Origin of the sequence: Pseudomonas sp. NPDC089530 (assembly GCF_050280705.1) — a bacterium.
Classification (GTDB): Bacteria; Pseudomonadota; Gammaproteobacteria; order Pseudomonadales; family Pseudomonadaceae; genus Aquipseudomonas.
Window position 1 is genome coordinate 55,387 of sequence record NZ_JBNNVU010000010.1, and the last position, 51,141, is coordinate 106,527.

A 51,141-nucleotide genomic window follows, 5' to 3' on the forward strand; every position below is an offset into this window, starting at 1 on the left:
CAGCTTCAGGCCGAAGGCCACGCCGCCGGGGCCGCCGCCGACTCCGCAGGGCAGGTAGACGAACAGCGGGTGCTGCGCATCGACCTGGATCCCGGCCTCTTCCAGTTGCCGGCTCAGGCGTTCGGCGGCCACTGCGTAGCCGAGAAACAGGTCGGTGGAGTTCTCGTCGTCGACGAAATGGCAGGCCGGATCGCCGCTGGCCTGCTGGCGTCCCTGGGCCACGGCGATGCTGTAGTCGCTCTCATACTCCATGACGCTGACCCCATGGGCGCGCAGCTTGTCCTTCTTCCACTGGCGGGCATCGGCGGACATGTGCACCGTGACCTGGAAGCCCAGGCGGGCGCCCATCAGGCCGATGGACAGGCCCAGGTTGCCGGTGGAGCCCACGGCAATCTTGAACCGGCCGAAGAAGGCCCGGGCCTCGGGCGAGTCGAGCACGCTGTAGTCCTGGTCCAGGCGCAGCAGGCCGGCCTCCAGGGCCAGCGCTTCGGCATGCTTGAGCACCTCGTAGATACCGCCGCGAGCCTTGACCGAGCCGGAGATCGGCAGGTGGCTGTCCTGCTTGAGCCACAGCGCGCCGGGCAAGGCCTGCCCGTAGCGCTCGGCCAGCACCGCCTGCAGGGCCGGCAGCGGCTGGATCGGCGATTCGAGAATGCCGTGCTGGGCCCGGGTCTCGGGGAAGGCCTGGCGGAAATAGGCGGCGAAACGCTCCAGGCGCGCACTGGCGTCGGCCACGTCGGCGGCGCTCAGTGCCAGGTCGCCCAGGCCCGCGGCCAGGGGCGCGCGGCTGGGGGTGAACCAGGTGGTTTCGCGCAACGCCATCAGTTCCTTGAGCAGCGGATAGCGTTGGGTCCAGGTCTCGAGTGGGTGGCCTGCGATCATGGGGATGCCTCCTGTGGCAAAGGGTCAGACGAAATGGGCGAGGGTCAGGGTCAGCAGCAGGGCGATCACCGAGGCCAGGACCGTGGCGCTGGTGAAGGTCTTGAGCGCGTCGGCCAGGGACACCCCGAGGTACTCCTTGACCACCCAGAAGGCCGAGTCGGTGACGTGGGTCCAGCCGATGGCCCCGGCACCGATGGCGACCACGACGATCTCCCGACTGTAGCCGGAGCCGGCGCCCAGGGTCGGCAGCACGATGGCGGCGGCGCTCATCATGGCCACGGTCGCCGAGCCCACCGCGAAGTGCATCAGCCCCGCCACCAGCCAGGCCAGCACCAGCGGGTTGATGTCCAGCCGGGTCAGGGCCTCGGCCAGCACCTTGCCCACGCCGCTGTCGATGAGGATGCCGTTGAAGGCGCCGCCGGCACCGATGATCAGCAGGATGCTGGCCAGCGGCGGCAGGCTTTTCTGGGTGTGGCCCAGCAGGTCCTGCATGGACAGGCCGCGGCTCAGGCCCAGGGAGCCGTAGGCGAAAACCACGGCGAGCAGCAGCGCCACCAGCGGGTTGCCGAAAAACGTCAGCAGCACGGACAGCGTCGAGCCCGCGGGCAGGGCGCTGGCGAAGGTCTTGCCGATCATCAGCAGCAGCGGCAGGAGGATGGTCAGCAGGGTCAGCCAGAAGCCCGGCAAGGCCCGTTCGCCACGGGCCTCGCAGCGCTCGTCGAGGAACACCGCCTGACCGGGGCCGGCCTGGCGGCGGGCCACCAGGCGGATCCACAGCGGCCCGGCGACGATGGCGGTCGGCAGCCCGACGATCAGGCCGTAGAGAATCACTTTGCCGACATCGGCCCCCAGCAGGTGGGTAATGGCCATGGCCGCGGGGTGGGGCGGCAGCATGCAGTGCACGCACATCAGCGACACCGCCAGGGGCACGCCGAGGTACAGCAGATTGAGCCGGGTGGCCTTGGCCACCACGTACACCAGGGGGATCAGCAGGATGTAGCCGACCTCGAAGAACACCGGGATCCCGGCGATGAACCCCACCAGCATCATCACCCAGGACGCGCGCTGCTCGCCCAGGGTCGCGAGCAGGGTCCGGGCGATGCGTTCGGCGCCCCCGGACTCTTCGAGCATCTTGCCCAGGATGCTGCCCAGCCCGATGATCGCGGCGAGAAACCCCAGGGTATCGCCCAGGCCCTTCTGGAAGGACCCGAGCAGAGTGTCCAAGGGCATGCCCGAGCCCACCCCGACCACGCCGCAGGCGGCGATCAGCGCCAGAAAGGCATGCACCCTGAACCTGACAATCAGCACCACGATCATCACGATCGCGGCGAACAACACCCACAGCAATGCGCCATTGCCTTGCATCGGCCAACCCTCTTATTGATTTTGTTACGGGGCCCGTCACGGGGCTTCGCGGGGCGAGAGTTAACTATCGGGCGCGCGGCGCTGACAAAAGATCATTGGTCAGCAGACGGGTGATGCGGGGTCAGCCGTGGCGGGGGAGGCAGGCGAGCAGAAATTTTTCATTGATGGCCTTTTGATATTGCTCGCCGCTCTCTAGAATCGCCCGCGGCCACTCCAGCCATGGAGGCGCTCCGTTACCCAACCCAAGGAAGTCGCAATGAAGATTGGAAAGATTCTGGGCCTGTCCCTGCTGCTCGCGCTGACCGGTTGCGCCAGCTTCACCCAGGACGAAGTGGCCGCGGTGGATCTGCCGTCCATGGCCAGCTACGCCAACAAGCCGAACGTCTATGTGAGCTTCGCCTTCTATCAGGGCGAGCCGAACAGCGCCGCGGCCGTCGAAGTGCCGCAGGCGCGGGACATGCTTAAGCCCCAGCTGCAGAAGGTCCTGAGCGATTCCGGGCTGTTCGGCCGGGTGACACTGGACGAGCTCCAGAAGCAGCCGGGGGACTACAACCTGCGCCTGAAGGTCTACAACCATCCGCCAGGTGGCGGGCAGTTGGTCATGGCGTTCATCAGCGGCCTGACGTTCACCCTCATCCCGTCCATGGCGACCGATCAGTACACCATGAGCCTCGAGACCCTGGACCCCCAGGGCCAGGCTGTCGGCAGTTCCAGCAACCACGACGGGATCAATACCTGGATGGGCATCTGGTTCGTGCCGTTGATGGGCAACACCCCGAAGGACGCGGTGAGCGACACCTTCGGCCGTCAGGTCAACGCGCTGCTCAAGCAGATGGTCGAGCGCAACAGCCTGAAATATTCGCTGCTGGAGTCTCGGGTGCCACGGGCCTGAATCGAAAAAAGCGCTGCCGATCCATTAAGCGAAGGTGATCCAGTGTAGGAGCGAAGCTTGCTCGCGATGGACTCAAGGGCACCGCGTTTACTCAGGTAAAGACGCGGTATCGTTAACGTCCATCGCGAGCAAGCTCTCTCGCCACCGGTGGTGAGTTCCTACGGGAATTTCAGATCTCTAAATTTCAGAGCGCATTTCTCCCTCGGAACTTTCCGCAAAAACGATGTCAATTTGATGGCGTGTCGCGACGCTCATTGAGAACGGAATAAACAGCGCCAGGCTGTTTCCTGGGCAAGTTCAAGGAAGTGTGAGATGAAACTGATTTTTGCGATGTTGTTGATATTCAGCGGTTACGCTTCCGCCAGTTGTTTCAATATCGGCGATCATGACAAACGCAGTTATTGCCTGGCCATTCAGCATGGCTATTCCTGTACTTCTATTGGCGATGGTGATCTGCGCGCGGCCTGCGAAGCGGAGAAAGGCAGTTCGTGCTCAAGCATCGGCGATCATGACCAACGCATATTTTGTGAAGCGAAGAAAGGAGGCAGTTGTTCGTCCATCGGCGATGGTGATCTGCGCGCGGTCTGCGAAGCGGGGAAAGGCAGTTCGTGCTCAAGCATCGGTGATCATGACCAACGCTCCTTTTGTGAAGCGAAGAAGGGAGGCAGTTGTTCGTCCATCGGCGATCACGATCTGCGCAGTCAGTGTGAAGCCATGAAGCGTTGACTGATCGGCTTACTGCCATTCGCCAAAAGGGACACCCACCGGTGTCCCTTTTTTGTGGGTGACTGAAACGGGGTTCCCGGAGTACCCCGTCAACTCTTTCACTTGTCCCCCACAGCTCATCGCCGAAGGTTCCCCCAGACCGCACCACGGCATAGACTGCAAAACACGTTGAAACGCCTCTCCCACGGACGGAACCGCGCATGATCCAGATCGGCAGCCGCAACAACGCCCCTACGCCGCAGCACCCCACCCAAGACATCTACCTCTTCAGCATCGACCTGTCGCGGCCGGCGACACCGTTCTGCTTCGAGCAGTCGATTGGCGGCGGGCATGCGGCGCAGGGTGGTGCGCGGTGGCTGGCGTTGGACGAGTTGGACGGTTGGCCTGGCGAGTGGCGCGAGCATGTGAAGAAGGCCAATTGCGCCTGGGTTGCCGAAGTGGTGGACGCGCACTCCGGGGAGGATCAGGCCGCTGTGGTTTCGCTGATCCTCCAGCGATATGCCGAGCCGAAGGAGCCGACCGGGCATTTGCAGGCGATTGGCCGCTGGCTCAAGCGCAATATTCATGTCGGCGGCCGGTACGGCGTCTAACCCGAGGCAACGCCATGACCCAGACCCTGGAACGCGCCATCGCCATTGCCGCCACGGCCCACGCGGGGCAGGTGGACAAGGGCGGTGCGCCGTACATCCTGCACCCGCTGAAGGTCATGTTGCGCATGAACAGCCTGGAGGAGCGCATCGTCGCGGTGCTGCACGATGTGGTCGAGGATTGCGGCATCAGCCTCGACGATCTGCGCAAGGAGGGCTTCAGCGAAGACGTTTTGTCAGCCATCGAATCGGTGACGAAAGTGCCGGGCGAGTCCTACGAGGATTTCGTCGAGCGGGCGGCGCAGAACCCGATCGGGCGGGCGGTGAAGCTGGCGGATCTGGAAGAGAACAGCGACCTGTCGCGGATTGCCTCGCCGAGCTGGGAGGATCTGGAGCGGATCGAGAAGTATCGGCGGGCGATTGGACGGTTGCGCGCCTGACCCGGTTGAATAATCAAGGCAGCAGTGCCTGGCCCCTGGGCTGCGTTTTGTCGCCAGCCTCCTGATTTTTTCCGTCAGCCCCCCAAAAAACTCGGGAGCAGCTTTACTTGTCCAGGCAAGTCGCACCTGCTCACGGCCATTCGGCCGCCGCATTCTGCCCGGGACCGGCATCGCGAGAAGGACACGGAACGTCGTTCAACCCCTGTGTGAACCCTTGTCGCCTCCTGGCATGAACGCTGGCTGGAGCTGTCGTTTGCAGGTTTTCACCTCAGCGCAGTCTGGGCGCGCCTGGGCAATCAAGACCCGGGGGGCCCTCTTTAAAGGAGTAAAGACATGACTCAATACGACAGCCGCAACACCCACGCCAAACGCCCCTCGCGGGAGGCGCGCCTGGAACGCACCGGCACCGAGCTGCTCACCCTGGACAATGCCGGGCCGATCCAGATGGGCTTCTGGGTGCCCAACCGGGTATGGGCCACGGCCAAGTTCCTGGTGCCGCTGCGCAACCTGATCGCGCAGAAGAAAAAGGCCGGCACCCTGACCCCGATGCGCAAGGAAATCATCGTGTTCAAGACCTGGGTGACCCACAACAGCGTGTACCGCATGTGGGTTAACTCGATGATCGAACAGTCCAACGCCTACGTGGCGACGCTGGACGAAGCGACCAAGGAGCAGATCAAGGACGCGGACGGCGACGCGCTGTGGATCGACGGCTACGACAGCTTCTTCGAGATCCTCAACGAGATCATCAGCACCTCGCCGTCGTTCAACACCACGGCTCAGGTCGGTACGCCGATGAACGCCTTCCTGGCGGTGTCGATGGGCACCGAAGCGGGGGTTGCGCTGTTCCATGACACCACCTTCAACCAGCACTTCAAGAAGGTGCTCAATGCCTGGAACAGCTTCCTCAAGAGCGGCGCTTCCCTGGACAAGCTGGACATCGACGACCCGGAAAAAGAGGGCTCGTGGATCTCCAGGGCGGCCCACGCGGCCGGGGTCTGGAAACAGATGGAGCACGATCCGACGCTGCCCGGCTACGGCTTCGACTCCTGGAACGCGTTCTTCATCCGCCAGTTCGTGCCCGGCGCGCGGCCGTTCCAGGGCAACCCGCTGACTCAGGTCGATATCGGGTGCGAGACCACGCCCTGGCAGTACGAGAACGACCTGGCGTTCGAGACCGAGTTCTGGATCAAGGACGTCAATTACTCGCTGCTGGACCTGTTCGGCGGCCAGGACCAGTGGGCCAGTCCGTTCCAGGGCGGGCAAGCGTACCAGGGCTTCCTCTCGGCCACCCACTACCACCGCTGGAACGCGCCGCTCGACGGCAAGCTGGTGCGCTCCTGGGTGCAACCGGGCACCTATTTCGCCCAGCGTCCGGGGCAGGGCGAAGGCCAGGGCACCTGGGAGGGCACCGAGTCGCAGCCGTACCTGGGGCATGTCGCCGCCCGGGCGATCTTTGTCTTCGAGCACCCGAGCTGCGGGTATGTGGCGTTGATCTGCATCGGCATGGTCGAGGTCTCGACCTGCGTGATCGAGCCGCCATTCATCGTCGACGAAGGCGCAGCGCCGGTGGATATCACCCGGGGCACCGAGATCGGCCATTTCGAGTTCGGCGGTTCGACCCACATGATGATCTTCCAGAAAGACCGGGTGCAGTTGGAGGACTGGGCGCTGAACGCGGTGGCGCACCAGAACGATCCGCAACCGACGCCGCTGGGCAGCGTCATCGCCACGGCGTTGCCGAACAAGGGGTGACCTGATGGGCGCAGGCGACGGCACTGGGTGCCGTCGCCTTTGCGCCGGGTTTCAGCCCGGCGTCTGGCGCAAGTACTTGTCGAACCACGCCAGCGTCCGGTCCCAGGCCAGGGTGGCCGCGGCCTCGTCGTAGCGCGGGGTCGAGTCGTTGTGGAAACCGTGGTTCACCCCGGGGTAGATGTAGGCTTCGTAGGTCTTGCCCGCGGCCTTCAGCGCCTGTTCGAAGGCCGGCCAGCCTTCGTTGATGCGGGTGTCCAGTTCGGCGTAGTGCAACAACAGGGGCGCCTGGATCCGCTCGACGTCCGCGCTGTCCGGCTGGAGACCGTAGAAGGGCACGGCGGCGGCCAGTTCCGGGTAGGCCACGGCCGCGGCATTGGCCACGCCACCGCCATAACAGAAGCCGGTGATGCCGACCTTGCCGGTGCTGGCCTCGTGTTCGAGCAACCACTGGATGGCGGCGAAAAAGTCGTTCATCAACTTTTCCGGGTTGACCTTCAATTGCAGCTCGCGGCCCTTGTCGTCGTTGCCGGGGTAGCCGCCGACCGAGCTCAGGCCGTCGGGGGCCAGAGCGATGAAGCCGGCCTTGGCCAGGCGTCGCGCCACGTCCTCGATATAAGGGTTGAGCCCGCGGTTTTCATGGACCACCACCACGGCCGGCAGCTTGCCTTCGGCCTTGGCCGGGCGCACCAGGTAACCGCGGACCTGTTCGTGGCCCTTGGGTGAGGGATAGGTGATGTATTCGGCGAGGATCTGCGGGTCGGTGAAGGACACCTGTTCGGCCAGGGCGTAGTTCGGGGTCAGGGCGGCGAGGGTGGCGCTGGCGGTCAGCCCGACCAGGGCGAAGGCCGCCGCCCGGTCGAGAAACTCCCGGCGGCTGATCTGGCCGTGGGCGTAGCCGTCGTAGAGTTCGAGCAGTTCGGGGGCGAAGTCTTTGGCACTGAGACGTTGCATCGCGCGCTACCTCTTCAGTCAGGGGCGTCGGCCTGGGGTTGCCTCAGTAAAGCAAGGCGGCGCCCGGGCAGCCACTGTCAGGGCGAGCGCCTTCGGTTGTGTTTGCGCAGGGGCTTGGCTAATCTCGCATAAACACGCAAAAACAGGCATAACCATGCAAAATGAGCATTCAGTCGCCGAGCTGCCCCATGTGCGCCGGCAGAAGATCCTGTTACTGCTCGAACGCGACGGCAAGGTCATGGCTTCCGAGCTCAGCCAGCATTTCGCGGTCTCGGAAGACACCATTCGCCGGGACCTGGCGGAACTGGCCGACGCCGGGCTGTTGCAGCGGGTCCACGGCGGCGCGCTGCCACGGCCCAAGGACACCGGCAAGGATGTGTTCACCCGCCTGGGGGAAAGCAGCGAGGTCAAGCGCCAGCTGGCCAGGCTCGGCGCGCAGCGGGTGCGGGACGGGCAGATCGTGCTGTTCGACTCGGGCTCCACCACGCTGCTGATCGCCCAGTCCCTGCCTGCCGATATCGGCATCACCGCGGTCACCGCCTCGCCGCTGATCGCCGTCGCCCTGGCCGAATACCCGCGCAGCCAGGTGATCCTCGCCGGCGGCCGGCTCAACCCGGCGACCCTGTCCTCCGGCGGGCATGAGGCGCTGCGGCTGATCCAGGGTATCCGCGCCGACCTGCTGTTCACCGGGGTCTGCGCCATCCACCCGGAAGTCGGCATCACCTCGCTGCATTTCGACGAAGTGCCGGTGAAACAAGCCCTGCTCGACAGTGCCTCTCAGGTGATCGCAGTGACCACCGCCGACAAGCTCGGCGCGGTGGAGCCCTTTACCGTGGCGCCGTGCACGCGCCTGCATACCTTGATCACCGAGCCGCACCTGGCCTCGGGCAGCGTCGAGGACTATCGGCGCCTGGGCATCGAGGTGGTGCAGGCGCCGGAGTAATGTCGGGGAGAGGCTTCAGGCCTGGCGCTGCTCAGGCCGGGTCCGTGGCTGTCGGCTGAAGAACGGCGCGATAACGCTCTTCGAAATCCTCAGCCAGTTGTGCCAGGGTGATCTTGCCCAGGCGTTCGACCAGCAAGGCCTGGGCGGCTTCGAAGACTTCGCTGAGGGCGGTATTGACGGCTTGTTCCACCAAGCACTCCGGATGGTCGGTGGACAGGCCGATGGCGAAGATCGAGTTGCTGCCCAGGGCCTGGTGGATGTCCAGCAGGGTCATGTCCGACAACGCCCGGGCCAGGCTCCAGCCGCCGCGATGGCCCTTCTCCGAACGCACATAGCCTTGCTCCTTGAGCAGGGCCATGGTGCGCCGTACCACCACCGGGTTGGTGCCCAGCATCTGGGCGATGGTCTCCGAGGTGGCGGGGCTGTCGTGCCGGTCCATGTGGATCAGCACGTGCAGCATGCGCGATAGCCGGGTGTCGTTTCTCATCGCAAGCTCAGTATTTGTGGGGGGCGGGCGAGGGCGGAGTATCGCTTGTAATGATAAAAGTTACGAGACCGTTGACGCTGTTCTTTCAAGCAACTTACGATGTGACGTGATTTTTTTCACCCTCCGTACCTTGCCTGGGAGAACCCTCCATGGACTATCACGTGATCATTGTCGGCGGCAGCTACGCCGGTATTTCCGCGGGCCTGCAACTGGCCCGGGCGCGCCGCCGGGTGCTGGTGATCGACGCTGCCGAACGGCGTAATCGTTTTGCTGGCACCTCTCACGGTTTTCTCGGGCAGGACGGCCGTTCCCCCGGGCGTATCGCCGAGGAGGCCCGGGAGCAGCTGCTGGCGTACCCCACGGTGGAGTGGCTGGCGGACACTGCGACCGAAGTCGGCAAGGATGCCGAGGGTTTCTGGCTGAGCACCCGCGGCGGTCAGCGCCACAGGGCCCAGCGCTTGATCCTGGCCAGCGGGGTGATCGACGAACTGCCGCGGATCGACGGCCTGGCGGAGCGCTGGGGGCAAAGCGTGTTCCATTGCCCGTACTGTCATGCCTACGAACTGGCAGGTGGGCCTGTGGGCGTGCTGGCGACCTCGGAGTTGTCCCTGCACCAGGCGCTGATGCTGCCGGATTGGGGCCCGACCACCTTGTTCCTCAATGACGTCTTCGTGCCGGACGCCGAGCAACTGGCCAGCCTCGAGCGGCGTGGGGTGCGGCTGGAGCGCGAGCCCGTGCGGTGCGTCGTTGGCGACAAGGCCGAAGTGGTGCTGCTCGATGGCCGAACGATCGCGCTCGCAGGGTTGTTCGTCCAGCCCCGGACCCGCATGGCCAGCCCGCTGGCCGAGGCCTTGGGTTGCGAGTTCGAGCAAGGCCCGCTCGGGGCCTTTATCAAGACCGATCCGACCCGCGAAACCAGCGTGCCGGGGGTGTTCGCCTGCGGCGATGCGGCGACGGCGTTCAGCTCGGTGGCCATCGCCGTGGGCGACGGGGCGAGGACCGGCGCGGGGGCACACCGCTCGCTGATCTTCGGCCCGGCCGCGGCGTGAGGGAGGGGAAGGGCGCCGACTTCACTCGACCCGGCGGAACACCAGCGCCTTCAGACCGCTCTCGCTATCGGTATCGGGAAACTCCGGCGGATTGTCCAGGCGCTGTTCGAAGCGCAGGCCCGGGGCTTCCTGGGTGACGCCGTCGATCAGGAAGTCCGAGGCGAAGGCCGGGTCGTTCATGCAGGCCAGCACGCAGCCGTCCGCCGTGAGCAGCTCCGGCAGGCGCCGCAGCACCCGGGCGTAGTCCTTGGTCAGCAGGAAGCTGCCTTTCTGGAAGGACGGCGGGTCGATGATCACCAGGTCGTAGGGGCCGGCGTTTTTCACCTTGGCCCAGGACTTGAACAGGTCGTGGCCGAGAAAGCTCACCTGGCTCAGGTCGTGGCCGTTGAGCCGGTGATTGTCGCGGCCACGGCTCAGGGCCGGGCGCGACATGTCGAGGTTGACCACATGGCTGGCGCCGCCGGCGATGGCCGCCACCGAGAAGCCGCAGGTGTAGGCGAACAGGTTCAGCACTCGCTTGCCCCGGGCATTGGCGCGTACCCAGTTGCGGCCGTAGCGCATGTCGAGAAACAGGCCGTTGTTCTGCTTCTTGCCCAGGTCCACCCGATAGCGCAGGCCTTCCTCGACCAGGGTCCATTCGTCGATGGCCTCGCCCACCAGCCAGTCCACCGGGCTCTGCAGTTGATAACGGTGCTGCAGGAGCAGGGTGTGGGCGCCACTGGCCTGCCACTCGGGGCCGGTGGCGAGGGTCAGCAGCATTTGCTTGAGCGCCTCCAGCTCCGCCGGATCCGGCTCCTTGAACAGCGCCACCAGCACCACGCCCTGCAACCAGTCGACGGTCAGTTGCTCCAGCCCCGGCCAGCAACGGCCGCGGCCATGGAACAGGCGCCGGGTTTCCGCGGGCGCGGACGCCAGGGCCGTCAGCAGGTGGTGGTGCAGGGTGGAGAGGGCGTCGGGGTTCATCGAAAGAGGGGCCGGCAATCAGGAAAGGGCCGGCATTTTAAACACAAATGCCGCGTTGGGAGCGCGGCACGTCGGTGGCTGGCACCCGTGGCTGGGGCAGGTGCCGGTCGAGCGGGGCCTGCCGGTCAGGTATGGATCAGCGCAATGGTGAAAGAAATCACGATCATGCAGGCGACCGCAAAATTGATATTCATGACGTACTTGTCCGAGGGTTTGAAGGTGGCGCCATTTTGCCGGTATCGGGCGCAAATAAAAAATCCGCTTTCATGATTTGTATGATCGACGGCAATGATGATCGCGTGCCGGGGCGCGCCAAGGCGGCGAGTGGATATCTGCGCGAAGCTGATTATGCTTCAGGGAACCTTGCCGCGCGGCAAGGCCGCCAGCTTTGTTTTCATGCTTTGCGCAGTCCGATGACATCAGCCCCAGGGCCTGGGTGCGGCAATGCTAGAGAGGTACTCCGGCCTAGAACAAGAACAATCCGGAGAAAACCCATGGCGACAATCGACGACACCTCCACGGGCAGCATGCCCAACCGCGGGATCACCAGGGAGGAGCGCAAAGTCATTTTCGCCTCGTCCCTGGGTACCGTTTTCGAGTGGTACGACTTCTACCTGTATGGCTCCCTCGCCGCGATCATCGCCAAGCACTTTTTCGCCGGCGTCAACGAAACCACCTCCTTCATCTTCGCCCTGCTGGCATTCGCCGCGGGCTTTGCCGTGCGGCCGTTCGGCGCCATCGTGTTCGGCCGCCTGGGCGACATGATCGGGCGCAAGCACACCTTCCTCATCACCATCGTCATCATGGGTATCTCCACCGCCGTGGTGGGCATGCTGCCCAGCTACACGTCCATCGGCGTGGCGGCCCCGATCATCCTGATCAGCCTGCGCCTGCTGCAAGGCCTGGCCCTGGGCGGGGAGTACGGCGGCGCGGCGACCTACGTGGCCGAACACGCGCCACAAGGCAAGCGCGGCTACTTCACCTCGTGGATCCAGACCACCGCGACCCTTGGCCTGTTCCTGTCGCTGCTGGTGATCCTGGCCTGCCGCACTGTCCTCGGCACCGAAGCCTTCGAGGCCTGGGGCTGGCGGATTCCCTTCCTGCTGTCGATCCTGCTGCTGATCATTTCGGTGTACATCCGCCTGCAACTCAGCGAGTCGCCGGTGTTCCAGAAGATGAAGGCCGAAGGCAAGGCGTCCAAGGCTCCGCTGACCGAATCCTTCGCCCGCTGGGCCAACCTGCGGATCGTGATCATGGCGCTGCTCGGCGGCACCGCCGGCCAGGCTGTGGTCTGGTACACCGGGCAGTTCTACGCGCTGTTCTTCCTGTTGCAGATGCTCAAGATCGACCCGCAGACCGCCAACCTGTTGATCGCCGGCTCGCTGCTGATCGGCACACCGTTCTTCATCCTGTTCGGCAGCCTGTCCGACCGCATCGGCCGCAAGGGCATCATCATGGCCGGCTGCATCCTCGCGGCGCTGACCTATTTTCCGATCTTCCACGCGCTGACCCAGTACGGTAACCCCGATGTCTTCAGCGCCCAGGAGCGGAACCCTGTCACGGTGATCGCCGATCCCGCTCAATGCTCGTTCCAGTTCGACCCGGTGGGCAAGGCCCGCTTCACCAGTTCCTGCGACCTGGCCAAGAGCGTGCTGGCGAAGAAGGCCATTCCCTACCAGAACGAGACGGCCGAACCCGGTGCCATCGCGCAGGTGCGGATCGGCGAAAAAGTGATGTCGAGCTTCGAAGGCACCGGCATGCCGGCCGCCGACTTCAAGGTTCGGAACGATGCCTTCGTCGCGGCCCTGGGCACCGCCCTCAAGGACGCCGGCTACCCCGAGAAGGCCGACCCGGCCAAGACCCACTACCCGGCGGTGCTGGCGCTGCTGACCCTGCTGGTGATCTACGTGACCATGGTCTACGGTCCGATCGCCGCCTGGCTGGTGGAGCTGTTCCCGGCGCGCATCCGCTACACCTCGATGTCGCTGCCGTATCACATCGGCAACGGCTGGTTCGGCGGCTTCCTGCCGACCGTGGCGTTCGCCATGGTGGCGGCCACTGGGGACATCTACTACGGGCTCTGGTACCCCATCGTCATCGCGGTGATGACGGCGATCCTCGGCACCTTCTTCCTGCCGGAAACCAAGGACCGGGAAATCCACCACGCCTGAAGGCGCTGCCCGTCCTCTCCCGCGGGGGAGAGGGCGGTTCTGCGGCCAAAGGCGGTCAGTCGAAGGCGTCTGGGAAAAAAGGAGTTCGGGAAAACCGGGGAGATTCGCCGCCTGTTTGCAACGCCATGCACAAAAGAGTGCGCCACAGGCATCGGGTCCAATATATCAAGCTGATATCATTCAAGGGCTTGAAAGCCGAGTAGAGAAAGATGAACCGTCGTAAAAAGATAAAGCAGCTATTAACCGCCCACGCCAAAAAGGCGAGTGCCAAACTGGCACCGAAAAACAAGCCTAAATACATCAGCAAGGCTGACCGCTTGAAGCTGGCTGCCTCCGGTCCTGACTCAAGCATGTCTTCCGAGAGCGGATCTGCGTAGATTAAGCACTACTGGACGGTACAAAAGTCATTCGGGAGTATCGTTGTACCCGTGCCAGCCAGCATTGAGACGGTCCGCTTCTGGCCGATTTCAACCTCTCGCAACCGGCTGAAAACGGCCACAAGCGAACTCTCAATTTGCGCCGCTTTCGTTCGATACGGATATTCCAGTCAGGACTCGTACAACCGTGCCTTGTTTATCCAGCAGCGAGTGAATGACAGCTTGCCTGTCAACTGTGCACCTTGCGCGGCAACAGCTTTACAGCTGGGGATGGCAGCTCCTTGGGCTGTGTGGGGGCTTTACTATGAAAGCCTCAGAATTGCCCACTAAGACCCAGCAGTGGCCCCTTCTGGACGATGTCGTAGACAAAGCCATCATGACGATAATTAACCCCCATGGCCCGGTAACCGGCCACCGCCGAAAACCCGGGGGAAAACTCCCAGCCTGCCAGCGCTGCCAGGTCCCAGTCTTCCCGGGACTGCCCGGCGCCCGCCATCCCCCAGGATGACAACCAGAATCGATCGTTCACGGCATAGTGCCCACGCAGGCCTGCTATGGCGTCTGCCCATGTCGCATTGTCGGAGCCCGATAAACCACCAAGAGATCCACCATGGAAGGTGAGGGTGGTGCCGCTGTACCAGACGCGCATGCCACCGACGACATCCAGTCGACGGTTTTCATCACCCAGCACTGTGTAGCCGCCACCCAGGAACCCGGAGGCTGTCTTGCTTTCTACCTCAAGTTTGGTACCCCCAGGCAGGCGGTTGCGGGTGTCGGTGTCGATGTACATCAGGTCGGCGAGCACGCTGTAGGGGCCTCGACGCGCCTCACCCATCAGCATCACCGACAGATCGACCGTCTTGGCGATGTCGGAGAAATCGGATTTTATGAACTGGGTTCCAGTACTGCTATGACCCACGTGTCCACGAATGTCCGCGCCCCATACGTAAGGTCCGCCGTTGAACGTCCAGTCATCGTTGTCTGCCGCCATGGCGGGCCCGGTGGCGATAAAGGCGCCAGCCAGTAGTGCCAGACGTGTTTGCTTGCGCCGCAAAACCGAGCGGGGGGTGTCACCGTGCATGATGGTGTTTCCCCGATCAGTGCTGAGTCAGCGAGAGCGCCACGCCCTCGGCCGCGCAGTCCTCTGTAGGCTTCAAGCCGGCTTTTTGCGCGGCCTTGACCTCTTCCTTCGCGGCCGCCAGATCCGCCAGGAACGTCGGATTGCTATGTAAGCTCGCTACCGTCGCAGCACCCATGATGCGGCCTGCATCGACATCGCTCTGCCAGTGTGCGTCGCAGATGACCCGGCTCTGGCCGAATGACAACCCGCGGGTCATCAACTCGGTTGCACGTGCAGGCTGAATCTCGGCCAGCAACAGCCCCCAGGCCCAACCGGCTGCGGAGTGTCCGGAAGGCCAGGAGCCATCCGTGCGCAGCAGCGGCTCCATGTCTTTGCGACAGGTCCCTTCGTTGTGTGCCACGAAGGGGCGGGTGCGGTTGTAGGCATTCTTTCCGGCATAAGTGGAGCCGCCCGCATCCGACAGGGTGCGCTGCATCAAGGTATAAAGATGCGGTGTATTTTTCTCGGTGATCGGCGTGCCCATCGCGCAGGAGAATGCGTTGGCCGGGCCCGGGAATGACAGCTCCGCATCCGCCGCGGCGAGTTTCTCCCGGGCTGTACCGCGTAGCGACAGCGCTGTTCGCCGTGCTTCCTCATCCCGGGCAAGCGCCGCAGAGTCGGGCTTTGGTGGGGCGCCCAGCAACGCCAGGCGCAATGGCAAGTCTGCCGAGTTCAGATAGCCTGGGGCCAGCTTGAAGTGAGGGTCCGTGACCTGGGTGGCAGCATCGTCGGCAAGCACCAGCCCCGACCAGAGCAGGCCCGCCAGCCCCAACTGCTTATGTACTGTTTTCATCGAGTGTTCCCTTATCAAAACCGGTAAAGAGCATTCAGATAGGCGCCTGCGCCCACGTTTTCACCCGTTAGCGGGCTGTTGCGGGCGTCGGAGACCAGGGCGTAGGTCTTGATGCCGCCTTCCAGCGCCAACTGTGGTTGCCATTGCCACGTTAGGCCCAGCTTCAAGGTCACGTCCCGCATGCCGCCACTCGGGTGGTATTCGTCGAAGCCGGTGCGCGCAGCTTGTTGGGCGGTGACGCCGAAGCGCGCCATCATGTCTTTCTCATTGCTCCAGGTGCCGTATAGGGTCGAGTCCAGGGTCAATGTTGAAGACAGCGCATAGGTTGTGGCGAAGCCGGCTTCCAGGAACGCGGTACGCCCCAGGCTCTCGCCACCGTAATCGCGGCTCTGGCTAGCTTGCAGGCCACGAACGAACAGACGACCGGCCGGCAGGGTCCAATACGCTTCCGCCCCAACAAGAGCGGTGCTGTCCAGGTTGCCCATTCCCTTCAGGTAGTCATCACGACCGCCCAGAGTGTGGATTCTTTCCTTGCGTCCCGGGTCGTAACCCAGCAACAGGGCGATTCCGAAAGGGGACAACCCCGGTAAGTCCCAGCGCAGCCCGTCCGGGAAGGCTGCGGTAAACTTGCCCCAATTTTCGGTAGGTAAGACCGCTTTGAGTTTCAGTGACGGGAACGCGGCGTAGTGTGAGGAGCCTTCGTACAGCGGGCCAACGGCGAGTCCGCCACCTACGGTCACGGAGGGCTCACTTGAATCGTCTGCGTGTACAGGCAACACCATCGCAAATGCGAGGGCCGCGTTTTTCATGAGCGTCGCTTGATATTTGAAAAAGTTTGAACCACCGATGGTTGTCATTGCTTCTTTCCTTTGGTGAAAAATCAAACTTATTGGCGTTTGTGCCTGGTTATAAAAGTCGGGAGTTATTAATTAGAGTGCGACAGGTTGTGGCTTCGGGAAACTCCATTTGCCATTCAGTATTTGTTCGCTCGGCTGATAAAGCCTGACCGTGTAGTTCCAGCCGGGTGTGGTAGGCAGGCAATTAGCGATCTTCCCGTCGCAACCGCCGAATTGGATGACAATCGAGCCATCCTCACTTTTCTGTGCGGTGAAGTTGTTCAACGAATAGGCGTCATAGGGGTTCTTCTGGAAGTAACCGTCGGCGTTATAGACGCTGACAGACCAAAAACTATTGACCGGGACACCTCCAACTTTAAGCCGGTAAACGGTTCTCCCATCGTTCTCAGGCACCACGTTGCCGAGGTAGATAGCGTCCTTGGCTGGGTTCCCACCCCACCCCGTCGCAGTGCCGATCAAGTGATGGATTGGATTGACCGTGCCCTTGGGGCCAAAGGACTGGTTGTAGTCAGGAATCGTCGAACCCAGGACCTCTAGAGCCTCACGCACCCTTGTCTGGCTCGCCTGGTCCCACTTAGGTACTACGAACTCCCCAACCTTGGCTTGGCTGACCGTGATTGCGTCCTGCAGTGCATGTACCTTTTCAAGGTCTTTGCGATCTGCGGGATCGAAGAACGTACGCACAGCAACAAATACATAGCGTGTGCCGATTGCCTCTTTCGCCAGTGTCCGGCGGCCGGCGCCGTAAGTGACGACGGGGACGTAGTGATCTTCATTGATCACCGCCATCGACATGAACCGCCCACCGGCCTCAGGCAAGGTGATCGTGACGGGGCCTGCATCGAGATCGAACACTGCCGACGAATAGAGTGTGTCCCGATTCATCCGGACCACATTCTGGGCGTCGATGGGCACCGCTTCGCGGCTATGAACAAACCGGCCCAAACTGCCACTTGCCACCATTTTTCCCAAGTAGAGGTCGGATTCGGCACGAACAAAGTTATCTACACCCACCGCTATCGCCGCCTCCGGGGATGACTGAGCGTTCGCACTTCCAAAAGCTGCCAGCGCCATGACAAGGATGCAGGCCGTGGATGAATGGGACATTTAAACCTCTTGGTTTTATAAGGTGGCGTTAATTTTTTGACTGTATAAGAACGCCTTTGCGCAAACTTGCCATTTGGTGCCAAAAGCAATGCGAGCGCGTACGCGAAGGCCGCCCCGGAAAGGGGGCAAATGTTTTGGGGGAGGGGTTAGACGAGGATGTTAACGGTCTTGTTTCAAGAGGGCGCGATAGTGCGACGGCGGGCTCCCCGTCCAACGCTTGAAGGCGCGGGTAAAGTGCGCTGGATCGCTGTAGCCGACCATATAGGCAATTTCGGTCGCGCTGTATCTGCCGCTGGCAATCAACTGAAGGGCTTCACTGCGACGTGTCTCGTCACGTAAAGCGTCGAAGTCGATGCCGCAATGTTCGAGACGCCGCTGCAGTGTTCGAGCGGACAGTCCAATTTTTCTTGAAATCGTGACAAGTTTGGAACGTTCCTGATCCGCCATCTGCTGGACGAGCACGTCAGTTGCGTCAGCGGTCGACTTCAAGGCTTGGGTGGTTTTCCAGGCAACATCTCGAACAGGCTGCAGGGGAATCTCAAGCAACTCACGATCAAATTCGATCATGTTGTACCCAGCGTTCATTACGAGGTTCGGGCCCAGGTACTCTTCAAGCGCCTCGTCGCCTCGCTCTCTCGGGTTTTTTAGATGTACCCGTATAGCACCCGGCGCGCCGGACATGAGCGGCACTTTTCTAAGCACCGCAAGGGTGCCGAAAATGACCTGCTTCGGATCAGCCCCGTGGTGCCCGGTAAAGTGTTGGATCAGTTTTGTCGTGCGGCCTTCGGTGACGATTTTTACTTCGCTTCCCTGATGCAGCAAATCCGTATGGACCGCCGCCGCTGCACACGCCTGAGCGAGGTTGGTTGAGCCCAATATCAATTCGCCCCATACACCGGTTGAGCGCATATCGGTCAGGTGCCCCACCGTCGCCCCGCCAAAGGGATCCTGTGCAATGGCTGCCATTTCATTGGCTATATGAAAGCAGGCCGCTCGCGGTACCCAGGCTTCAGGATTTTGAAAAACATGAGGGGAAATATCAAAACGTCGAAAGAACTCCAGCGGCAACACCCCTCGCATGCTCAGATAGGGGGCTATTGGCCTAAGTGTGCTGAGTTTGATGGCTGGCGTAGCATTCGTCATGGATGTCCGCACCTGCTTTTAAAGGCAATGCACTTGAAAACCGTCTTGGCACGCTGGTAAACACTAGCAAAATTTTTGCCAAAGTCGCGCTACTGACAGCACAGTAACGCGTGCAGATAGATTTCAAGGAGGAAGCACCTCCAAAAAGGAAAGGCTACTGTGCGAACCAAGGAGATGCCAGGGTAAGAAAGTGGCGTCTTCTGCCTGTTTTCTCACCTTCGTCTAGCGGTTGAGCTTCCAGGACTTTCTGAATCGGCCCAGATTTTATAGACACCTTTCAGTGTCCGCTGGACTACCCCCGGTACGATAGGCATCCCCGGCCTAAGCTTTGAGCATAGGAGGAAGTCTATGAGCACCCAGCGATTTACCCCGGAATTCAAGGCCGAAGCCGTCAGGCAGGTCATCGAACGCGGATACTCAGTGGCAGTAATCGACCCCGGGCCGTCGCTCGCTGCTACCGCAAGCCAACCCTATCGGATGATTGCGCACGATCATCTCTGCGCGGAGCGAGCCTACAAAGCTTGCGACAGTGAGGGGGCGTGGGGGCAAACGGACGGCGCGCTATTTGATCTGCACAATGGCCGGTCCTTCCGTCACGATCGGCGGGTCGGCGTGGATATTCGAGGCATTTTTCTGAATCCAGTCGCGCGCGATTTTCAAGCTCGCATCGGTGCCGGTCTTGTCCGTGCAAACCGTCACGGATGTACCGCCATCACCCGTATTCAGCAGGGTGTAGCTGATGAGGCCGGGCACCGTCCGCAGGGCCGCTTCGACTTCGGCGTTGCGCTCTTCCAGAAGCTTGAACAGCTGCTTGGCTCCAGTACCCAGGTAGGTTCGTATCACCGCATACATGGTCGTCTCCTTGGGGAGTACGTCTTGATGTCAATCCAGATCCGCTGATGGCCGTTATCACTCAGGTTCAAGTCCGCCCTGATTTATTAAGCTTAGCCAAGCGCCGGTGCCAGGCGGAAGGTAACGACCACTGGCCGCTTGCCGCTCATTGGAAAAGCCCCATCCTCGACCCGCCCCAGTCGTTCGCAGGGACCGTCAACCGCCCGATGACGCGCGTGCCATGGCGCGTACCGGGTGTCTGCTGGTCGAGGAGGCGGACCTTTTTACCCAGTGGGCTCAGGTGGTTTTCCCGCCGATTCGCCCACGTCCTGCGCCGGGCCTGTAGACTGGCGCGCGCAGGCTGGTGCCGCCACGGCTCCAGCGACCCTTTCCTTATCACCCCCGAACAAGAGTGCCCCCATGGCCAACCACGATATCGACTTCATTCCCGATCCGGACGCGGACTCCATTTCTTCCGACGTTGCCGGTTTCGGCGGCCTGCTGGTCTCCACCCAGATCCCCACCCGCGCCGACGGCAGCCTGGAGCTGGGTGACATCACTGCGCAGAGCGAGTGCACCCTGCAGGCGCTCAAGGTGGCGCTGGAAAAGGCCGGCAGTTCCATGGACCGGGTCCTGCACCTGACCATCTACCTCACCGACATGGCCGACCGCGCAGCGTTCAACGAGGTCTATAAACGCTTCTTCGCCAAGCCCTGGCCGGTGCGCGCCGCCGTGGGCGTGGCGTCCCTGGCGGTCGAGGGCATGAAGGTGGAAGTCACCGCGATGGCGGCCAAGGCCTGAGTTTCCCGCGGTATCCGGCGGCGCTGCTTGCTAAGTGGGCGCCACCGGGCAGGCTACGGGTGCCGGTCGGGCGTTTCGCCGCTACAATGCGCGCCTCGACCGTGACAAGCCTGACTAAAAAAATATGTCCTTGCCCAAGCATCACCTGGAATTGCTCAGCCCTGCCCGCGATGTGGCCATCGCCCGCGAGGCCATCCTGCATGGCGCCGACGCCGTGTACATCGGCGGCCCGAGCTTCGGCGCGCGCCACAACGCCTGCAACGAGGTGAGCGAAATCGCCGAGCTGGTGGAGTTCGCCCGGCGCTACCACGCGCGGATCTTCACCACCCTCAACACCATCCTCCACGACAACGAACTGGAGCCGGCGCGCAAGCTGATCCACCAGTTGTACGACGCCGGCGTCGACGCGCTGATCGTCCAGGACCTGGGCGTGATGGAGCTGGACATTCCGCCGATCGAGCTGCACGCCAGCACCCAGACCGATATCCGCACCCTGGCCCGGGCCAAGTTCCTCGACCAGGCCGGTTTCTCGCAGCTGGTTTTGGCCCGCGAGCTGAACCTCCAGGAAATCCGCGCCATCGCCGACGAGACCGACGCGGCGATCGAGTTCTTCATCCATGGCGCGCTGTGCGTGGCCTTCTCCGGCCAGTGCAACATCTCCCATGCGCAGACCGGCCGCAGCGCCAACCGCGGCGACTGCTCCCAGGCCTGCCGCCTGCCGTACACCCTGAAAGACGAAAAGGGCGGGGTGATCGCCTACGAGAAACACCTGCTGTCGATGAAGGACAACAACCAGAGCGCCAACATCCGCGCCCTGGTGGAGGCCGGCGTGCGCTCGTTCAAGATCGAAGGGCGCTACAAGGACATGGGCTATGTGAAGAACATCACCGCCTACTACCGCCAGCGCCTGGACGCCGTGCTCGAAGACCGCCCGGATCTGGCCCGCGCCTCCAGCGGCCGTACTGCGCATTTCTTCGTGCCCGATCCGGAGAAAACCTTCCACCGCGGCAGCACCGATTATTTCGTCACCGATCGCAAGATCGACATCGGCGCCTTCGACTCGCCGACCTTCACCGGCCTGCCGGTGGGCGTGGTGGAGAAGGTCGGCAAGCGCGACATGCAAGTGGTGACCCATGAGCCGCTGTCCAACGGCGACGGCCTCAACGTGCTGGTCAAGCGCGAAGTGGTGGGCTTCCGCGCCAACATCGCCGAGCCGAAAGGCGAGTTCGAAGAAGAAGGCGAAAAGCGCTACCGCTACCGCGTCGAGCCCAACGAAATGCCGGAAGGCATGTACAAGCTGCGGCCGAACCATCCGCTGAGCCGCAACCTGGACCACAACTGGCAGCAGGCTTTGCAGAAGACCTCCGCCGAGCGCCGCGTCGGCCTGGGCTGGGTCGCGCGCCTGCGCGAAGAGCGCCTGGAACTGACCGCCACCAGCGAGGAGGGCATCAGCGCCAGCGTCGCCTTGGACGGTCCGTTCGGTGTGGCCAACAAGCCGGAACAGGCCCTGGAGCAATTGCAGGACCTGCTGGGCCAGCTGGGCACCACCCAGTACCACGCCACCGGCGTCAAGCTGGATGCGCCGCAGGCGTATTTCATCCCCAACTCGCAGCTCAAGGCCCTGCGCCGCGACGCCATCGAGGCGCTGACCCAGGCCCGGGTCGCCGCGCACCCACGGGGCGGGCGCAAGGCCGAAACCACGCCGCCGCCGGTGTACCCGGAATCGCACCTGTCGTTCCTGGCCAACGTCTACAACCAGAAGGCCCGCGACTTCTACCACCGCCATGGGGTCAAGCTGATCGACGCCGCCTACGAGGCCCATGAAGAAGCGGGCGAAGTGCCGGTGATGATCACCAAGCACTGCCTGCGTTTCTCCTTCAACCTCTGCCCGAAACAGGCCAAGGGCGTCACCGGCGTGCGCACCAAGGTCGCGCCGATGCAGCTGATTCACGGCGACGAGGTGCTGACCCTGAAGTTCGACTGCAAGCCGTGCGAGATGCACATCATCGGCAAGATGAAAGGCCACATCCTCAACATGCCGCAACCGGGCAGCGTGGTCGGCCACATCAGCCCCGAAGACCTGCTCAAGACCATCCCGCGCGCTCCGCACTGAGTGACGGGCGAGCGCGGTGCCAAGGCGCCGCGCTCGTCGGTCCGTTTCAATCCTGCTATCGGCCCTTGGCCAATCCTTCCCCAGCCAGCAGAATCCCGGGTTCCCATTCCCGGGCTTGCGCCCCTCTGCCACAGGCGTCGACATGCCGGTACTGCACAACCAAAGCCAGCCCCAGGACCCGGACGAAGTGCCCCGGCCGCTCTATGCGCTGCGAATTTCCCCCCAGGCCACGCGCTGGGAGCGGCCGTGGCACAGCCATCGCAAGGCGCAGCTGCTGTTCCCCCTGGCCGGGGTGATCACCTGCGAGACCGACGAGGGCCTGTGGATGGCGCCGCCGCAGTGCGCGGTGTGGATTCCCGGGGATGTGCGGCACAGCGTGCAGGGCCTGGAACACACCGAGGGCTATTGCCTGTTCGTCGAGCCCGAGCAGGTTCGCGGCCTGCCCGAGGCCTGTTGCACCCTGGCGGTTTCGCCGCTGTTGCAGGAGCTGCTCAAGCGCTGCGTGGCGATGCCTGAACTCTATGACCTCGACGGTCCGCAGGGGCGGCTGATGGCGGTGGTCTTGGACGAGCTGGCCGCCGCGCCCCTGGAGCAGATCCACCTGCCCATGCCCCGGCACCCGCAGTTGCGCAGCATGGCCGCCTCGATCATCGAGCAGCCTGCCGCGCGGCGCAGCCTGGGCGGCTGGGGCGAGCAGATCGGCATGAGCGAACGCAACCTGAGCCGGCTGATCCTGGCCGAGACCGGCTTGAGCTTCGGCCAGTGGCAACGCCAGTTGCACATCTTGCTGGGGCTCGAGCGCCTGGTCCGGGGCGAATCGGTGGAGCAGGTGGCGTTGGGCCTGGGGTATGAAAGCGCCAGCGCCTTTATTCGCATGTTCAAGAAAGCCCTGGGCCAGCCGCCGGCGCGTTTTCTCGCCGAGCGCAGGATGTTGTTGGGCGGCCATTCGCCAACTGAGGACGCTGATCCTGCATTTGGCTGAATCGGTCAATGGGTTGTCCAGGTTGACTGATGCGGACAGCTTTTCCTTTGCGGATGATAGACATTCTTGTTTGTCTCTTGTTGAGGAAGCCTTATGAACATCGACCCTAGTCAGTTCCCCCTGGTCTGGATGCACTACCGCGACGCGGCCGGCCAGGCCGATCCCTTCAGCCAGCTGGACCAGCTGTTGCAACGCCGACAGCCCTTCGTGCTGGTCACCACCGATGCGCCCGGCGAACCTACGGCAGCGGGCGAGGAGGCCCAGGCCAGCCTCAAGCAGGCGTCGTTGTGGATGAAGCGCAACAAGGAGGCGATCCGCCGTTGGATCAAGGCCAGTATCGTGATCGCTCCGGACGGCGCGACCCAGACCCGGGTCGAAGCCTTCGCCGACACCTATCGCAAGTTCTGGGGCTACCCCTTGCTGCACTGCGCCTCCAGGGAAGGCGCCGTGGCCATGGTCGAGCGTTTGTTGAGCCATCAGCGGGTCAACAGCCAGAACTGGTGACGCACGGCGTCATCGCGGTGAATCAGCCATTGCGCGGCGCGGCCATCGCGGGCAAGTCGGATCGCCGCCCGCTCGCGCCTACAGGGCTTTGCGCATGAAGATCCGGCTGCTGCCGGCGGGGTCGCAGGGAATTTCGCCGAAGCGTTGCCAGCCGTGTTTCTCGTAGAACTGCGGCGCCTGGAAACTCAGGGTGTAGAGCACCGCCGAGCGGCAGCCGCGGCGCCGGCCTTCGTTCTCGCAGGCAGCCAGCAGGCGGGCGCCCAGGCCCGAACCGCGCAGGTGTTCCGGCAGGTAGAACAGGTCGATGAACAGCACGCCCAGGGAGGTGCGCCCGCTGATGCCGCCCAGCACCTGGCCGGTTGCCGGGTCCTTGAGTTCGACCGCCAGGGGCTGCCGGTCGTTGTAGCCGGCCAGTTGCTCGTTGAAGGCGGCCAGGCCCTTGCCGAGCAGGGTTTCGAAGGCGCTGTCGAGCACATCGCCGATGACGATCACGGGGTTGTCCATAACGGCAGGTTTCTCCAGTTCAGGCGTCGCGCAACAGGTCGTGGGCGTCGAGCAGACGGTAGGCGATTTCCGGGTTCTTCTCCAGGCCGCGGCGGATGGCGGTGGGGATCGATTGCCGGGTCTTGCGGCACAGCCCCGGCAACTCGTCGATCTGGATGGCGATGCCACGCATGCTGCGTACTTCGTTGAAGCTGGGGGTGATCTGCACGCGGATGCCCAGCAGTTCGTACATGCGCCGCTGCATGTGTTCCAGGTCGCTCAGGCTTTGCAGGTTTTCCAGCCGGTCGAGCAGGCGCTTTTCCTCCTGGCGGGTCAGGCCGAGGATGCGCAGGTCCGTGCCAGGTGTCTCCAGCAGGTGTTCGCGCTCGCAGTTGCAGGCGCCGGGCGGGCAGGGCTGGCGGATCTGGAAATCGGGCATCTATGACTCCACTCGAAGCGATCGCGGATCGCCGTGGCGCATGGGGTTGCCTGGAAATATACACAGCCGGAGCAGGACGTGGCGCGGCAATTGGCCGCCGCGCCGCGGATTTTTTCACGCCAGCCGACGGCGGCGCCACAGACGCCCATAGACCAGGAGGTTGATCAGCAGCACCAGCGCGCCCAGGCCCAGCTGGATCTGCGGCGTCAGCCCGGCGGGATAGATCAGCGGGATCAGGTAGTGCTCGATGAAACCGTCGTCGTAACCCTGCTGGCCGGCACGCTGGCGCATGAGGTTTTCCCAACGGGTCAGCGGGCAGGCCAGGTGGAAGACTTCGACCGTGACCCCCCAGGCCGCGGCGGGCAGGTGCAGCCAGGCCAGGCGCGGCCAGCGCAGGACCAGCAGGCCGCCAAGCAGGGCAAACAGGATAAAGCTCAGGTGCAGCAGGACCAGGGTGTCGGCGGTGAGGCGGTAGAGCATGTCGAGTCTCGTGGCGGCCAGGGGCATCGTGCCCCGGTAGTGGTTCAGTGGCGTGAGCGGCCGGACCGGCCCAGCGCGGTGCGCCAGATGCAGATTCCCAGGAAGTACGCTGACATCGCCAGCCACAGGCCCATCACCCAGGCGCCATTGTAGGGATGGTTGATCACCAGCGACAGGCTGCACAGCAGCCAGATGGCGGTCACCGCGATGTTCACCGGCATGAAGCGGCGCACGCGGAAGGGATGCAGGAATTTCATCCGGGTCAGGGTCAGCAGTGCCAGGGCCCCGATGCTCAGCAGGGTCAGCCAGGGTGTCGGGGCGATGATGTACAGCGCCAGGGCCACCACGTTCCAGGCAGCGGGGAAACCGACGAAATAATTGTCCTTGCTCTTCATGTCGACGTTGCAGAAGCAGAACAGCGACGACACCAGGATCACCGAGGTCGCCAGCAGCGCGCTGTACGCCGGCAACGGGATATAGCGGTAGATGAACAGCGCCGGGATGAACACATAGGTCAGGTAGTCGATCACCAGGTCCAGCACCGAGCCGTCGAACTGCGGCAGCACCGACTGCACATTGACCTTGCGCGCCAGCGAGCCGTCCACCCCGTCGACGATCAGCGCCACCCCCAGCCACAGCAGGCAGGCCTTGGGCTGGTTGTCGAACAGCGCCAGGGTGGCGAGCAGGGCCGTGACCACGCCGCTGGCGGTGAAACCATGGGCGCCCCAGGCTTTGAGACTGGCGATCTGTCGGGTCGTTATCACGGGCGTTCTCCGGGCAATGAGACCAGCCGCTCGACGCCCCGAGCGCAACCGCGGGGCCTATCGCCAAACCTGGCCAGATTGCATCTATCGACCGGGCAGGCGGCGATAAGGTTCACCCGCTGCCGGTGTCTTGGTCGGGCCGTTGGCGGGCTGATCGGGGTGCCTCATGGCGCCCCGGTCCGCGACGGTTTCCTAAACTTTAGCCATTGTTCGGCGAAGGCGGGCGTCGGTGAGAACGAATGGGTTCAGGGGCTGGTCGGGCCGGGCGCTGGCTCGGGCAATAGGCGGTCCGGGTCGTGCGCCTGCCGAGCTTGCGGGCGGGCCGCGGGCCGGGGCGAACGCACCAGTGGCCAGAACAGTTCCTGCTGCCAGCTGATGGGGCGCAGGTCCTCGATGCCGTAGGCCGTCGGTCGGCGGCGGGTGATTTTCGCGGTGCCGAACAGCACGTCCCAGAAGAACAGCAGGTTGCCGAAATTGCCCTTGTAGTGGGTCACCCCGTCATGGGCGTTCAGGCCGTGGTGCGCGGAGTGGGTGGCAGGGGTCGAGATCAGGCGTTCCAGCAGCCACATCAGCGGCCGCAGGGCGCGAATGCGGTAGAGCCGGTCGTCCCAGGCAACGCTGCTGTGGGCGGCGAAGATCACCGTCATCTTGACGATCAGGTAGCCGTAGTAGACCGGCGCCAGGCCCAGGTAGATCAGGACGCCGGAGAACCAGATGCCCGGCATCAGCAGGTAGTAGAAGCTGTTGTTGCGGTAGACGATACGGATGCTCATGTACGGCGCCGAATGGTGCGCGCGGTGCAGGGCATAGAGGAACGGCAGGCGGTGGGTCAGGCGATGCCACCAGTACTGGGTCATGTCGTCGAATAGCAAGAACAGCGCCGCGCCCGCCACCCAGTGCAGCTCGCCCAGGCTGTTCTTCAACGAAGGCGTCAGGCGGTCGAGCAGCAAGGTGCAGAGGAACATCACCAGGGGAAAGGTCACCCCCAGCAGCAGCGACGAGCCGATGATTTCGATCAGCCCGTCGCGGCGCTGGCCCCGGGGTTGGCGAAAGCTGGCACAGGCGATTTCCAGCAGGATGAAACCGAGAAATATCCCGGCCACGACCAGGATGGGATTGTTGGCGAGCAGGGTTGTATTCATGGCAATCTCGAGTCAGGCCCGACAAAGGCATTGGCCAGACCATAAGAAACCATGAGCCGCCCCGACCCTATGCGCGAACTGGACAAAAACACTGGCGAAGAGGCCAATCCGTCGCTACGCCGTTTTCACCGGGGCCAACTCGGCCGGGTGCTGGAGCGGGTCCTGCAGAAGCAGAGCCGCGACGACCGTCAGGATTACAACCTGCTGGAGCTGGAACAGCTGTGGCGACTGGCGGCGCAGCGCGATCCGGCCATCGGCCTGCACCTGTTCGCCGAGTTCACCCCGCAGGACCTGCACGTCCTGGCCTATATCTGCCTGTACTGCGCGGACGTGCGTGGCGCCATCCAGTGCTGGGCCGACTACGCCGGGCTGGCCTCGGACATGGACAGCCTCAGGCTGGTCGGCGACGGCGATCTGCTTGGCGTCGAACTGCATATCGACGCCCCCGTCCGGCTGACCCGCTACGTGGTGGAGCATTACGGCGTCATGGCCCTGACCCAGATGCGCCAGGGCACCGGGCAGACGGTGCGGCCAGTGCGCGCCTGCTTCAGCCATCCGCGACCGGCCTACCACAGCGAATACCGCCCGTGGTTCGGCGACCACCTCGAATTCGATTGCCCGCGCAATTGCCTGTACTACGACCCGGCCACCCTGCGCCTGCCGCTGCTGACCCGTCACGCCGGCATGGAGGAATTGTTGCGCAGCGAGTTGGACCGCCGCCTGGCCCAACGCCTGCAACTGAGCGGCTGGAGCGGCAAGGTGGCGGCCAGCATGCGCGACAGTCTGGCGCGGGGCGTGGTGCCGAGCCTGGAGAACCAGGCCGAGGCGCTGTACCAGAGCCCGCGCACCCTGCGCCGGCGCCTGGAAGAGCAGGGCCTGACCTTTCGCCAGTTGCTCGATCAGGTCCGCGCCGAGCTGGAGCAGCAACTGGAGTTTCTCGGCGAGAGCCGGGCCCAGGTGGCGAGCCAGTTGGGGTATGGCGATCTCGCCGCGTACCTGCATGCGCGCAAACGTTGGCAGCGGCCGTGAGCCCCATGGCGCCGGGTTCCCAAGGGGAATCCAGCGCAAGCGGGCCAGGGCGGATCAGGCCGGCGCGACGGGGCGCCGGGCGCTGCGCTCGACCATGGCGACCAGGGTTTCGAACAATTCATCGCGGGCCTGCTCAGGGCTGATTTCGCCCGTGGCCGCGGCATTGGACAAGGCTTCGGCCGCCCCCAGCATCGCCCGCAATCCGGCCGCCGCGATGATTCTCGGCGCCGCGAAGGGGGCGAGGGCGTTGCGGCATTTGTCGAGGAAGAGCCGTTCGTATTCCTCTTTGATCTTCGCCAGTTCCGGCGAGCTGGTCAGGGCGGCGATCACCCCCGGGATCTCGCGGCCCTGGGTCAGCACGCAGTCGACATAAGCCGTGGCGATGACCGCCGCGCGGCTGGCCAGGGTCGCTTCGCTGCGTTCCAGGGCGGCGTCCAGCAACTGCGTCTGGCGCGCGTCGAAGTCCTGGTACAACGCCGCCAGCAGCCCGGCGCGGGTGACGAAATGGTCATAGACCACCGGCTTGGTCACCCCGGCCTGCTCGGCGAGTCGACCCAGGGTCAGGGCCTCGGTGCCTTCCGCGCCGATCAGTTGCCAGGCCACTTCCAGCAGTTGTTGCAGACGCTCTTCCCGGGACAGGCGCCGGCGCGGGGGGGAGGCCTCGGATGGGTTGCTTGACATGCTTATATACCAAAAGTAACTTACTGTTCGTAACTTACTAAAAGTATATCGGGCCCGGTTGCGGCCCTCAATCCATGTGCCGGAGGTTTTGCCATGCATGCGCTGATCGTTGTCGCCCACCATGATCCCCGTTCCCTCAGCCACAGCCTGGCGAAGCAAGTCGCCGAGGGGCTGGGGCCGTCCCATACGTTCGAGATCGCCGATCTGTTCGCCGAGGCGTTCGACCCCTGTTTCAACGCCGCCGATCACGCCGTCCATCGCCGGCAAGTGCCGCCCCCGGCCGACGTGCTGGCCGAGCAGGCGCGCATCGATCGCGCCGATGCGCTGGTGCTGGTCTATCCGGTGTACTGGTGGTCGTTCCCGGCGCTGCTCAAGGGCTGGATCGACCGGGTGTTCGCCAACGGCTGGGCCTTCGACTTCAACCTTGAAGCCAACCGCATGGAGAAGCAGCTCGGGCGCCTGCGGGTGCATCTGCTTGGGGTTGCCGGGGCCGATGCCGGCACCTACGAGCGTCACGGTTATGCGGCGGCGATGAAAACCCAGATCGACCACGGGATCTTCGACTATTGCGGCGCGCGGGTGCTGAGCTCGTCGCTGTTGCCGGACGCGGAAAGCCAGGACCCGGAACCGCACCTGCGCACGGCCCGGGCGCTCGGCCGCGATCTGTTCACCTGCCCGGGAGCCATCGAGGCGGCCCAGCCTGCTAGCGACCGGCAGGCGGCGCCTGTTGCGTGAGGATCGCCCGGGCCAGGTCTTCGTCGCTGGCATTGAGGCCGGGGTTTTCCTGGCGAATTCTCTGCAGCAGCGACTCCAGGTAGACGCCACGGATGGCGCCACCGCTGGCGATGAAGCTGGAGGCGTCGTCGCGGGCGGGAATCACCCTTTTGTCATCCTTGAAGGTGGAGTACAGCGAGGCGGAAATCCCCGCCGAGGTGGCGACGTCACCCGCATCGATACGGGCCAGGGCCGAGCCGGCGGGCAGGCAGAGCAGCAATGAGGAAACGAGTAATAGACGGCGCATGGGGGGCGTCCTCCGGCAGCGTGAAGCACAAAGGAAATACCACATAGTTCTAGATGCACGGCGCTGCCTGGGAGTTCCCCGGCAGTTCGGCGCCGCAGATGGCTAGCCTCGACTGGCGTTGCGTATCGGCTCCCCCGGCATTGCGCCGGGGGGGGGCTGTTTATCGGGCGATCAGCTCACCACCCGGTAGCACGGCACATAGGCCGCGCCGCCCGGCAGTTTCATCCGGTGCTGGTGGACGAAGGCTTTGAGCAACTGATCCAGCGGCTGCATGATTTTCGCGTCGCCGTGGATTTCGTACGGGCCGTTTTTCTCGATCAGGCGGATGCCCTTGTCCTTGACGTTGCCGGCGACGATGCCGGAGAAGGCGCGCCGCAGGTTGGCCGCCAGCTCATGGGGCGGCAGCCCGTGGTTCAGCTGCAGGCTGGCCATGTTGGCGTGGGTCGGGTCGAACGGACGCTGGAAGCCTTCGTCGATTTTCAGCAGCCAGTTGAAGTGGAAGGCGTCGTTGCGTTCGCGGCGGAACTGCTTGACCTCCTTGAGCCCCTGGGTCATCTGCCGGGCGACTTCGGCCGGGTTGTCGATGATGATCTGGTAGAGGCTGTGGGCGGTCTCGCCCAGGGTCGCGCCGACGAAGGCGTGCAGCTGTTCCAGGTAGGGCGCGGCGCTTTTCGGCCCGGTGAGGATCACCGGGAACGGCAGGTCGCGGTTGTCCGGGTGCATGAGGATGCCCAGCAGGTACAGGAACTCCTCGGCGGTGCCGGCGCCGCCCGGGAAGATGATGATGCCGTGGCCGACGCGGACGAAGGCTTCCAGGCGTTTCTCGATGTCCGGCAGGATCACCAGTTCGTTGACGATCGGGTTCGGCGCCTCGGCGGCGATGATCCCCGGTTCGGTCAGGCCCAGGTAACGGCTGCCGCTCATGCGCTGCTTGGCATGGGCGATGGTCGCGCCTTTCATCGGGCCTTTCATCACGCCCGGGCCGCAACCGGTGCAGACGTCCAGCTTGCGCAGGCCCAGCTCGTGGCCGACCTTCTTGGTGTACTGGTATTCCTCGGTGCTGATGGAGTGGCCGCCCCAGCACACCACCATCTTCGGTTCCACGCCCGGGCGCAGGGTGCGAGCGTTGCGCAGCAGGTGGAAAACGTAGTCGGTGATGCCCTGGGAGCTTTCCAGGTCGATGCGCTGGCTGGCCAACTCGCTTTCGGTGTAGACGATGTCGCGCAGGGCGCTGAACAGCATTTCCCGGGTGCTGGCGATCATTTCGCCGTCGACGAAGGCATCGGCCGGGGCGTTCAGCAGCTCCAGGCGCACGCCGCGGTCCTGCTGGTGGATGCGGACTTCGAAATCCTTGTAGGCGTCGAGGATGGTCTTGGCGTTATCGACGTGGGCGCCGGTGTTGAGGATGGCCAGGGCGCACTGGCGGAACAGGGTGTAGATGCTGCCGGAACCGGCTTCGCTGAGTTGCTGTACTTCGCGTTGGGACAAAGTCTCCAGGCTGCCTTTGGGGCTGACCGAAGCATTGATGACTTGTCTTGGCTGCATTCTGGATTCCTTGAAAGCGGGACCACCGGCCCATGCGGGCCCATGGCGTGAGAATAGTGGGCGGCGTTACGGGATGCCGGGAAAAACATTCTCCTAGGCTTCGTGGCGTAAAGGCAAATGGGGCCGCCGGAAAGCAGCGTGCGTGCACGTGGTTACAGGCTCGCGACGGCTGGTCCGAAGCCAGGGCGGCCGGCGTTGCCCTTGACTATGCTCAGCCCAGTTACCCACAGGGCGGCGCCAGGCGGACCTGGCCAGCAGCATCGAATGGAGGCAATCATGAATCTTCCTGCGCAGGATCGTCTTATCGAGGTGCCGGCGGATCAGTCTTGTGTCCCCAGCGAGTTCGAGATCGAGGCCGGGCATCGCTACCGCTTCCTGGTGGACGGCTTCTGGGCCGATGCCAGCGATCCGCCGACCGGGCCCGAGGGCGTGGCGCACCCGGGCGGGATCCGCGAGGGGCTCGGTTGGGCCAGGCGTCTGCCCGAGGCGGACTGGATGGCGCTGCTGGTGCGCACTGAAGGCCCGGCGGGCACGTCGCCCTGGCGCCTGCTCGGGAGGGGCGGCCAGGTCTGGTCGGACCTGCCGCCGGGGCGCCTGCAGTTCTGCGCCAACGACGTGCCCGGTTTCTACCACAACAACTCGGGAAAGATGGAGGTCAGGGTGATCGATGTCGGTCAGGGTTAGCGGCGGGCGGGCACCTCGGCAGGCCGAGTGAATTTATCCGTCCGGCGTCGCTCATAACTGCAAATGGCGCCTCGGCGCCGGTCTTTCATGTTGCCAGGGAGTGTCATCGCCATGAGCCTCACCTTGTCCGGGAACCCCGGCCTGCCTTGCCGCCTGATTCTGGTGGTGGAGGACGAACCGACGATCCGCGAATTTCTCTGCGAGATCCTGCAGGACGAGGGTTTCGCCACCCAGGCCCTGCCCACGGCGGATGAGGCGCTGGTGTTCCTCGACCGCCATCCGGAGCAGGTGCGCCTGCTGCTGACCGATATCACCATGCCTGGCACCTTGAACGGCGCGGGCCTGGCCAACCGGGTGCGCGAGCGCTGGCCGGGCATGCCGGTGCTGGTGATGTCGGGGTATGAGACGCCGCAGAGTTCCGGCATCCGCTATCCGGTGTCGTTCATCCGCAAGCCCTGGACCATCGGGCAGCTCCTCGACAGCGTCGACGATGCGTTGAACGGGTAAGGGGAGGGGGCGGCCGCGGTGAGGCCGGTGGCTTTCGACCACCTTGGACGCGAGGTCCTCGGTGATCGCAAGTGGGGAGGTTGAGCTAGCGGCTCACTCCTTGACGCTCATGAACTCTTTGGCCCAGACGATGTAGTCCTCGGGCTGGGTGTAGGTGTGGGCCAGCTCGGTGGCGCTGAGGTCCGAGGCCTGGGTGAAGATCTGCCGCTGTTCGCGCAGGCAGTCGTAGGTGGCCTTGATCGCCGCGAAGTACGCCGCGTGGCCGTCGACGATGATCTTCGCGCCCAGCTGGGCCAGCCGCGCGTCGTCGCGCAGTGCCGGGTTGCCGTAGGTCACCAGCATCAGCGGCACGGTCAGGTGCTCGGAAATCTGCTCCAGTTGCTCGAAATCCTTGACCCCGACCATGCAGATGGCGTCGGCGCCGGCGCGCTCGTACTGCTGGGTGCGGCTGATGATTTCCTGGATCGGCAGGATCGCCGCATTGGTCCGGGCGATGATCGCCAGTTCCGGGTCGACCCGGGCCTCCAGCGCCGCGCGGATCTTGCCCACGCCTTCGGCGACCGTGATCAGGTCGGTGGACTTGCGCCCGAACTGGGCCGGCAGCAGGGTGTCTTCGATGGTCAGGGCGGCGACGCCGGCGCGCTCCAGCTCGACCACGGTGCGCATCACGTTGAGGGCGTTGCCATAGCCGTGGTCGGCGTCGGCGATCACCGGCAGCTGGGCGACGCGGCCGATGCGCGTGGCCTGCTCGGCGAACTCGCTCAGGGTGATCAGGGCGAAGTCAGGCGCGGCCAGCACCTGCAGCGAGGCGACGGAGCCGCCGAGAATGCCCACTTCGAACCCCAGGTCGGCGGCGATCCGCGCCGACATCGGGTCGAAGACGGAGGCGGTGTGAAAGCAGGAGTCTGAAGCGATCAATTCGCGGAAACTACGGCGTAAATCTTGATGAGACAGCCTGGACATACGAACTCCCGGAAGGAGGTAAAAGAGATGCCGACGATAGCGTCGAGTCAAAAATGCGATCGGTCGTCCAGCGAACCTGTATAGGAAGTTCGCTGCGAGAACCTGGGCAGATGAAGATGAAGCAAGCAGGTATGAAACGGCGGGTGACGCCGCACCGGGTCGAAAAGCCAGGCGGGCGGTCTTCTTATGGCCGGGATGAAGGCTACCACGCCGCCGCGGCGAAAATGATGACGAATTCGTATGGCGCCATGCCAGAACGGCATAGGCCATGCCGGTTGGCATGGGCGCCGGCGCCGGTCGATCATGCCGAACAGTGTGGTTCGCTCCTGGTCGGCCATCAGGCTGGCGGTCATCGCTGGTACCAGAATCGGGCTGGCCAGGCGCTGGTCGCGCCGCCACGGAGCCGGGGAACGGCTCGATTAAATGTCAGAATTTGAGTCCGGCTCTGGACCTTTTGCCCTGATGCGCAATCATTAGTGCGTGAATACCCAAAGGAGAGACGCATGTTCATTCGGTCATTGACCCTCGCAACGTTGCTCGCAGTCGCCGGCCCCGCATTGGCGGCCGACAACGAAGGCCCTCTGGCTCAGGATCAAGGCAAGGCGCGCCCGCTGATCGTCATCGCTCCCAGCACCGTGGACCCGACGCTGGTGGCATTGAAGAAGTCCCTCGACGAGCCGGCCAACCGCCAGGCTTTTACCGAACGCAACATGGTGCTCTACACGGTGATCAACACCATCGGTCAACGTGACGGCAAGGACCTGGACCCCCAATCGACCATGGCCCTGATCCGTAGCCTGAAACTCGGCGCCGGGGCGCAGACCAAGGTGATCCTGGTGGGCAAGGACGGCGAGAAGAAGCTCGAGCATTCCGGGGCCATCGAGCTCAAGGAAGTCTTTGGCGCCATCGACCAGCTGCCGGCCGCGGAAAAGGAAGCCGCCGTGCCGACGCCTGCACCGGTCGCGGAAGTCAAGGCGGCCCATGCCGGCAAGGCCGCCAAAGCGGGCAAGCCCGCCGCGCCACCAAAGCCGCTGGACGACTGACCCTCCCAGGCATCGCGAGCAACCCCGCCCTCGGCAGGAGTTGCCGGTCGAGGCTCGATTGCTCGCGATCGCGTTTTACCGACCTGGCCTGATGGCCAGGCATCCCCTCACGACACCGCCAGCACGCCTGCAGCATTCGCCCCAGCGGCCGCCTTTGCCTCATTGGCCGCGGCGCCTTGCAGCGTCCGGCAGACCCCGCGAACGATCATCTCCACCTCGCGTTCGTCGATGATCAGCGGCGGCAGCAGGCGGATGGTGGTGCCCCGGGTGACGTTGATCAGCAGCCCGTGATCCCGCGCCGCCGCCAGGGCCAGTTCGCGCTGCGGGGCTTTCAGCTCGATGCCGATCATCAGCCCCAGGCCACGCACTTGCAGGACTTGCGGGTGATCGGCCAACTCCACTTTCAGGCGTTGCAGCAGCTGTTCGCCCTGGCGCCTGGCGTTGGCCAGCAGGTCCTGTTCCTCGATGATTTCCAGCACGGTACAGGCCACCCGGCAGGCCAGCGGGTTGCCGCCGAAGGTGCTGCCGTGGCTGCCCGGGGTGAACAGTTGCGCGGCCTGGCCCCGGGCCAGGCAGGCACCGATGGGGATGCCGTTGCCCAGGCCCTTGGCCAGGGTCATCACGTCCGGGACCACGCCTTCGTGCTGGCAGGCGAACCACTGGCCGGTGCGGCCGATGCCGGTCTGGATCTCGTCGAGCATCAGCAGCCAGTTGCGCCGGCTGCACAGGTCGCGCACGGCCTTCAGGTAGCCGGGCGGGGCCACGCGGATACCGCTTTCCCCCTGGATCGGCTCCATCAGCACCGCGGCGATACGTGGGCCGTGGGTTTGCGCGGCCCGCTCCAGGGCGGCCAGGTCGCCGAAGGGCAGCTTGAGGAAATCACCCGGCAGTGCACCGAGGCCCAGGCGTACCGCCGGCCCGTCGCTGGCCGCCAGGGTGCCCAGGGTCCGGCCGTGGAACGCGTTGTCCATGACCAGCACCAGCGGTTGCTCGATGCCTTTGTGCCAGCCGTGCAGCCGGGCCAGCTTCAACGCGGTCTCGTTGGCTTCGGCGCCGGAGTTGTTGAAGAACGCCCGCTCCATGCCGGCCAGGCGAGTCAGCCGCTGCGCCAGTTGCTGTTGCCAGTCGATGCCGTAGAGATTGGAGGTGTGCAGCAGCAGGCCGGCCTGTTCGCGGATCACGCTGACCAGCCGCGGATGGGAGTGACCGAGGCCGGTCACCGCCACGCCGGCCACCGCATCCAGGTATTCGCGGCCGGCCTGGTCCCAGAGGCGGGTGCCCAGGCCGCGGGTGAAGCTCAGCGGCAGGGGTTGATAGGTACTCATCAGGCAGGCGGCGGTCATGGCGGGTAACTCCATCCAGGGGGTGTGCTGGCAGTATCGTTAGCCACCCGAGCTAGATAAACTCGTCAATTCTTTAATCATCTTCAAGTCAGGGTTGATAATGGATCTATTCCAGGCGATGTCGGTGTACGTGAAGGTGGTGGAGGCAGGGAACATGACCGCCGCCGCCCGGGAGTGCGGCCTGTCCACCACCATGGTCGGCAATCACCTGCGGGCCCTGGAGCAGCGCCTGGGGGTCAGCCTGCTTAACCGAACTACAAGACGCCAGCACCTGACCGAGTTCGGCGCCGAGTATTACCAGCGCTGCCTGGCGGTGCTGGGGCTGGTGGCGGATTCCGAGCGCATGGCCGAACAGGTCCAGGGCGAGCCGTCCGGCACCCTGCGCATCACCGCGCCGCTGACCTTCGGCACCGAGCGCCTGGCGCCGGCCCTGAGCGAGTTCCGGCAGCGTTGCCCCCAGGTCAAGGTGGAACTGACGCTGGCCAACCAGCGCTTCGACCTGATCGATGGAGCCTTCGATGTGGCCTTTCGCCTGGGCAACCTGGACAGCCCGTCGCTGATCGCCCGGCCCCTGGAGGACTACACCCTGACCATCTGCGCCGCGCCCGAATACCTGGAGCGCTACGGCACGCCGCGGGTGCCGGAGGACCTGCAGCACCACAACTGCCTGGCGTTCGCCTATCCGGCCGGTGACGAATGGAGCTCCACCGCCACCCAGTGGCCCTTGCACGGGCCTGAGGGCGATGTGCTGATTCCGGTGTCCGGCTCGCTGCTGACCAACACCTCGTCCGGCCTGCACCGTGCGGCGCGGGGCGGCCTGGGGGTGGTGATGATGCCCGACGCCCTGGTGGAGGAGGACCTGCAGCAAGGCCGGCTGGTGCCTTTGCTGCAGGACTATCAGTTGCCTTGGCGGGCGATGCACCTGCTCTACGCCCAGGACCGCTACCGCCTGCCCAAGCTGCACAGTTTCGTCGAGTTCGCCCTGGAAAAATGGGGGCGGACGGCCTAGGCCGACTCGCTGGCCAGCAGCATCATCGCCGCCGACAGGGTATGGCCGTCAGTGATTTTTCCGGCGGCAATCATTGCCAGCAATTCCTGGCGACTGACCCACAACAGCTTGTCCACTTCGCCATCGGTGGCAGCGGCCTGCTGCTCGGCGATCTGCACCTGACACACCGCCACCGCACTGGCGATCAGCGAGGTGTTGCTGTGCAGCAGCCCCAGTTCGCGCACGGCCGAGGCCTGCCAGCCGGTTTCCTCCAGCAGTTCGCGGGCGGCAGCGTCAGCGGCGCTTTCCCCGGTATCGATGGCTCCTCGGGGAAACTCGATGGACTGGCTTCCTATGGCCCGACGCTTGAGGTCAACCAGCATCAGCCGGCCATCGGCCAGGGTCGGTATGGCCACCACGCCGTTCACCGCCTGGGCTTCCTTGATGATGAAGTAACCCTGCTCGCGGACCACTTTGAAGTAGGGGGTTTCCAGCAGGCACTGGCTGTTGGCGACAGAACTCATGAATGGCATCACTCCAGAAAACAACGATCGAACAGGTACAGCTCGGCGGGCTTGAGGTTTTCCACTGTGGCCTGGGGCCGACCGCCGTCGCCGCTTTTCTTGCGCCCGGTTTCTTGCAGGTAACCGGCTTCGTTCATCTTCAGCAGGCGCTGGCGGATGCTGGTCTTGAGCACCGGCCGGCGCAGCACCAGGGAGAAGATGTTCACCGCCTCGGGGGCGCTGAACTCCTTGCCGAGAAACATCAGCGGCAGGCTGCTGTACAGGGACTTGGAAAACAGCCGCTCGTGCGCCTGGGCCACCAGGCTGTTGTGGTCGAAGGGCAGTTTGAAAGCCCCGCTGGCCACCTCGCCGAGGGCAAAGAAACCCTGCTTCGGGCCCGGCTCCAGCGGCTCGCTGGCGATCCCCAGGTAAAAGGTCGAGGACGACCAGCAGCGGGGGTCGCGAAAGGCATCGCCCACCGTGCCCACCTGTTCCAGCCAGGCCAGGGGCATGTCCACCTTGCTCGAGCGCCGCAGGCGTTCCACCGCATCGTTCAGGCTGCGGTCCTCGACGTCGCCGTTGACCACGATGCCCGGCAGCGCCCAGTGCCCGGCGAACGGATCGCTGTCCCGTTGGTGGAGGAGGATTTCCAGCTCGAGGCGTTCGCGGTTGTAGCGCAGCAGGCACAGGTCGATGGTGTGCAAGTAGGCGCAGGGGAGGGTGGGGCGGTCGTGCATGTCAACTTCCGTGGGCGGCGTAGAGGCCGTAGTTTAGCGGATTCATCCCCGGTGCCAGCCATTGGCTGGGAGGCGTTTCGCCCCGGGCCAGGCATTGGCGCAACACCGTGCTGCGGACCCCCGGCTGCTCCTCGATACGCAGGATGGAAAAGCGTTGCAGCAGTTCCTCGCCACGATGGAAGCCGGGCAGCTGGCGCGCCACGTCTTCACCCACCACCAGGGCAATGCGCTTGCCGTCCAGAGCCAGGTCGTCCGCCAGCCGCTGCAGCAGGGTGTAGCTGTAGACCGGGCCGGGATCGGCCAGGGCCAGCAGTTGCTCCACCCGGCTCACCGCCAGTTCGGCGGGGCTCTCCGGTTGCAGGTGCTCGGTGATGGCCCGCAACCAGTTCACCCGTTGCTCGAAGTCGGCCATGCGCTTGCCATCCGGGTGACGAAAGCTGGGCACCACCAGCACCCGTCGGGCGTGGCGGGCGGCTTCGAGCATCACCCGGGCATGCCCGGCGTGGGGCGGGTTGAAGGCGCCGCCGTAGAGAGCCAGTTCAAACATCTGTTTCTCCTGTTTTGGTACATGACGTGTACCTTATCATTGCTTTCGTTTGCAGGGAATCGCCTCGGTTTCATTTGGTAAGTTGTATGGCTGTCCTGGTGCATCAACGAATGGCTTGCAATGAAAGTACATGACATGTACTTTATGTCTCATGCAGAGGAGAGACCCAGCATGAACAGCCAACCGATGAAGACCGCTTCTTTCGATGTCGATGCGCAAAAGAGCTTCACCCCGCTGTGCCCGGACGAGTTGCCCGTGGCCGAAGGCGACCGCATCGGCGGCGAGCTGAATTTCATGGCGACCCTGGCCAGCCTGCGCATCGGCAGCAAGGACGCCCACAGTCCCCAGGCCCCCTGGGTGGTGGCCGGGCACGGGCAGATGCTCCAGCCCACCGGCCTGGAGCACGCCGACCTGACCTGGGTCAGCCACTGCGTACCGGGCACCGCGGGCTTCACCCTGCTGGATGAGTTGCCCGTCCCCTATGACTACGACTACTTCGTGTGGAAGGGCGTGGAGCCGGACCTGCACCCCTACGGCGCCTGTTACCACGACCTGCACGGCAAGTTGTCCACCGGGGTCATCGAGTACCTGGAACGCCAGGGTGTGGAACGGGTGATAGTCGGCGGCCTGGCCCTGGACTTCTGCGTCAAGACCACTGCCCTGCAACTGGCCGCCGCCGGTTTCAAGGTGATCGTCCACCTGCCGGCATGCCGCGCCATCAGTACCGAGGGCGCCGACCGGGCGATCCACGACATGCAGCAAGCGGGCATCGCGGTGGCCGCGACCCGCGAAGCAACCGCCAGACTGGCCAGCGTTTGAGGAGGCACCATGGAAAGTGCATTTGACCGCAGCAACGGCGTGATCCAGAGCCTGCTGGACACCGATTACTACACCTTCACCATGATGCAGGCGGTGCTGCACCAGCACCCCAATGTCGAGGTCGAGTACCAGTTCATCGTCCGTTCCAGGGAGTCCCTGGTGCACCTGATTCCGCAGATCCGCCAGGAGCTGGAGAAGCTCGCCGGCCTGCAGATGCGTGAAGGCGAACAGCGCTTTTTGTTCAACAAGCGTTTTCGCGAGTACCTGACCCCGGACTTCGAACAGTTCCTCGGCCTGTTCCGCTTCAACCTGCGCTACATCCATGTGGCCGCCATCGATGGCCAGCTGAGCATCCGCGTCCGTGGGCCGATGCTGCACTGCATCATGTTCGAGCAGCCGGTGCTGGCCATGGTCAGCGAGTTGCGCAACCGCGAGCGCTATCCGGAGGTGGAGCTTGCGGACGTCAGCCGCCGTTTGTACCAGAAGTTCGAATGGCTGGAGAAAAACGCCAGCCGCGAAGAGCTCGCCGACTTCCGTGTCTCGGACTTCTCCACTCGCCGGCGCCTGTCGTTCAAGGCCCAGCGCGAAGTGGTGAAAATCATGAGCAGCGATTTCCCCGGGGTCTTCGTCGGCACCAGCAACGCACACCTGGCCTACGAGTTCGACCTGCCGCTGATCGGCACCATGGCCCACCAATGGCTGATGGTGCACCAGCAACTGGGGCGGTTGCGCGAGAGCCAGAACGCCGCCCTGGAAAACTGGGTGCGCGAATACCGCGGTCGCCTGGGCATCGCCCTGACCGACTGCATCAGCACCGATTTTTTCCTCAAGGATTTCGACCTGTATTTCGCCAAGCTCTACGACGGCCTGCGCCAGGATTCCGGGGACCCGATCCTTTGGGCCGACAAAGTCCTGGCCCGCTACCGCGAGCTGGGCATCGACCCGCGGAGCAAGGACCTGATGTTCTCCGACGGCCTGAACTTCGAGAAATGCCTGCCGATCCTGCGCCACGTGCGTGGCCAGGCTCGGTTCGGTTTCGGCATGGGCACCAGCCTGGCCTGCGACGTCGAGGGCGTCGAGCCGCTGAGCATCGTGATGAAGCTGGTACGGGTCCATGGCGAACCGGTGGTGAAGTTCTCCGATGACCCGATCAAGAACGTCTGCGAAGACCCGTCGTTCCTCAGATACGCGGCGCAAGTGTTCAACGTCGACCTTGCCCGCTCGCCCCTGGAGGCCTGATATGAGTAGCCAGACCCAAGAACGCATTGCCCGGGAACTGGGCATCGACCGGCACCTGCTGCGCGGTGGCGAGGCCGGCGAGATCGCCCGGCGCGTGGATTTCATCCAGCAGGTGCTGCGCGAGTCCGGCTGCCGGACCCTGGTGCTGGGCATCAGTGGCGGCGTCGATTCCCTGACCGCCGGCCGCCTGTGCCAGCTGGCGGTGGAGCAACTGCGCGAAGCAGGGCACGACGCGCGCTTTATCGCCATGCGCTTGCCTTACCGCAGCCAGGCCGACGAAAGCGATGCCCAGGCGTCCCTGGACTTCATCCGCCCGGACAGCATCAGCACCTGCAACATTGCCGACGCCGTCGACGGCCTGATGGGCCAGATTCGGATCGAAGGGTTGCAGCCTTCGGCGGCGCTCACGGACTTCGCCAAGGGCAACGTCAAGGCGCGGACGCGGATGCTGGCCCAGTACGCGGTGGCCAATTTCAGCGACGGCCTGGTGGTGGGCACCGACCATGGCGCCGAGGCGCTGATGGGTTTTTTCACCAAATTCGGCGATGGCGCCTGCGACCTGGCCCCGCTGTCGGGGCTGACCAAGACCCAGGTACGCCTGCTGGCCGATGCGCTGGATGCCCCCCAGCACCTGGTGCACAAGGCGCCCACGGCGGACCTTGAAGAATTGGCGCCGGGCAAGCTGGACGAAACCGCTTATGGCTGCAGCTACGCCGAGATCGATGCCTACCTGATGGGAGAACCGGTGCCCGATGCCGTGCGCCAGTTGATCGAAACCGCCTACCGGCGCACCGCCCACAAACGCGCTTTGCCGCGTACTCCCGCCTGATCTCCCTGTCGCTGCAGGAGCCGGACTGCCAGCGAAGAGGCCTGCAAGGCTGTCCTTCGCCGGCCAATGGAGGGGTATCAATCCGGCCATTTCTCCAGTGCCGCTCGACACTCTTCGGTCAGCTCGGCCATATGTTCCCGTACTTCTGGCCAACCCAGCAGCTCCATCGCCTCAAGGGCACCCAGGCGCAGCGGCGCCCATTGCGGGTGTTCGAAGCCATTGTCTTCGAGGGTCAGTCCATAGGCCTCTGGACTCAGGGCTTCACAGGCGCTCAACAGGGTTTGCAGTCGCTGGTGCAAATGCGGCGCCAGGTGCGCAGGGAAACGCTGTACAAAGTGCGCGAGATAATCGAGATGGTCGGACCACAGGTTGCATTCGGCGCAGCAGCCGACTTCGATTCGCTGCCGGCCTGCATCCAGGGCCAGGAATTCCAGGGCTGGGCCCAGTTCGCCGACCAGGATGATTTTTCGGTACTCGTCCTGGCCATACCAGGTCCAGATTCTCGACCCGATGGTGGGTGTCTCGTCGATGCCCGTTTGCACCATTTTCCTTCTCCTTCATGCCACCAGTGCGGCTGTCCGCTTATGAAGTCGTGCAGCCGTTGCCATAGGCTACAGCATGGTTTCGGGCTCGTCCGGCTAACTGCTGGTCAACATTGTCCACTTCGCACAATGCGACGCGTGATGACTTGGGGGACGGTGGATGCCCCGGTGGAAGAAGAGCTGCAACAGGGGGCTAGTTTCTGTGCCGCGGGAATACCGGTTGCTATGGCGGGCGATGCACCTGCTCTATGCCCAGGGTCGATACCGCCTGCCCAAGTTGCATAGTCCTGTCGAACTCGCCAGCGGTTCCAGCCTAGAACAGATTCCCTGGGGTATGTCGGGTTGGGGCGTGTGGGGCGATTCTGTAGGCGCCAGGCTTGCCAGCAATGGCGGTAGTGACGGCGCCATCGCGAGCAATCGAGCGTCGACCGGCTGCTCCTACAGGTAGAGGCGTATCAGGCCTGCACCGGCGTGCACAGCTCTACCAGCAGGCCGTCGGGGCAGCGCACATAGGACACCGTCTGCCCCCAGGGTTTTTCGCTGGGCGCGCCGAGTTCGCTGGCGCCAGCGTCCAGGGCCCGTCGATGGGCGGCGTGCACGTCTGCGCAGACCAGGCCGATTTCCATGCCCAGCGGCTTGGCCGAGCCATGGGCCTCGATGTGGCCACCCTTGAAGTTCATCTCGGCCAGTTCATGGGCGGCGAAGGCGAGGGCGGTGGCGCCGGTTTCCAGTTCGCCGTAGGTGCCGGACTCGTGGAGGAAGCGGGTGGGCAGGCCGAAGGCGCGGTCGAAGAACGCCAGGGAGGCGCCGACATCGGGGACGTAGCAAATGGTGTAGGCGAATTTCATGTTTGAGCGGTCCTTGTTCGTTGACGACGGCGGATTCTGTCACACCCGCCGCGCTACTCGCTGCCCCGGCACCAGCCCGGGCGCGCGTCCTGGTAGGCGTGATGGGTTGGCTTGAGCGTTTCCGGACCGTTGTCGTCGAAGCAGCCCAGCAGCAGGGCGACGGTCGGTTCATCGTCGATCGCGCCCAATGAACTGCCGCAACGGGGGCAGAACGCGCGGCTGGAGTATGCCGAGGAACGGAACGTCGCCGGTGTGCCGCTCCAGGTGACCCGCTCTCGGGGAAATTCGACCCAGGTCGCGGTGAGCGCACCGGTGTGCCGCTGGCACAGCTTGCATGAGCAACTGTGGGGATTCTGCGCCGGCCCCAGGGCCGCGAAACGGACCTGCCCGCACAGGCAGCCGCCGTTGTGGATCAATGGATTCATGGCCTGCTCCTCGAGCGTTCAGGGTGCCGGGCAAGGGTAGAACCAAATCTCATGGGCCCATGGGGTTTAATGGTTACAGGCTGCTACGGGACCGGTGATGGCGGTCGTGAGGACGCCATCGCGAGCCAGCCGGGAACCGATGCTTCAGCGCAGCTTTTCCAGCATCTGGTAGTACCACATGCCCGCCGCCAGCATCGGGTTGCCCAACTGGTCGCCGAAGGGCACGCGGATGTGTCGGCAGGCGGCGAAGGTGTCGTAGTCACCCAGGTGGCCGGTGATGGCCTGGGCCATGATCTCGCCCATGATGTGGCTGGTGGCGATGCCGTGCCCGGAGTAGCCCTGGCAGTACCAGACGTTGTCCGAAAGCTTGCCCAGTTGCGGGATGCGGTTGATCACGATGCCCATGGCGCAGCTCCACTGGAAGTCGATGGCCACGCCCTTGAGGGCCGGGAAGGTGCGTTCGATGCACGGGCGCAGTTCACCGGCGATGTCCCGCGAGTCCTTGCCGCTGTAGTTGGCGCCGCCGCCGAACAGCAGGCGGCCGTCGGCGGTCAGGCGGTAGTAGTCGAGCACGAAGCGGCAGTCGTAGACCGCCAGGTCCTGGGGGTTGAGGCGCCGGGCCAGCTCGCCCAGGGGCGCGGTGGTGACGATGCCGCCCATGGCCGGGAAGATCTTGCCCTTGAGCTGCCTGGGCTCCAGCTTGTGGTACACGTCGCCGGCCAGCAGCACCTGCTTGGCATCGATGCGGCCCTGGGCGGTGATCACCGCCGGGCGCTCGCCGTGGACGATCCGCAGCACTTCGCTGTGCTCGAAGATCAGCGCGCCCAGGCTTTCGGCAGCGCGGGCCTCGCCGATGCACAGGTTCAGCGGGTGCAGGTGCAGATTGCGGGTGTTCTTGATCGCACCGTGGTACAGCGGGCTGTCCAGGACGTCGCGCAGCTGTTGCCGGTCCAGCAGGCTGACGTCGTCGCCCATGCCGCGGCGCACGGCCTCTTCATGGTCGGCGCGCAGCCCGGCGAGGTGGCTGGGCTTGTAGGCGGCATGCAGATGGCCGTGCTTGAGGTCGCAGGCGATGGCGTACTTGTCCACCCGCTGCTGGATGATCCGGTGCCCGCGCCAGCGCAGTTGCCAGATGAAATCGTCGACCTCGTCCCCCAGGCTGCGGCGCATCTGCTTGCGCATGGCTTCATCGCCGGACAGGCTGCCGGTGACCTGGCCGCCGTTGCGCCCGGTGGCGCCCCAGCCGATTTTGTGGCTTTCGACGATGGCCACTTTCAGGCCACGTTCGGCCAGTTCCACGGCGCTGGCGACGCCGGTGAAACCGCCGCCAATGATCACCACGTCCACGCTGACCTGGCCTTGCAGGGGCGGGTAGGCGGTTTCGTGGTTGAGGGTGGCGCTGTAATAGGAAGGGCAGCGCTCGGCTGCCGGTGATACCGGGTGGAATGCGGCTGTCATGGGCTGTTCTCGAATGCTTGGATGGGGCAGGCCGGCACCCTGATGCCGGCCTGCGCGTCACGCCTGGGTCAGGTACCAGCGCCAGTCCTGCTCGCCGACTTCGGCCATGAACTGGCGGTACTCGGCGCGCTTGACTGCCAGGTAGACCCCGAGGAAGTCGCTGCCCAGGGCGTCGCGGGCCCAGACGGAATTTTCCAGGGCGGTGAGGGCGGTCAGCCAATCGGTGGGCAGCCGTTCGTTGGCTTGGGCGTAGCCGTTGCCTTGCACCGGGTCGCCCGGGTCGAGCTGTTCGCGCACACCGCGCAGGATGCCGGCGAGAATCGCCGCGGCGGCCAGGTAGGGGTTGGCGTCGGCGCCGCAGATGCGGTGTTCGATATGCCGGCTGTTGGCCGGGCCGCCCGGCACCCGCAGGCTCACGGTGCGGTTGTCGACGCCCCAGGTCGGCGCCAGCGGCGCGTAGCTGTTGGCCTGGAAGCGCCGGTAGGAGTTGGCGTTGGGGCAGAACAGCAGCAGCGAGTCGAGCAGGGAGGCGAGCATGCCGCCCACGGCCTGGCGCAGCAACGGGGTGCCGGCCGGGTCCTCGGCGGCGAACAGGTTGCGGCCCCCGGCATCGGCGAGGCTCACGTGCATGTGCATGCCGGTGCCCGCCAGATCGTCGAAGGGCTTGGCCATGAAGGTGGCTTGCATCCCATGCTGGTGCGCCACCGCCTTGACCAGGCGTTTGTAGCGCACCGCCTGGTCCATGGCCTCCAGCGCATCGCCGTGTTCCAGGGTGATTTCCACCTGGCCCGGGGCGTATTCGGAGATTGCCGTGCGCGCCGGAATGCCTTGCAGTTTGCAGGCGGCATAGAGGTCGGCGAGGAAGGGTTCGATCTGCTCCAGCTCGCGCAGGCCATAGACCTGGGTCTGCCGTGGCCGGCCGCCGTCGGCGTCCAGGGCCGGTTGCGGGCGGCCGTTGCCGTCGCGCTTGGCGTCCAGCAGGTAGAACTCCAGTTCGCAGGCCATCACCGGGTGATAACCCTCGGCCTTGAGCTGCTCGATGACCTTGATCAACAGGTGGCGCGGGTCGGCGATGCTGGCGGGCAGGCCTTGCTGCGGGTGCATGCTGACCTGCACCGCGGCGGTGGGGATCTGCCGCCACGGCAGGCGTACCAGGCTGCCGGCCAGGGGGTAGGCGCGGCAGTCGATATCGCCGACGTCCCAGACCAGCCCGGAATTTTCCACGTCGTCGCCGCTGAGGGTCAGGCCGAGGATGGTGCTGGGCAGCGGCCGGCCGCTTTCGTACACCGCCAAGAGTTCCTCGCGGTGCAACAGCTTGCCGCGGGGCACGCCGTTGGCGTCGAGGATGAACAGCTCGATCATGTCGATATCGGGGTTGGCGGCCAGGAAGCTACGGGCCTCGTCAAGGGCTGCAAAATTCATGGTGCTCTCGCTTGCGCCCTGGGGGCGCGCAGGTTCGGTTCATGCAACGGCGCCGGTGGGGCCCGGTTGCAATGGCAGAAATCGAGTCTGGAAGCTGGACGCGCATGAGTGCGCGTTCAGGCAAGCGAGAGATCCGGAGGGCGCGAGGAATGACGCAGGCGGGAGCGGCACAGGGCCATGGGCAGGTTGACCAGCAGTTTCATCGCCGGTCCTCGAGGTGGCCGGGGAGGTGGCCGTGACGCGGCTGCTTCTGCATGCCCATGGCGCTACCGCTGCACGGGGCAGAGGGGCGAATCGGGCAGGGAGGGCAGGAGCGCGAAGCGTTCATCGGCCGGCGGGTCTCGTCAAGAATTCACGGACATATCGTGCAACTGAGGTTCACCGTTTTACCGGGACTGGTCCTCGCTGCCAAGGGGAGTGTCACAAAATAATTAACGCCATGCCCCGGCAGCACGACGCCAAAGCCTTCAGTAAACCCAGGGCACCAGGCGCCAGGTGTAGGCGCAGTAAGTGTCGTATTGCTTGCCGAACTGTTTGTGCAGCAGCGCCTCTTCGGCATGGATACGGGCGATCAGCGGGATCAGCATCAGCGCAGTCAGCAGCAGGCCGACTCCGGAGCGAAAGGCCAGGGACCAGCCGACGCAGTTGATCAGCAGCCCCAGGTAGCTCGGGTTGCGCAGAGTGCCGTAGATACCGGTGGTCACCAGTCGGTGGCCGGGCTGGATCGCCACCAGGCCGCTGAAGCGCTTGCCCAGCACGAACACCGGCCACAGCCGCAGGATGCCGCCGAGGATGAAAAACACCACTCCCAGCCAGCGCACGTCGGCATCGCCAACGGTCCAGACATGCAGGCGATCGGTGTAGGCGGGGAGAAACGCCAGTAACAGCCCGAGGATGCCGAAGGCGACGAGCACCCAGCGATTGCCGCGGTCTTCCTGTTCGCCGGGGCTCATGTTGCCTTTGCTGAACAGCGCCACGCCGGTCATGATCAGGGTGGACAGGGCGATGACCCACAGCGCCGGATGGGAGAAGAAGGCTATCGGCCCGCCGATGCCGAGGATGGCCAGGCCAAGGTAGGCGAGGGTGGCGCACACGCTGAATACCGCCAGTTGGGGAGAGATACGCATGATGGACCCTCACGAATGCCAGGGGGTATGCCTTCAGTGTAGGACCATCGCCGGGACATCCCGCGGCACCGCGTCGCCTGCATCGCCGGTAATCCTGGCTCCTACCGAAACGAGGTGTTCGCGGCTTCTGTAGGAGCGAGGCTTGCCCGCGAGGCGGTGTATCTGACACACCACCTTGCTTGGATCCCCTACGGATGCACAGGCGGTTTCTCCGCCAGTTGGGCGACCAGGAACTCGATGAAGGCCCGGGTCTTTTGCGGCACGCGCCGGGCGGACGGGTAGACCGCGTGGATGCTGATCGGCGGCGCCTGCCATTCGCACAGCACCGGCACCAGGCGCCCCGCGGCCAGGGCGTCGGCAACGATGAAATCCGGCAGCAGGGCGATGCCCATCCCGGCTTCGGCGGCCTGGGCCAGCAGGTCGCCGTTGTTGGCGTGCAGCGGGCCGGTGACGTGGACGCGCTGGGTGTCCTTGCCGTTGCTCAGTTGCAGGCTGACCCCGCTTTGCAGGTAGCCGTAGTTCAGGCACTGGTGGGCAGTCAGGTCGCGGGGCGTGCGCGGGGTGCCGGCGCGCTTCAGGTACTCCGGCGAGGCCACCATGATCCGCGGCGCCGGGGCCAGCAGCCGGGCCACCAGCGAGGAGTCGGCCAGGCTGGCGATGCGGATGGTCACGTCGAAACCGCCGCGCACCGGGTCCACCTGCTGGTCGCTGAGCACCAGTTGCAACTCGATGTTCGGGTGCTGTTCGTGGAACAGCGGCACCAGCGGCCCGAGGCGGCGCAAGCCGAAGGACATTGGCGCGTTGACCCGCAGCACCCCGCGCAATTCGCCGATGCCGTCCCGGGCCCGTTGTTCGGCCTCGTCCACCGCGGCCAGCACTTCCCGCGCCGACTCGTAGTACTCGGCGCCGGCTTCGGTCAGGTGCAGGCTGCGGGTGGTGCGTTGCAGCAACTGCACGCCGATGTCTTCTTCCAGGGCCTGGATCTGTTTGCTGACTTTCGAGCGCGGTACGTCCATGGCCCGGGCCGCGGCGGCGAAGCCGTTGGCATCCACCGTGACGACAAAGGCGCGCATGCATTCGAGGCGGTCCATGATTGTCCCTTATTTGGAATCAATGATTCTCGATTTTAGGGAATTGTCCCTTATCGGGCTAGCCCCTAAATTAGCCACCAAGCCGGCAGCAAAGCCTCCCGAAGCGGGACCCGCGCCGAGCCCCGGGCGTTACAGAGCAACGCTCGAACCCACCCAGCAGTCGACAACAAAAGGAACGCGCCATGTCTATCCGTGAATTGCTCAACCCGAACAACTCCGCCCTGATCCTGATCGACCATCAGCCGCAGATGTCCTTCGGCGTGCAGTCGATCGACCGCCAGACCCTGAAGAACAACACCGTGGGCCTGGCCAAGTCAGCGAAGATCTTCAACGTGCCGACCATTTTCACTTCGGTGGAGACCGAAAGCTTCAGCGGCTACATCTGGCCGGAACTGCTCGCCGTGTTCCCCGACCATCAGCCGATCGAGCGCACCTCGATGAACTCCTGGGAAGACAAGAAGCTGGTGGACGCAGTGAAGGCCACCGGTCGCAAGAAGCTGATCATGGCCGCCCTGTGGACCGAGGTCTGCCTGACCTTCCCGGCCCTGGAAGCCCTGGCCGAAGGCTACGAGGTGTACATCGTCACCGACGCCTCCGGCGGCACCACCCAGGAAGCCCACGACATGTCGGTGCAGCGCATGATCCAGGCCGGCGCGGTGCCTGTGACCTGGCAGCAAGTACTGCTCGAATTCCAGCGTGACTGGGCTCACAAGGAGACTTACGACGCAGTGATGGACCTGGTGCGCGAGCACAGCGGCGCCTACGGCATGGGCGTGGACTACGCCTACACCATGGTGCACAAGGCGCCGCAGCGTCAGGTCAAGTAAGCGACGGTCGGCGGGCGCTCCTCCAGGGCGCCCGCTAGACTTTTCCCTCTCTCTGCGGCGTGGAGGCAGAGCATGAATCTCGAACTTTCCGATGGCGTGGTCACCCTGCTGGTGCGCCACCGCATCAAGGCGGGGCAGGAGCAGGCGTACGAAGCCTGGTTGCGCCGGACCGTCGGCACCGCCCGCGGCTACCCGGGGCACCTGGGGATCGATGTGGTGCGCGGGCACAGCGGCGGTCTCGCGCTGTTCACCAGCGTGCTGCGGTTTGCCAGCACCGAGCAGTTGCAGCACTGGCTCGACTCCGCCGACCGCCGCGACCTGGTGGCCGAAGCCCAGCCCATGCTGGCCGACGGCGACCGGACCGAAATCAACGCCGACCGCGAATTCTGGTTCACCCCCACCGAAGCCGGCGCCCCCGCACAGCCACCGCGCTGGAAGCAGGCCTGCGTGACCTTCCTGGTGATCCTGCCCCTGAGCCTGCTGGTGCCGGCCCTGTGGCAACCGCTGTTCGCCCGGCTGCCCTGGTTCGGCGGTTACCTGCAGGCCAACGTGCTGATCACCCTGAGCATCGTGCTGTTGGTGGTCTATGTCTTCATGCCGCGGGCGACCCGCTTGTTCAGTCGCTGGCTGCAACCGCGCAACCCTGTCTGAGCGCCCTAAACGGGGGCTACTTTTTCCGACGCTAAGGAGCACTGTCATGAGCAATGCCATTGCTGATCTGATCCTGCACAACGGCCGTCTGCATACGGTCGACCGGGCCCGGCCGAGCGCCAGCGCGGTCGCCATCAAGGACGGCAAATTCATCGCTGTGGGCACCGATGCCGAGGCCATGGCCCTGCGCGGCAGCGCCACCCAGGTCATCGACCTCAAGGGCCGCACGGTGATCCCCGGCCTCAACGACTCGCACCTGCACCTGATCCGCGGCGGCCTGAACTACAACCTGGAGCTGCGCTGGGAGGGCGTGCCGTCCCTGGCCGACGCCCTGCGCATGCTCAAGGACCAGGCCGAACGCACCCCAGCGCCGCAGTGGGTGCGGGTGGTGGGCGGCTGGAACGAATTCCAGTTCGCCGAAAAACGCATGCTGACCATCGAGGAACTCAACCAGGCGGCACCGGACACCCCGGTGTTCGTCCTGCACCTGTACGACCGCGCCTTGCTCAACCGCGCGGCGCTGCGGGTGGTGGGCTACGACCGCAATACGCCGAACCCGCCGGGCGGCGAGATCGTCCGCGATGCCAAGGGCGAACCCACCGGCATGCTGGTGGCCCGACCGAACGCGATGATCCTGTATGCGACCCTGGCCAAAGGGCCGAAATTGCCCCTGGAATACCAGGTCAACTCGACCCGGCAGTTCATGCGTGAACTCAATCGCCTCGGCGTCACCAGTGCCATCGATGCCGGTGGCGGTTTCCAGAACTACCCGGACGACTATGAGGTCATCAACGAGCTAGCGGCCCAGCAGCAACTGACCGTACGCATCGCCTACAACCTGTTCACCCAGAAACCCAAGGAAGAGCTGGCGGACTTCAAGAACTGGACCGGCAAGGTGACCTACGGCCAGGGCGACGATTTCCTGCGGCACAACGGCGCCGGGGAAATGCTGGTGTTCTCGGCGGCGGACTTCGAGGACTTCCTCGAGCCGCGCCCGGACCTGCCGCAGACCATGGAGCAGGAACTGGAACCGGTGGTGCGCCACCTGGTGGAGCAGCGCTGGCCGTTCCGCCTGCATGCCACCTACGACGAGTCGATCTCGCGCATGCTCGATGTGTTCGAGAA

Annotated in this window: 57 protein-coding genes and 1 pseudogene (1 of these 58 only partly in view); 26 read left to right on the forward strand and 32 right to left on the reverse strand. The window is 64.5% G+C overall.

The window, feature by feature from the left end:
* Positions 1 to 882, reverse strand: partial view of a D-serine ammonia-lyase gene (locus tag ACQKQA_RS06295; protein WP_427554612.1) — the 5' portion only. The gene continues 471 nt to the left of window position 1, outside the view; only the first 882 of its 1,353 coding nucleotides appear in the window; it begins with the start codon at positions 880 to 882; the stop codon falls past the left edge of the window.
* Between the two features lie 24 nt (positions 883 to 906).
* On the reverse strand, positions 907 to 2,247 hold the full coding sequence (locus tag ACQKQA_RS06300; protein ID WP_427554614.1) for a gluconate:H+ symporter: 1,341 nt from the start codon (positions 2,245 to 2,247) through the stop codon (positions 907 to 909).
* Between the two features lie 256 nt (positions 2,248 to 2,503).
* On the opposite strand from ACQKQA_RS06300, the gene ACQKQA_RS06305 reads away from it, so the two are divergent.
* The 5 genes from ACQKQA_RS06305 to ACQKQA_RS06325 all read left to right on the forward strand — a co-directional run bounded on the left by ACQKQA_RS06305 (position 2,504) and on the right by ACQKQA_RS06325 (position 6,647).
* Entirely contained in the window at positions 2,504 to 3,139 is a 636-nt protein-coding gene (locus tag ACQKQA_RS06305; protein WP_427554616.1) for a hypothetical protein, read from the forward strand.
* A gap of 312 nt (positions 3,140 to 3,451) precedes the next feature.
* Positions 3,452 to 3,865 carry a hypothetical protein gene (locus ACQKQA_RS06310; RefSeq protein ID WP_427554618.1) on the forward strand — a complete coding sequence of 138 codons (414 nt, stop codon included), beginning with the start codon at positions 3,452 to 3,454 and terminating at the stop codon, positions 3,863 to 3,865.
* 200 nt (positions 3,866 to 4,065) lie between these two features.
* Positions 4,066 to 4,455, forward strand: coding sequence for a hypothetical protein (locus tag ACQKQA_RS06315; protein WP_427554620.1), 390 nt, complete (start codon positions 4,066 to 4,068; stop codon positions 4,453 to 4,455).
* A 14-nt stretch (positions 4,456 to 4,469) separates the two neighbouring features.
* Entirely contained in the window at positions 4,470 to 4,892 is a 423-nt protein-coding gene (locus tag ACQKQA_RS06320) for an HD domain-containing protein (RefSeq protein WP_427554622.1), read from the forward strand.
* Between the two features lie 333 nt (positions 4,893 to 5,225).
* Positions 5,226 to 6,647, forward strand: coding sequence for a phophatidylserine decarboxylase associated domain-containing protein (locus ACQKQA_RS06325; RefSeq protein ID WP_427554624.1), 1,422 nt, complete (start codon positions 5,226 to 5,228; stop codon positions 6,645 to 6,647).
* 51 nt (positions 6,648 to 6,698) lie between these two features.
* Here the strand turns inward: ACQKQA_RS06325 and yghX are convergent, their stop codons facing one another.
* Positions 6,699 to 7,598, reverse strand: coding sequence for a YghX family hydrolase (gene yghX, locus ACQKQA_RS06330; RefSeq protein WP_427554626.1), 900 nt, complete (start codon positions 7,596 to 7,598; stop codon positions 6,699 to 6,701).
* Positions 7,599 to 7,752: 154 nt separating this feature from the next.
* Between yghX and ACQKQA_RS06335 the strand changes: the two genes are divergently transcribed.
* A complete protein-coding gene (locus ACQKQA_RS06335) occupies positions 7,753 to 8,541 on the forward strand; it encodes a DeoR/GlpR family DNA-binding transcription regulator (RefSeq protein WP_427554628.1) in 789 nt (262 codons plus the stop codon).
* Between the two features lie 31 nt (positions 8,542 to 8,572).
* Here the strand turns inward: ACQKQA_RS06335 and ACQKQA_RS06340 are convergent, their stop codons facing one another.
* Positions 8,573 to 9,028: an Rrf2 family transcriptional regulator gene (locus ACQKQA_RS06340; RefSeq protein WP_427554630.1), complete on the reverse strand. Its 456-nt coding sequence runs from the start codon at positions 9,026 to 9,028 to the stop codon at positions 8,573 to 8,575.
* 149 nt (positions 9,029 to 9,177) lie between these two features.
* Here ACQKQA_RS06340 and ACQKQA_RS06345 point away from each other — a divergent pair, with 149 nt between their 5' ends.
* Complete coding sequence (locus ACQKQA_RS06345; protein ID WP_427554632.1) at positions 9,178 to 10,077, forward strand: NAD(P)/FAD-dependent oxidoreductase; 900 nt, start codon at positions 9,178 to 9,180, stop codon at positions 10,075 to 10,077.
* Positions 10,078 to 10,098: 21 nt separating this feature from the next.
* On the opposite strand, the gene ACQKQA_RS06350 is transcribed toward ACQKQA_RS06345, so the two are convergent.
* Positions 10,099 to 11,040: a class I SAM-dependent methyltransferase gene (locus tag ACQKQA_RS06350; RefSeq protein ID WP_427554634.1), complete on the reverse strand. Its 942-nt coding sequence runs from the start codon at positions 11,038 to 11,040 to the stop codon at positions 10,099 to 10,101.
* A 494-nt stretch (positions 11,041 to 11,534) separates the two neighbouring features.
* On the opposite strand from ACQKQA_RS06350, the gene ACQKQA_RS06355 reads away from it, so the two are divergent.
* Both ACQKQA_RS06355 and ACQKQA_RS06360 read left to right on the forward strand, forming a co-directional pair.
* A complete protein-coding gene (locus tag ACQKQA_RS06355; protein ID WP_427554636.1) occupies positions 11,535 to 13,211 on the forward strand; it encodes an MFS transporter in 1,677 nt (558 codons plus the stop codon).
* A gap of 209 nt (positions 13,212 to 13,420) precedes the next feature.
* Positions 13,421 to 13,588 (forward strand): DUF2986 domain-containing protein, encoded by a 168-nt coding sequence (locus ACQKQA_RS06360; protein ID WP_427554638.1) that lies wholly within the window; start codon positions 13,421 to 13,423, stop codon positions 13,586 to 13,588.
* Positions 13,589 to 13,901: 313 nt separating this feature from the next.
* On the opposite strand, the gene ACQKQA_RS06365 is transcribed toward ACQKQA_RS06360, so the two are convergent.
* The 5 genes from ACQKQA_RS06365 to ACQKQA_RS06385 all read right to left on the reverse strand — a co-directional run bounded on the left by ACQKQA_RS06365 (position 13,902) and on the right by ACQKQA_RS06385 (position 18,608).
* A complete protein-coding gene (locus tag ACQKQA_RS06365; RefSeq protein WP_427554725.1) occupies positions 13,902 to 14,672 on the reverse strand; it encodes a hypothetical protein in 771 nt (256 codons plus the stop codon).
* Positions 14,673 to 14,685: 13 nt separating this feature from the next.
* The gene (locus tag ACQKQA_RS06370) at positions 14,686 to 15,501 is read right to left on the reverse strand and encodes an acid phosphatase (protein ID WP_427554640.1); all 816 of its coding nucleotides are present in this window, start codon (positions 15,499 to 15,501) and stop codon (positions 14,686 to 14,688) included.
* A gap of 14 nt (positions 15,502 to 15,515) precedes the next feature.
* Positions 15,516 to 16,358 (reverse strand): MipA/OmpV family protein, encoded by an 843-nt coding sequence (locus ACQKQA_RS06375; RefSeq protein WP_427554642.1) that lies wholly within the window; start codon positions 16,356 to 16,358, stop codon positions 15,516 to 15,518.
* Positions 16,359 to 16,430: 72 nt separating this feature from the next.
* Positions 16,431 to 17,465 (reverse strand): DUF1254 domain-containing protein, encoded by a 1,035-nt coding sequence (locus ACQKQA_RS06380; protein WP_427554644.1) that lies wholly within the window; start codon positions 17,463 to 17,465, stop codon positions 16,431 to 16,433.
* Between the two features lie 159 nt (positions 17,466 to 17,624).
* Positions 17,625 to 18,608, reverse strand: a complete 984-nt coding sequence (locus ACQKQA_RS06385) for a helix-turn-helix domain-containing protein (RefSeq protein ID WP_427554646.1) — start codon at positions 18,606 to 18,608, stop codon at positions 17,625 to 17,627.
* 348 nt (positions 18,609 to 18,956) lie between these two features.
* Here ACQKQA_RS06385 and ACQKQA_RS06390 point away from each other — a divergent pair.
* Positions 18,957 to 19,044: pseudogene (locus ACQKQA_RS06390) on the forward strand (transposase); the annotation flags it as partial.
* A gap of 125 nt (positions 19,045 to 19,169) precedes the next feature.
* Here the strand turns inward: ACQKQA_RS06390 and ACQKQA_RS06395 are convergent.
* Positions 19,170 to 19,460, reverse strand: coding sequence for a hypothetical protein (locus ACQKQA_RS06395; RefSeq protein ID WP_427554648.1), 291 nt, complete (start codon positions 19,458 to 19,460; stop codon positions 19,170 to 19,172).
* A 399-nt stretch (positions 19,461 to 19,859) separates the two neighbouring features.
* Between ACQKQA_RS06395 and ACQKQA_RS06400 the strand changes: the two genes are divergently transcribed.
* The 4 genes from ACQKQA_RS06400 to ACQKQA_RS06415 all read left to right on the forward strand — a co-directional run bounded on the left by ACQKQA_RS06400 (position 19,860) and on the right by ACQKQA_RS06415 (position 23,839).
* Positions 19,860 to 20,240, forward strand: coding sequence for a RidA family protein (locus tag ACQKQA_RS06400; RefSeq protein WP_427554650.1), 381 nt, complete (start codon positions 19,860 to 19,862; stop codon positions 20,238 to 20,240).
* A gap of 124 nt (positions 20,241 to 20,364) precedes the next feature.
* On the forward strand, positions 20,365 to 22,353 hold the full coding sequence (locus ACQKQA_RS06405) for a peptidase U32 family protein (protein WP_427554652.1): 1,989 nt from the start codon (positions 20,365 to 20,367) through the stop codon (positions 22,351 to 22,353).
* Positions 22,354 to 22,495: 142 nt separating this feature from the next.
* The gene (locus ACQKQA_RS06410) at positions 22,496 to 23,335 is read left to right on the forward strand and encodes an AraC family transcriptional regulator (protein WP_427554654.1); all 840 of its coding nucleotides are present in this window, start codon (positions 22,496 to 22,498) and stop codon (positions 23,333 to 23,335) included.
* Positions 23,336 to 23,428: 93 nt separating this feature from the next.
* Positions 23,429 to 23,839, forward strand: coding sequence for a hypothetical protein (locus ACQKQA_RS06415; RefSeq protein WP_427554656.1), 411 nt, complete (start codon positions 23,429 to 23,431; stop codon positions 23,837 to 23,839).
* A 78-nt stretch (positions 23,840 to 23,917) separates the two neighbouring features.
* On the opposite strand, the gene ACQKQA_RS06420 is transcribed toward ACQKQA_RS06415, so the two are convergent.
* From ACQKQA_RS06420 to ACQKQA_RS06440, 5 genes are all read right to left on the reverse strand, one after another.
* A complete protein-coding gene (locus ACQKQA_RS06420) occupies positions 23,918 to 24,343 on the reverse strand; it encodes a GNAT family N-acetyltransferase (RefSeq protein ID WP_427554658.1) in 426 nt (141 codons plus the stop codon).
* A gap of 19 nt (positions 24,344 to 24,362) precedes the next feature.
* Positions 24,363 to 24,761: a hypothetical protein gene (locus ACQKQA_RS06425; protein WP_427554660.1), complete on the reverse strand. Its 399-nt coding sequence runs from the start codon at positions 24,759 to 24,761 to the stop codon at positions 24,363 to 24,365.
* Positions 24,762 to 24,875: 114 nt separating this feature from the next.
* Positions 24,876 to 25,241, reverse strand: a complete 366-nt coding sequence (locus ACQKQA_RS06430) for a DUF2784 domain-containing protein (protein WP_427554662.1) — start codon at positions 25,239 to 25,241, stop codon at positions 24,876 to 24,878.
* 44 nt (positions 25,242 to 25,285) lie between these two features.
* Positions 25,286 to 26,005 (reverse strand): phosphatidylcholine synthase, encoded by a 720-nt coding sequence (pcsA, locus tag ACQKQA_RS06435; protein WP_427554664.1) that lies wholly within the window; start codon positions 26,003 to 26,005, stop codon positions 25,286 to 25,288.
* Between the two features lie 245 nt (positions 26,006 to 26,250).
* Entirely contained in the window at positions 26,251 to 27,147 is an 897-nt protein-coding gene (locus tag ACQKQA_RS06440) for a sterol desaturase family protein (RefSeq protein ID WP_427554666.1), read from the reverse strand.
* A 69-nt stretch (positions 27,148 to 27,216) separates the two neighbouring features.
* Between ACQKQA_RS06440 and ACQKQA_RS06445 the strand changes: the two genes are divergently transcribed.
* Positions 27,217 to 28,176: an AraC family transcriptional regulator ligand-binding domain-containing protein gene (locus ACQKQA_RS06445; RefSeq protein WP_427554727.1), complete on the forward strand. Its 960-nt coding sequence runs from the start codon at positions 27,217 to 27,219 to the stop codon at positions 28,174 to 28,176.
* Positions 28,177 to 28,230: 54 nt separating this feature from the next.
* On the opposite strand, the gene ACQKQA_RS06450 is transcribed toward ACQKQA_RS06445, so the two are convergent.
* On the reverse strand, positions 28,231 to 28,857 hold the full coding sequence (locus ACQKQA_RS06450; protein ID WP_427554668.1) for a TetR/AcrR family transcriptional regulator: 627 nt from the start codon (positions 28,855 to 28,857) through the stop codon (positions 28,231 to 28,233).
* A gap of 93 nt (positions 28,858 to 28,950) precedes the next feature.
* Here ACQKQA_RS06450 and ACQKQA_RS06455 point away from each other — a divergent pair, with 93 nt between their 5' ends.
* The gene (locus ACQKQA_RS06455) at positions 28,951 to 29,592 is read left to right on the forward strand and encodes an NAD(P)H-dependent oxidoreductase (protein ID WP_427554670.1); all 642 of its coding nucleotides are present in this window, start codon (positions 28,951 to 28,953) and stop codon (positions 29,590 to 29,592) included.
* Here ACQKQA_RS06455 and ACQKQA_RS06460 read toward each other — a convergent pair.
* Together ACQKQA_RS06460 and ppnN are read right to left on the reverse strand one after the other, a co-directional pair.
* Positions 29,561 to 29,878 (reverse strand): DUF2388 domain-containing protein, encoded by a 318-nt coding sequence (locus ACQKQA_RS06460; RefSeq protein ID WP_427554672.1) that lies wholly within the window; start codon positions 29,876 to 29,878, stop codon positions 29,561 to 29,563. The genes ACQKQA_RS06455 and ACQKQA_RS06460 overlap by 32 nt on opposite strands.
* Positions 29,879 to 30,049: 171 nt before the next feature.
* A complete protein-coding gene (gene ppnN / locus ACQKQA_RS06465; RefSeq protein ID WP_427554674.1) occupies positions 30,050 to 31,423 on the reverse strand; it encodes a nucleotide 5'-monophosphate nucleosidase PpnN in 1,374 nt (457 codons plus the stop codon).
* A 276-nt stretch (positions 31,424 to 31,699) separates the two neighbouring features.
* Between ppnN and ACQKQA_RS06470 the strand changes: the two genes are divergently transcribed.
* A complete protein-coding gene (locus ACQKQA_RS06470; protein WP_427554676.1) occupies positions 31,700 to 32,107 on the forward strand; it encodes a hypothetical protein in 408 nt (135 codons plus the stop codon).
* A gap of 111 nt (positions 32,108 to 32,218) precedes the next feature.
* The gene (locus tag ACQKQA_RS06475; protein ID WP_427554678.1) at positions 32,219 to 32,614 is read left to right on the forward strand and encodes a response regulator; all 396 of its coding nucleotides are present in this window, start codon (positions 32,219 to 32,221) and stop codon (positions 32,612 to 32,614) included.
* A gap of 93 nt (positions 32,615 to 32,707) precedes the next feature.
* On the opposite strand, the gene ACQKQA_RS06480 is transcribed toward ACQKQA_RS06475, so the two are convergent.
* Positions 32,708 to 33,577: an isocitrate lyase/PEP mutase family protein gene (locus ACQKQA_RS06480; RefSeq protein WP_427554680.1), complete on the reverse strand. Its 870-nt coding sequence runs from the start codon at positions 33,575 to 33,577 to the stop codon at positions 32,708 to 32,710.
* A gap of 47 nt (positions 33,578 to 33,624) precedes the next feature.
* Positions 33,625 to 33,930 (reverse strand): hypothetical protein, encoded by a 306-nt coding sequence (locus ACQKQA_RS06485; RefSeq protein ID WP_427554682.1) that lies wholly within the window; start codon positions 33,928 to 33,930, stop codon positions 33,625 to 33,627.
* A gap of 150 nt (positions 33,931 to 34,080) precedes the next feature.
* Here ACQKQA_RS06485 and ACQKQA_RS06490 point away from each other — a divergent pair, with 150 nt between their 5' ends.
* Complete coding sequence (locus ACQKQA_RS06490) at positions 34,081 to 34,620, forward strand: DUF4174 domain-containing protein (protein WP_427554684.1); 540 nt, start codon at positions 34,081 to 34,083, stop codon at positions 34,618 to 34,620.
* A 107-nt stretch (positions 34,621 to 34,727) separates the two neighbouring features.
* On the opposite strand, the gene ACQKQA_RS06495 is transcribed toward ACQKQA_RS06490, so the two are convergent.
* Positions 34,728 to 35,963, reverse strand: a complete 1,236-nt coding sequence (locus ACQKQA_RS06495) for an aspartate aminotransferase family protein (protein ID WP_427554686.1) — start codon at positions 35,961 to 35,963, stop codon at positions 34,728 to 34,730.
* A 100-nt stretch (positions 35,964 to 36,063) separates the two neighbouring features.
* Here ACQKQA_RS06495 and ACQKQA_RS06500 point away from each other — a divergent pair, with 100 nt between their 5' ends.
* Complete coding sequence (locus tag ACQKQA_RS06500; protein ID WP_427554687.1) at positions 36,064 to 36,972, forward strand: LysR family transcriptional regulator; 909 nt, start codon at positions 36,064 to 36,066, stop codon at positions 36,970 to 36,972.
* Here the strand turns inward: ACQKQA_RS06500 and ACQKQA_RS06505 are convergent.
* Genes ACQKQA_RS06505 through ACQKQA_RS06515 form a run of 3 tightly spaced genes read right to left on the reverse strand, consistent with a single transcriptional unit; the run spans position 36,969 to position 38,738 of the window.
* The gene (locus ACQKQA_RS06505) at positions 36,969 to 37,475 is read right to left on the reverse strand and encodes an NUDIX hydrolase (RefSeq protein ID WP_427554689.1); all 507 of its coding nucleotides are present in this window, start codon (positions 37,473 to 37,475) and stop codon (positions 36,969 to 36,971) included. The genes ACQKQA_RS06500 and ACQKQA_RS06505 overlap by 4 nt on opposite strands.
* 8 nt (positions 37,476 to 37,483) lie before the next feature.
* The gene (locus ACQKQA_RS06510; protein WP_427554691.1) at positions 37,484 to 38,191 is read right to left on the reverse strand and encodes an NUDIX hydrolase; all 708 of its coding nucleotides are present in this window, start codon (positions 38,189 to 38,191) and stop codon (positions 37,484 to 37,486) included.
* 1 nt (position 38,192) lies between these two features.
* On the reverse strand, positions 38,193 to 38,738 hold the full coding sequence (locus tag ACQKQA_RS06515; RefSeq protein WP_427554693.1) for an adenylyltransferase/cytidyltransferase family protein: 546 nt from the start codon (positions 38,736 to 38,738) through the stop codon (positions 38,193 to 38,195).
* A gap of 171 nt (positions 38,739 to 38,909) precedes the next feature.
* On the opposite strand from ACQKQA_RS06515, the gene ACQKQA_RS06520 reads away from it, so the two are divergent.
* From ACQKQA_RS06520 to nadE, 3 genes are read left to right on the forward strand one after another with little or no spacing between them, the layout of a single operon-like run.
* Complete coding sequence (locus tag ACQKQA_RS06520) at positions 38,910 to 39,557, forward strand: nicotinamidase (RefSeq protein WP_427554695.1); 648 nt, start codon at positions 38,910 to 38,912, stop codon at positions 39,555 to 39,557.
* Positions 39,558 to 39,566: 9 nt separating this feature from the next.
* The gene (gene pncB, locus ACQKQA_RS06525; protein ID WP_427554697.1) at positions 39,567 to 40,796 is read left to right on the forward strand and encodes a nicotinate phosphoribosyltransferase; all 1,230 of its coding nucleotides are present in this window, start codon (positions 39,567 to 39,569) and stop codon (positions 40,794 to 40,796) included.
* A gap of 1 nt (position 40,797) precedes the next feature.
* On the forward strand, positions 40,798 to 41,625 hold the full coding sequence (gene nadE / locus ACQKQA_RS06530; protein ID WP_427554699.1) for an ammonia-dependent NAD(+) synthetase: 828 nt from the start codon (positions 40,798 to 40,800) through the stop codon (positions 41,623 to 41,625).
* A gap of 77 nt (positions 41,626 to 41,702) precedes the next feature.
* Here nadE and ACQKQA_RS06535 read toward each other — a convergent pair whose 3' ends face one another.
* From ACQKQA_RS06535 to ACQKQA_RS06565, 7 genes are all read right to left on the reverse strand, one after another.
* Positions 41,703 to 42,170, reverse strand: a complete 468-nt coding sequence (locus ACQKQA_RS06535; RefSeq protein WP_427554701.1) for a hypothetical protein — start codon at positions 42,168 to 42,170, stop codon at positions 41,703 to 41,705.
* A gap of 452 nt (positions 42,171 to 42,622) precedes the next feature.
* Positions 42,623 to 43,015 (reverse strand): VOC family protein, encoded by a 393-nt coding sequence (locus ACQKQA_RS06540; protein ID WP_427554703.1) that lies wholly within the window; start codon positions 43,013 to 43,015, stop codon positions 42,623 to 42,625.
* Between the two features lie 53 nt (positions 43,016 to 43,068).
* Positions 43,069 to 43,440, reverse strand: coding sequence for a GFA family protein (locus ACQKQA_RS06545; RefSeq protein ID WP_427554705.1), 372 nt, complete (start codon positions 43,438 to 43,440; stop codon positions 43,069 to 43,071).
* Positions 43,441 to 43,584: 144 nt separating this feature from the next.
* Entirely contained in the window at positions 43,585 to 44,898 is a 1,314-nt protein-coding gene (locus ACQKQA_RS06550; protein WP_427554707.1) for an NAD(P)/FAD-dependent oxidoreductase, read from the reverse strand.
* Between the two features lie 57 nt (positions 44,899 to 44,955).
* Complete coding sequence (locus ACQKQA_RS06555; RefSeq protein ID WP_427554709.1) at positions 44,956 to 46,320, reverse strand: glutamine synthetase family protein; 1,365 nt, start codon at positions 46,318 to 46,320, stop codon at positions 44,956 to 44,958.
* Positions 46,321 to 46,787: 467 nt separating this feature from the next.
* Positions 46,788 to 47,447: a methyltransferase family protein gene (locus ACQKQA_RS06560; RefSeq protein WP_427554710.1), complete on the reverse strand. Its 660-nt coding sequence runs from the start codon at positions 47,445 to 47,447 to the stop codon at positions 46,788 to 46,790.
* Positions 47,448 to 47,635: 188 nt separating this feature from the next.
* On the reverse strand, positions 47,636 to 48,538 hold the full coding sequence (locus ACQKQA_RS06565; protein WP_427554712.1) for a LysR substrate-binding domain-containing protein: 903 nt from the start codon (positions 48,536 to 48,538) through the stop codon (positions 47,636 to 47,638).
* Positions 48,539 to 48,720: 182 nt separating this feature from the next.
* Between ACQKQA_RS06565 and ACQKQA_RS06570 the strand changes: the two genes are divergently transcribed.
* From ACQKQA_RS06570 to ACQKQA_RS06580, 3 genes are all read left to right on the forward strand, one after another.
* Positions 48,721 to 49,365 (forward strand): hydrolase, encoded by a 645-nt coding sequence (locus ACQKQA_RS06570; RefSeq protein ID WP_427554714.1) that lies wholly within the window; start codon positions 48,721 to 48,723, stop codon positions 49,363 to 49,365.
* A 72-nt stretch (positions 49,366 to 49,437) separates the two neighbouring features.
* Complete coding sequence (locus ACQKQA_RS06575) at positions 49,438 to 50,016, forward strand: antibiotic biosynthesis monooxygenase (protein WP_427554716.1); 579 nt, start codon at positions 49,438 to 49,440, stop codon at positions 50,014 to 50,016.
* A gap of 46 nt (positions 50,017 to 50,062) precedes the next feature.
* A partial coding sequence (locus ACQKQA_RS06580) for an amidohydrolase (protein WP_427554718.1) occupies positions 50,063 to 51,141 on the forward strand: 1,079 nt, incomplete at its 3' end.

Excerpts from the sequence above, each read along its gene's own strand:
- ACQKQA_RS06300 (WP_427554614.1), bottom strand. The coding sequence starts at position 2,247 with ATGCAAGGCAATGGCGCATTGCTGTGGGTGTTGTTCGCCGCGATCGTG.
- ACQKQA_RS06305 (WP_427554616.1), top strand. The coding sequence starts at position 2,504 with ATGAAGATTGGAAAGATTCTGGGCCTGTCCCTGCTGCTCGCGCTGACC.
- ACQKQA_RS06310 (WP_427554618.1), top strand. The coding sequence starts at position 3,452 with ATGAAACTGATTTTTGCGATGTTGTTGATATTCAGCGGTTACGCTTCC.
- ACQKQA_RS06315 (WP_427554620.1), top strand. The coding sequence starts at position 4,066 with ATGATCCAGATCGGCAGCCGCAACAACGCCCCTACGCCGCAGCACCCC.
- ACQKQA_RS06320 (WP_427554622.1), top strand. The coding sequence starts at position 4,470 with ATGACCCAGACCCTGGAACGCGCCATCGCCATTGCCGCCACGGCCCAC.
- ACQKQA_RS06325 (WP_427554624.1), top strand. The coding sequence starts at position 5,226 with ATGACTCAATACGACAGCCGCAACACCCACGCCAAACGCCCCTCGCGG.
- yghX (WP_427554626.1), bottom strand. The coding sequence starts at position 7,598 with ATGCAACGTCTCAGTGCCAAAGACTTCGCCCCCGAACTGCTCGAACTC.
- ACQKQA_RS06335 (WP_427554628.1), top strand. The coding sequence starts at position 7,753 with ATGCAAAATGAGCATTCAGTCGCCGAGCTGCCCCATGTGCGCCGGCAG.
- ACQKQA_RS06340 (WP_427554630.1), bottom strand. The coding sequence starts at position 9,028 with ATGAGAAACGACACCCGGCTATCGCGCATGCTGCACGTGCTGATCCAC.
- ACQKQA_RS06345 (WP_427554632.1), top strand. The coding sequence starts at position 9,178 with ATGGACTATCACGTGATCATTGTCGGCGGCAGCTACGCCGGTATTTCC.
- ACQKQA_RS06350 (WP_427554634.1), bottom strand. The coding sequence starts at position 11,040 with ATGAACCCCGACGCCCTCTCCACCCTGCACCACCACCTGCTGACGGCC.
- ACQKQA_RS06355 (WP_427554636.1), top strand. The coding sequence starts at position 11,535 with ATGGCGACAATCGACGACACCTCCACGGGCAGCATGCCCAACCGCGGG.
- ACQKQA_RS06360 (WP_427554638.1), top strand. The coding sequence starts at position 13,421 with ATGAACCGTCGTAAAAAGATAAAGCAGCTATTAACCGCCCACGCCAAA.
- ACQKQA_RS06370 (WP_427554640.1), bottom strand. The coding sequence starts at position 15,501 with ATGAAAACAGTACATAAGCAGTTGGGGCTGGCGGGCCTGCTCTGGTCG.
- ACQKQA_RS06375 (WP_427554642.1), bottom strand. The coding sequence starts at position 16,358 with ATGACAACCATCGGTGGTTCAAACTTTTTCAAATATCAAGCGACGCTC.
- ACQKQA_RS06380 (WP_427554644.1), bottom strand. The coding sequence starts at position 17,465 with ATGTCCCATTCATCCACGGCCTGCATCCTTGTCATGGCGCTGGCAGCT.
- ACQKQA_RS06385 (WP_427554646.1), bottom strand. The coding sequence starts at position 18,608 with ATGACGAATGCTACGCCAGCCATCAAACTCAGCACACTTAGGCCAATA.
- ACQKQA_RS06395 (WP_427554648.1), bottom strand. The coding sequence starts at position 19,460 with ATGTATGCGGTGATACGAACCTACCTGGGTACTGGAGCCAAGCAGCTG.
- ACQKQA_RS06400 (WP_427554650.1), top strand. The coding sequence starts at position 19,860 with ATGGCCAACCACGATATCGACTTCATTCCCGATCCGGACGCGGACTCC.
- ACQKQA_RS06405 (WP_427554652.1), top strand. The coding sequence starts at position 20,365 with ATGTCCTTGCCCAAGCATCACCTGGAATTGCTCAGCCCTGCCCGCGAT.
- ACQKQA_RS06410 (WP_427554654.1), top strand. The coding sequence starts at position 22,496 with ATGCCGGTACTGCACAACCAAAGCCAGCCCCAGGACCCGGACGAAGTG.
- ACQKQA_RS06415 (WP_427554656.1), top strand. The coding sequence starts at position 23,429 with ATGAACATCGACCCTAGTCAGTTCCCCCTGGTCTGGATGCACTACCGC.
- ACQKQA_RS06420 (WP_427554658.1), bottom strand. The coding sequence starts at position 24,343 with ATGGACAACCCCGTGATCGTCATCGGCGATGTGCTCGACAGCGCCTTC.
- ACQKQA_RS06425 (WP_427554660.1), bottom strand. The coding sequence starts at position 24,761 with ATGCCCGATTTCCAGATCCGCCAGCCCTGCCCGCCCGGCGCCTGCAAC.
- ACQKQA_RS06430 (WP_427554662.1), bottom strand. The coding sequence starts at position 25,241 with ATGCTCTACCGCCTCACCGCCGACACCCTGGTCCTGCTGCACCTGAGC.
- ACQKQA_RS06440 (WP_427554666.1), bottom strand. The coding sequence starts at position 27,147 with ATGAATACAACCCTGCTCGCCAACAATCCCATCCTGGTCGTGGCCGGG.
- ACQKQA_RS06445 (WP_427554727.1), top strand. The coding sequence starts at position 27,217 with ATGCGCGAACTGGACAAAAACACTGGCGAAGAGGCCAATCCGTCGCTA.
- ACQKQA_RS06450 (WP_427554668.1), bottom strand. The coding sequence starts at position 28,857 with ATGTCAAGCAACCCATCCGAGGCCTCCCCCCCGCGCCGGCGCCTGTCC.
- ACQKQA_RS06455 (WP_427554670.1), top strand. The coding sequence starts at position 28,951 with ATGCATGCGCTGATCGTTGTCGCCCACCATGATCCCCGTTCCCTCAGC.
- ACQKQA_RS06460 (WP_427554672.1), bottom strand. The coding sequence starts at position 29,878 with ATGCGCCGTCTATTACTCGTTTCCTCATTGCTGCTCTGCCTGCCCGCC.
- ppnN (WP_427554674.1), bottom strand. The coding sequence starts at position 31,423 with ATGCAGCCAAGACAAGTCATCAATGCTTCGGTCAGCCCCAAAGGCAGC.
- ACQKQA_RS06470 (WP_427554676.1), top strand. The coding sequence starts at position 31,700 with ATGAATCTTCCTGCGCAGGATCGTCTTATCGAGGTGCCGGCGGATCAG.
- ACQKQA_RS06475 (WP_427554678.1), top strand. The coding sequence starts at position 32,219 with ATGAGCCTCACCTTGTCCGGGAACCCCGGCCTGCCTTGCCGCCTGATT.
- ACQKQA_RS06480 (WP_427554680.1), bottom strand. The coding sequence starts at position 33,577 with ATGTCCAGGCTGTCTCATCAAGATTTACGCCGTAGTTTCCGCGAATTG.
- ACQKQA_RS06485 (WP_427554682.1), bottom strand. The coding sequence starts at position 33,930 with ATGACCGCCAGCCTGATGGCCGACCAGGAGCGAACCACACTGTTCGGC.
- ACQKQA_RS06490 (WP_427554684.1), top strand. The coding sequence starts at position 34,081 with ATGTTCATTCGGTCATTGACCCTCGCAACGTTGCTCGCAGTCGCCGGC.
- ACQKQA_RS06495 (WP_427554686.1), bottom strand. The coding sequence starts at position 35,963 with ATGACCGCCGCCTGCCTGATGAGTACCTATCAACCCCTGCCGCTGAGC.
- ACQKQA_RS06500 (WP_427554687.1), top strand. The coding sequence starts at position 36,064 with ATGGATCTATTCCAGGCGATGTCGGTGTACGTGAAGGTGGTGGAGGCA.
- ACQKQA_RS06505 (WP_427554689.1), bottom strand. The coding sequence starts at position 37,475 with ATGAGTTCTGTCGCCAACAGCCAGTGCCTGCTGGAAACCCCCTACTTC.
- ACQKQA_RS06510 (WP_427554691.1), bottom strand. The coding sequence starts at position 38,191 with ATGCACGACCGCCCCACCCTCCCCTGCGCCTACTTGCACACCATCGAC.
- ACQKQA_RS06515 (WP_427554693.1), bottom strand. The coding sequence starts at position 38,738 with ATGTTTGAACTGGCTCTCTACGGCGGCGCCTTCAACCCGCCCCACGCC.
- ACQKQA_RS06520 (WP_427554695.1), top strand. The coding sequence starts at position 38,910 with ATGAACAGCCAACCGATGAAGACCGCTTCTTTCGATGTCGATGCGCAA.
- pncB (WP_427554697.1), top strand. The coding sequence starts at position 39,567 with ATGGAAAGTGCATTTGACCGCAGCAACGGCGTGATCCAGAGCCTGCTG.
- nadE (WP_427554699.1), top strand. The coding sequence starts at position 40,798 with ATGAGTAGCCAGACCCAAGAACGCATTGCCCGGGAACTGGGCATCGAC.
- ACQKQA_RS06535 (WP_427554701.1), bottom strand. The coding sequence starts at position 42,170 with ATGGTGCAAACGGGCATCGACGAGACACCCACCATCGGGTCGAGAATC.
- ACQKQA_RS06540 (WP_427554703.1), bottom strand. The coding sequence starts at position 43,015 with ATGAAATTCGCCTACACCATTTGCTACGTCCCCGATGTCGGCGCCTCC.
- ACQKQA_RS06545 (WP_427554705.1), bottom strand. The coding sequence starts at position 43,440 with ATGAATCCATTGATCCACAACGGCGGCTGCCTGTGCGGGCAGGTCCGT.
- ACQKQA_RS06550 (WP_427554707.1), bottom strand. The coding sequence starts at position 44,898 with ATGACAGCCGCATTCCACCCGGTATCACCGGCAGCCGAGCGCTGCCCT.
- ACQKQA_RS06555 (WP_427554709.1), bottom strand. The coding sequence starts at position 46,320 with ATGAATTTTGCAGCCCTTGACGAGGCCCGTAGCTTCCTGGCCGCCAAC.
- ACQKQA_RS06560 (WP_427554710.1), bottom strand. The coding sequence starts at position 47,447 with ATGCGTATCTCTCCCCAACTGGCGGTATTCAGCGTGTGCGCCACCCTC.
- ACQKQA_RS06565 (WP_427554712.1), bottom strand. The coding sequence starts at position 48,538 with ATGGACCGCCTCGAATGCATGCGCGCCTTTGTCGTCACGGTGGATGCC.
- ACQKQA_RS06570 (WP_427554714.1), top strand. The coding sequence starts at position 48,721 with ATGTCTATCCGTGAATTGCTCAACCCGAACAACTCCGCCCTGATCCTG.
- ACQKQA_RS06575 (WP_427554716.1), top strand. The coding sequence starts at position 49,438 with ATGAATCTCGAACTTTCCGATGGCGTGGTCACCCTGCTGGTGCGCCAC.